General features: G+C 68.4%; 38 protein-coding genes, 2 tRNA genes and 1 pseudogene (1 of these 41 running past the window's edge). 24 read left to right on the forward strand and 17 right to left on the reverse strand.

Annotated elements, in window-relative coordinates; all coding sequences use genetic code 11:
* The first annotated feature begins 175 nt into the window (after window positions 1-175).
* Both BLU09_RS21980 and mepA read left to right on the forward strand, forming a co-directional pair.
* Complete coding sequence (locus BLU09_RS21980; RefSeq protein WP_090491472.1) at window positions 176-1,120, forward strand: aromatic alcohol reductase; 945 nt, start codon at window positions 176-178, stop codon at window positions 1,118-1,120.
* A 603-nt stretch (window positions 1,121-1,723) separates the two neighbouring features.
* Window positions 1,724-7,066 (forward strand): myxosortase-dependent M36 family metallopeptidase MepA, encoded by a 5,343-nt coding sequence (gene mepA / locus BLU09_RS21985; protein ID WP_090491473.1) that lies wholly within the window; start codon window positions 1,724-1,726, stop codon window positions 7,064-7,066.
* A 169-nt stretch (window positions 7,067-7,235) separates the two neighbouring features.
* On the opposite strand, the gene BLU09_RS21990 is transcribed toward mepA, so the two are convergent.
* Complete coding sequence (locus BLU09_RS21990) at window positions 7,236-8,294, reverse strand: patatin-like phospholipase family protein (protein WP_090491474.1); 1,059 nt, start codon at window positions 8,292-8,294, stop codon at window positions 7,236-7,238.
* A 78-nt stretch (window positions 8,295-8,372) separates the two neighbouring features.
* Here BLU09_RS21990 and BLU09_RS21995 point away from each other — a divergent pair, with 78 nt between their 5' ends.
* Complete coding sequence (locus BLU09_RS21995) at window positions 8,373-10,052, forward strand: amidase (protein ID WP_186817651.1); 1,680 nt, start codon at window positions 8,373-8,375, stop codon at window positions 10,050-10,052.
* 1 nt (window position 10,053) lies between these two features.
* On the opposite strand, the gene BLU09_RS22000 is transcribed toward BLU09_RS21995, so the two are convergent.
* Together BLU09_RS22000 and BLU09_RS22005 are read right to left on the reverse strand one after the other, a co-directional pair.
* Window positions 10,054-10,431: a DUF1330 domain-containing protein gene (locus tag BLU09_RS22000; RefSeq protein WP_090491476.1), complete on the reverse strand. Its 378-nt coding sequence runs from the start codon at window positions 10,429-10,431 to the stop codon at window positions 10,054-10,056.
* 26 nt (window positions 10,432-10,457) lie between these two features.
* Window positions 10,458-11,183 carry a 2OG-Fe(II) oxygenase gene (locus tag BLU09_RS22005; RefSeq protein ID WP_090491477.1) on the reverse strand — a complete coding sequence of 242 codons (726 nt, stop codon included), beginning with the start codon at window positions 11,181-11,183 and terminating at the stop codon, window positions 10,458-10,460.
* Between the two features lie 166 nt (window positions 11,184-11,349).
* Between BLU09_RS22005 and BLU09_RS22010 the strand changes: the two genes are divergently transcribed.
* From BLU09_RS22010 to BLU09_RS22025, 4 genes are all read left to right on the forward strand, one after another.
* A complete protein-coding gene (locus tag BLU09_RS22010; RefSeq protein WP_090491539.1) occupies window positions 11,350-12,330 on the forward strand; it encodes a methyltransferase in 981 nt (326 codons plus the stop codon).
* 428 nt (window positions 12,331-12,758) lie between these two features.
* Complete coding sequence (locus BLU09_RS22015) at window positions 12,759-13,634, forward strand: hypothetical protein (protein ID WP_090491478.1); 876 nt, start codon at window positions 12,759-12,761, stop codon at window positions 13,632-13,634.
* Between the two features lie 114 nt (window positions 13,635-13,748).
* A complete protein-coding gene (locus BLU09_RS22020; protein ID WP_186817650.1) occupies window positions 13,749-15,911 on the forward strand; it encodes an SPFH domain-containing protein in 2,163 nt (720 codons plus the stop codon).
* A gap of 142 nt (window positions 15,912-16,053) precedes the next feature.
* The gene (locus tag BLU09_RS22025; protein ID WP_090491480.1) at window positions 16,054-21,618 is read left to right on the forward strand and encodes a DNA repair ATPase; all 5,565 of its coding nucleotides are present in this window, start codon (window positions 16,054-16,056) and stop codon (window positions 21,616-21,618) included.
* Window positions 21,619-21,633: 15 nt separating this feature from the next.
* Here BLU09_RS22025 and BLU09_RS22030 read toward each other — a convergent pair whose 3' ends face one another.
* Both BLU09_RS22030 and BLU09_RS22035 read right to left on the reverse strand, forming a co-directional pair.
* Entirely contained in the window at window positions 21,634-22,329 is a 696-nt protein-coding gene (locus BLU09_RS22030) for an expansin EXLX1 family cellulose-binding protein (protein ID WP_090491481.1), read from the reverse strand.
* A gap of 92 nt (window positions 22,330-22,421) precedes the next feature.
* Window positions 22,422-24,200 (reverse strand): vWA domain-containing protein, encoded by a 1,779-nt coding sequence (locus BLU09_RS22035; RefSeq protein ID WP_090491482.1) that lies wholly within the window; start codon window positions 24,198-24,200, stop codon window positions 22,422-22,424.
* 143 nt (window positions 24,201-24,343) lie between these two features.
* Here BLU09_RS22035 and BLU09_RS22040 point away from each other — a divergent pair, with 143 nt between their 5' ends.
* Window positions 24,344-24,832, forward strand: a complete 489-nt coding sequence (locus BLU09_RS22040; RefSeq protein WP_186817649.1) for a VOC family protein — start codon at window positions 24,344-24,346, stop codon at window positions 24,830-24,832.
* Window position 24,833: 1 nt separating this feature from the next.
* Here the strand turns inward: BLU09_RS22040 and BLU09_RS22045 are convergent, their stop codons facing one another.
* The 5 genes from BLU09_RS22045 to BLU09_RS22065 all read right to left on the reverse strand — a co-directional run bounded on the left by BLU09_RS22045 (window position 24,834) and on the right by BLU09_RS22065 (window position 30,352).
* Window positions 24,834-25,955: a heparan-alpha-glucosaminide N-acetyltransferase domain-containing protein gene (locus BLU09_RS22045; protein ID WP_090491484.1), complete on the reverse strand. Its 1,122-nt coding sequence runs from the start codon at window positions 25,953-25,955 to the stop codon at window positions 24,834-24,836.
* 20 nt (window positions 25,956-25,975) lie between these two features.
* On the reverse strand, window positions 25,976-27,433 hold the full coding sequence (locus BLU09_RS22050) for a metallophosphoesterase (protein ID WP_090491485.1): 1,458 nt from the start codon (window positions 27,431-27,433) through the stop codon (window positions 25,976-25,978).
* Between the two features lie 111 nt (window positions 27,434-27,544).
* Complete coding sequence (locus BLU09_RS22055) at window positions 27,545-28,468, reverse strand: SDR family oxidoreductase (protein WP_090491486.1); 924 nt, start codon at window positions 28,466-28,468, stop codon at window positions 27,545-27,547.
* 214 nt (window positions 28,469-28,682) lie between these two features.
* Window positions 28,683-29,240 (reverse strand): DUF3105 domain-containing protein, encoded by a 558-nt coding sequence (locus BLU09_RS22060; protein WP_090491487.1) that lies wholly within the window; start codon window positions 29,238-29,240, stop codon window positions 28,683-28,685.
* Window positions 29,240-30,352: a serine/threonine-protein kinase gene (locus tag BLU09_RS22065; protein WP_090491488.1), complete on the reverse strand. Its 1,113-nt coding sequence runs from the start codon at window positions 30,350-30,352 to the stop codon at window positions 29,240-29,242. The genes BLU09_RS22060 and BLU09_RS22065 overlap by 1 nt, the downstream gene beginning before the upstream one ends.
* A gap of 106 nt (window positions 30,353-30,458) precedes the next feature.
* Between BLU09_RS22065 and BLU09_RS22070 the strand changes: the two genes are divergently transcribed.
* The 3 genes from BLU09_RS22070 to BLU09_RS22080 all read left to right on the forward strand — a co-directional run bounded on the left by BLU09_RS22070 (window position 30,459) and on the right by BLU09_RS22080 (window position 34,896).
* Window positions 30,459-32,333 carry a M2 family metallopeptidase gene (locus BLU09_RS22070; protein WP_090491489.1) on the forward strand — a complete coding sequence of 625 codons (1,875 nt, stop codon included), beginning with the start codon at window positions 30,459-30,461 and terminating at the stop codon, window positions 32,331-32,333.
* Between the two features lie 115 nt (window positions 32,334-32,448).
* Window positions 32,449-32,652, forward strand: coding sequence for a cold-shock protein (locus BLU09_RS22075; RefSeq protein WP_011553608.1), 204 nt, complete (start codon window positions 32,449-32,451; stop codon window positions 32,650-32,652).
* A gap of 33 nt (window positions 32,653-32,685) precedes the next feature.
* Entirely contained in the window at window positions 32,686-34,896 is a 2,211-nt protein-coding gene (locus BLU09_RS22080) for a hypothetical protein (RefSeq protein WP_090491490.1), read from the forward strand.
* A 1-nt stretch (window position 34,897) separates the two neighbouring features.
* On the opposite strand, the gene BLU09_RS22085 is transcribed toward BLU09_RS22080, so the two are convergent.
* The gene (locus tag BLU09_RS22085) at window positions 34,898-35,638 is read right to left on the reverse strand and encodes an FKBP-type peptidyl-prolyl cis-trans isomerase (RefSeq protein ID WP_244171937.1); all 741 of its coding nucleotides are present in this window, start codon (window positions 35,636-35,638) and stop codon (window positions 34,898-34,900) included.
* 220 nt (window positions 35,639-35,858) lie between these two features.
* On the opposite strand from BLU09_RS22085, the gene BLU09_RS22090 reads away from it, so the two are divergent.
* The 13 genes from BLU09_RS22090 to BLU09_RS22150 all read left to right on the forward strand — a co-directional run bounded on the left by BLU09_RS22090 (window position 35,859) and on the right by BLU09_RS22150 (window position 46,902).
* The gene (locus BLU09_RS22090) at window positions 35,859-36,194 is read left to right on the forward strand and encodes a PilZ domain-containing protein (protein WP_171410519.1); all 336 of its coding nucleotides are present in this window, start codon (window positions 35,859-35,861) and stop codon (window positions 36,192-36,194) included.
* 120 nt (window positions 36,195-36,314) lie between these two features.
* A complete protein-coding gene (locus tag BLU09_RS22095) occupies window positions 36,315-37,130 on the forward strand; it encodes a hypothetical protein (RefSeq protein WP_244171938.1) in 816 nt (271 codons plus the stop codon).
* 21 nt (window positions 37,131-37,151) lie between these two features.
* Window positions 37,152-37,514 carry a PEGA domain-containing protein gene (locus BLU09_RS22100; protein WP_011553613.1) on the forward strand — a complete coding sequence of 121 codons (363 nt, stop codon included), beginning with the start codon at window positions 37,152-37,154 and terminating at the stop codon, window positions 37,512-37,514.
* A 209-nt stretch (window positions 37,515-37,723) separates the two neighbouring features.
* On the forward strand, window positions 37,724-38,899 hold the full coding sequence (locus tag BLU09_RS22105; RefSeq protein WP_090491540.1) for an AI-2E family transporter: 1,176 nt from the start codon (window positions 37,724-37,726) through the stop codon (window positions 38,897-38,899).
* Window positions 38,896-39,603, forward strand: coding sequence for a uracil-DNA glycosylase (locus BLU09_RS22110; RefSeq protein ID WP_090491493.1), 708 nt, complete (start codon window positions 38,896-38,898; stop codon window positions 39,601-39,603). The genes BLU09_RS22105 and BLU09_RS22110 overlap by 4 nt, the downstream gene beginning before the upstream one ends.
* 73 nt (window positions 39,604-39,676) lie before the next feature.
* Window positions 39,677-39,748: transfer RNA gene (locus tag BLU09_RS22115), tRNA-Val, on the forward strand.
* Window positions 39,749-39,821: 73 nt separating this feature from the next.
* Complete coding sequence (gene thrS, locus BLU09_RS22120; RefSeq protein ID WP_090491494.1) at window positions 39,822-41,750, forward strand: threonine--tRNA ligase; 1,929 nt, start codon at window positions 39,822-39,824, stop codon at window positions 41,748-41,750.
* Window positions 41,751-41,917: 167 nt separating this feature from the next.
* A complete protein-coding gene (gene rpmI, locus BLU09_RS22125; RefSeq protein ID WP_011553617.1) occupies window positions 41,918-42,124 on the forward strand; it encodes a 50S ribosomal protein L35 in 207 nt (68 codons plus the stop codon).
* A gap of 99 nt (window positions 42,125-42,223) precedes the next feature.
* On the forward strand, window positions 42,224-42,571 hold the full coding sequence (rplT, locus tag BLU09_RS22130) for a 50S ribosomal protein L20 (protein WP_011553618.1): 348 nt from the start codon (window positions 42,224-42,226) through the stop codon (window positions 42,569-42,571).
* Between the two features lie 160 nt (window positions 42,572-42,731).
* Window positions 42,732-43,781, forward strand: coding sequence for a phenylalanine--tRNA ligase subunit alpha (gene pheS / locus BLU09_RS22135; protein WP_011553619.1), 1,050 nt, complete (start codon window positions 42,732-42,734; stop codon window positions 43,779-43,781).
* 61 nt (window positions 43,782-43,842) lie between these two features.
* Window positions 43,843-46,257 carry a phenylalanine--tRNA ligase subunit beta gene (gene pheT, locus BLU09_RS22140; protein WP_186817664.1) on the forward strand — a complete coding sequence of 805 codons (2,415 nt, stop codon included), beginning with the start codon at window positions 43,843-43,845 and terminating at the stop codon, window positions 46,255-46,257.
* 90 nt (window positions 46,258-46,347) lie between these two features.
* Window positions 46,348-46,737 carry an integration host factor subunit alpha gene (locus tag BLU09_RS22145; protein WP_002639669.1) on the forward strand — a complete coding sequence of 130 codons (390 nt, stop codon included), beginning with the start codon at window positions 46,348-46,350 and terminating at the stop codon, window positions 46,735-46,737.
* 88 nt (window positions 46,738-46,825) lie between these two features.
* A tRNA-Pro gene (locus BLU09_RS22150) sits at window positions 46,826-46,902 on the forward strand.
* 198 nt (window positions 46,903-47,100) lie between these two features.
* On the opposite strand, the pseudogene BLU09_RS40110 reads toward BLU09_RS22150, so the two are convergent.
* The 6 genes and pseudogenes from BLU09_RS40110 to BLU09_RS22190 form a co-directional block, all read right to left on the reverse strand.
* Window positions 47,101-47,871 (reverse strand): annotated as a pseudogene (locus tag BLU09_RS40110) (tyrosine-type recombinase/integrase); the annotation flags it as partial.
* Window positions 47,872-48,067: 196 nt separating this feature from the next.
* The gene (locus BLU09_RS40115) at window positions 48,068-49,372 is read right to left on the reverse strand and encodes a TIGR02679 domain-containing protein (RefSeq protein WP_090491497.1); all 1,305 of its coding nucleotides are present in this window, start codon (window positions 49,370-49,372) and stop codon (window positions 48,068-48,070) included.
* Window positions 49,369-53,547: an SbcC/MukB-like Walker B domain-containing protein gene (locus tag BLU09_RS22175; RefSeq protein WP_090491498.1), complete on the reverse strand. Its 4,179-nt coding sequence runs from the start codon at window positions 53,545-53,547 to the stop codon at window positions 49,369-49,371. The genes BLU09_RS40115 and BLU09_RS22175 overlap by 4 nt, the downstream gene beginning before the upstream one ends.
* A complete protein-coding gene (locus tag BLU09_RS22180; protein ID WP_244171939.1) occupies window positions 53,540-54,898 on the reverse strand; it encodes a TIGR02678 family protein in 1,359 nt (452 codons plus the stop codon). Before BLU09_RS22180 ends, BLU09_RS22175 begins: the two co-directional genes overlap by 8 nt.
* Before the next feature lie 23 nt (window positions 54,899-54,921).
* Complete coding sequence (locus BLU09_RS22185) at window positions 54,922-56,472, reverse strand: DUF2397 domain-containing protein (RefSeq protein WP_090491499.1); 1,551 nt, start codon at window positions 56,470-56,472, stop codon at window positions 54,922-54,924.
* A 62-nt stretch (window positions 56,473-56,534) separates the two neighbouring features.
* On the reverse strand, window positions 56,535-57,671 hold the 3' portion of the coding sequence (locus BLU09_RS22190) for a UvrD-helicase domain-containing protein (protein WP_090491500.1). The gene runs 954 nt beyond the window's last position; only the last 1,137 of its 2,091 coding nucleotides appear in the window; its start codon lies beyond the right edge, outside the window; its stop codon occupies window positions 56,535-56,537.

Consider the following 57,671-nt stretch of genomic DNA (forward strand, 5'->3'; position numbering starts at 1 on the left):
CTTTTGCACGTCTCGACACTGCGACCCTCCTCCGGCATGGCTGCCCTGCGTCCAGCCGAGCGCGTTGTGTTCGCTGGTGAAGGCGTACCCGGCACCACGGTCCATCTTCCTCGTAGGGGATTGCCCCCACCGGTGATGTGCGGCTCACGCCGCCGACAACGACGAGGAGGAGTCCATGGACGCCGACATCACGCATGTCCTGCTGGTCGGAGGTACGGGGCGTTTTGGCGGCAGGTTGGCGTCGGCACTGCTGGCGCGCCCCGGCATCCACCTCCACGTGTTGGTACGTCCGGGCGCGCGCAGCGACGCGATGGTGAGCCTGGCGGAGCATGGGGTGACGTTGGTGAGCGGGACGCTGGATGACATGCGCTCGCTCGATACGGCCTTGGAGGGCGTGGACGCGGTGGTCTCCGCCGTGAGCGGGCCACCCGAAGTTCAAGTGGAAGGGCAGCTCCGGTTGCTGGACTCCGCGCGGCGGCATGGCGTCATCCGCTTCATCCCTTCGGACTACTCACTGGACTACACCGACGCGGATGCGGGTGACGCCTTCATGGATGCGCACCGCCGTGTCGCGGACGCCGTGGTGAAGAGTGGCGTGCCGTACAGCTTCGTCCTGTGCGGCGCGTTCATGGAGACGGCGCTGTCGCCGCAGGCGCAGGTGTTCGACTTCGAGCGCGGCGTTGTCTCGTACTGGGGCACGGGAGACGAGCCCTTCGACGTCACCGCGATGACGGATGCGGCGCGATGGGTGGCGGAGGTGGTGGTGGATCCTCACGCCGCGGGCCGGCGGTTGGAGTTCGTGGGGGACGTGGCGACGGTGAATGACGTGGCCGCCCTGTACGAAGCGCTGACCGGTCAGCGCCTTCGCCGCCTGTGCAGGGGAAGTGTGGAGGACCTTCGCCGGCAACTCGTGCGTGCGCGGCCCGAAGGCGTGTCCGTCCAGGTGTCTTCCGCGCAGCTGAGTCTGCTCTCGCAGCTTGCGGGGAAGGGGAGACTGCACGAGCCGGCAAATGCCGAGTACCCGCGGCTCCGGCCCATGACGCTGCGCGACTTCCTTGAAGCACGGTGGAGGGTGTCGGCCTCCACGCGGGCGACGTTGCCACTCGCTTCACAGCCGTAGCCCGCGCGCGCATCGCGGACGCTCGATGGCGTCAGCGCGTCTCGGTGGTGGTGCGCTGCGGGCTCGGGTCGCACGTCAGCAGGGCGCACTGCGTCGCGGGCGCGCACTGATCATCACAGCAGCGCAGATGTCCCCAGGGGCAGCCACGGGATGTGGCCGTGCTGTTTTTCTCCTCGGAGGCGGATTGCGTCGCGCTTCCTGAGTCCTTCGCGCCTCCGTTGCCGCGCGACATGGACTCAGGTGTCGCGTTACCCGGGGCCATGGTGGTTTCGGCGCGCGGGAACGGGCGTTCCGCGGTGCCCAGACACCCAGTAGCGCCAGGCACAAGTGCCTGAAACACCACTCCCCAGACGCCTGCGCGTCCATAACCAGCGCTCATGGCTCCCCCATGTTCGACGCAACCTGCCGTAATTGCGGAATTCTGCGCTCCGTTGGAAAAAATGCGCGTGTCGCCTTTTAACTTACATCCGATCGGGCACTAATCTCTCCGCCAGGTGACAATCTGTCACTTGGTCGCCTTCTGACCGTGACTGGGAGTTTCGGCGATGGGGCCGGAACCTTGGACCCAGGCTGTAAGGAAGGCGGCCACCCCCGCCGTCGTAAATGGAGTTTCCCCACGTGAGAAGGTTGGTTGCCACGCTGTCCGGGCTTGCCCTGGTACTGTCCGGTACCAGTTCCGTCGCCCGGACGCTGCCGAACTATGATGCACTCCAGGACGCGAAGCCCGCGGGTCGTGCCACCGCGGGATTCAAGCCGGTCAACAGCAGCCTGAAGGGGGCGCGGGTCGCCCACAAGGACTCGCTGACCGGTTCCCCGACGTTCATTTGGACGCACCCGACCGCGGAGCAGACGAAGAGCCGCGGCGAGTACGCGAAGATGTCTCCCGCCAAGGCAGCGCTGGCGCAGATTTCTGCCCACGCTCCTCTCTACGGTCTCTCTTCGTTTGAGGCCGCGGGCGCGACGGTCACCAACGTCAGCACCAACACGCAGGGCGTGAAGGTCGTGACGCTGGCCCAAGAGTCCTCGGGAATCGAGGTCTTCCGCCAGTCGCTGAAGGTGCTGCTGAACAAGCACAACCAGGTGGTTGCCATCTCCGGCAGCCTCTCCAAGCACGGTTCCGCGGAGATGCCCAAGGGCAAGGCGCGCTTCACCGTGCCCGCGACCGAGGCGATCGCCGTGGCCTACAAGGACCTCACGGGCGCCACGCTGGACCGCAACCTGCTCACCCGCGTGAGCGATGCAAAGAAGGGCGACAAGTACTCGCACTACACGCTGGCCAACTACGCGCGTCCGCTCGAGGAGGGGTTTGTCATCCCCGCCCGCGCGAAGCAGGTCTACTTCCCGCTGCCTGGCAAGCTGGTCCCCGCGTACTACGTGGAGATCAACACGGGCCGCGCGAACAGCGTGGACTCGGACTACTTCGCGTACGTCATCTCCGCCACCGACGGTCAGTTGCTGATGCGCAACAACCTGACGGCGCACGCGGAGTTCAGCTACCGCGTGTTCTCGGACACGACGCCGCCGTACACCCCGCACGACGGTCCGATCGGCAGCGGTGGTACGCCGCACCCGACCGGCAACCCGGACGGCTACCAGTCGCCGTACGTTCCGGCGAACCTGATCACCCTCGAGAGCCTCCCGTTCAGCCGGAACGACCCCTGGCTGCCGGACGGCGCGACGGAGACCACGGGTAACAACGTCGACGCGTACGCGGACATCACCGAGCCGGACTACTTCAACCCCGGCGACCTCCGTGCGTCCGTCACGGCTCCGGGCGTGTTCGACCGGACCATCGACTTCGGCATCCAGCCGAACGCCAACAACGAGCAGATCGCCGCGGCGACGACGAGCCTGTTCTTCCTGAACAACTGGCTCCACGACTGGTACTACGACGCCGGCTTCGATGAGGCCTCCGGCAACGCCCAGCATGACAACTTCGGGCGTGGCGGCGTGGGCGGTGATCGTCTGCATGCGCAGGCGCAGGACCACAGCGGCACCGACAACGCCAACATGCGCACGCCGGCGGACGGTGCGTCGCCGCGCATGCAGATGTACCTGTTCGCCGGCCCGCGTAACTCGCGCCTGACGGCGAACGCTCCGGCGCAGGTCGCGGGTGACTACCAGGGTGGCGTCTCCTCCACCTTCGGTCCGCAGACCTTCGAGGTCACCGGCGACGTGGTGGCGGCGGTCGACGCGGCCAACACCGCGGGTCCGACCGACCGCGACGGCTGCTCCGCGCTGACCAACGCGGCCGAGGTCAATGGCAAGATTGCCATCATCGACCGAGGCAGCTGCGACTTCACCATCAAGGTGACCAACGCGCAGAACGCGGGCGCCATCGGCGTCATCATCCACGACAACGTCGCGGGTCCCACGATCGACCTGGGCGGCGACTCCACCACCATCACCATCCCCACGCTTCGCGTGAACCTGGATGATGGCAACGTGCTGCGCAGCGGCCTGCCGGCGCTCAACGTCACCCTGTGGCGTGGCCCGACCGCGTGGATCGACGGCACCATCGACAACGCCATCGTGGCGCACGAGTGGGGCCACTACATCAGCAACCGTCTCATCGGGAACGCGTCCGGTCTGGTGAACAACCAGGGCCGCTCGATGGGCGAGGGCTGGGGTGACTTCACCGCCCTGCTGATGATGGTTCGTGCCGAGGACATCAACGTCCCGTCCAACGCGAACTGGAACGGCGCCTACGCCGCCGCGGGCTACGCCACGCGCGCGGACGCGGACTCCGAGTTCTTCGGTATCCGCCGTGGCACGTACTCGTCGGACCAGACCAAGAACGCGCTGTCGTTCCGTCACATCATGGACGGCGTGGCGCTGCCCACGGGCGTGCCGTTCAACGGCAACACGGGTCTGCCGAACTCGCAGGTCCACAACTCCGGCGAGATCTGGGCGACGATGCTGTGGGAGTGCTACACGTCGCTGCTCCGCGCGCATCCGTTCCAGGAGGCGCAGGACCGGATGAAGAGCTACCTGGTCAACGGGTACAAGCTCACGCCGTCCGCCCCCACGTACCTGGAGGCGCGTGACGCCGTCATCGCGGCGGCCTACGCCAACGATCCGGCGGACGCCGAGCGGTTCTGGACGGCCTTCGCCAAGCGCGGCGCGGGCGTCGGTGCCGTGGCTCCGGACCGCTACTCCACGAACCACGCGGGTGTCGTGGAGAGCTTCGAGGTCGGCTCTGCCATCCAGATCGTGTCGGCCGAGTTCATCGACGACGTCGAGGCTGGCTCGTGCGACCTCGACGGCATCCTGGACAACGGTGAGACGGGCCGCATCGAGGTCACCGTGCGCAACGCGGGCGCGCTGCCTGCGTCCGCCTCCAGCGTCAACCTGTCCTCCGCCTTCTCGGGTCTCGAGTTCGGCAACGGTGGTCAGGCGAGCTTCCCGGTCATCCCCGTGTTCGGTACGGCCACGGTCTCCATCCCGGTCTCGCTCACGGGCGCGACGGGCCAGCAGGACGTGACCATCGACATCGCGGCGCGTGATGCGGGCCAGGCGATCCCCGGCGACATCACGGACAGCATCATCCTCACGACGCACTTCGACGAGCGTGCGAACTCCTCCAACATTGAGGACGTTCAGATCACCCCGTCCAAGCTGCCTTGGGAGACCGAGTACGACGAGGCCCTGACCCCGGCCGTGTTCAGCGTGGTCACGTTCGCGGACGGCAACCGCACGTTCTACGCGGAGAACACCGCTTCCTACGCCGACGTTCGCCTCATCTCGCCTGAGCTGCACGTCAGCGCGACCGAGCCCTTCGTGATCAACTTCCTGCACGCTTGGGACTTCGAGGATGACTACGACGGCGCCACGGTCGAAATCTCCGAGGACGGTGGCCAGACCTGGGTGGACATTGGCGATCCGATCCACAACTCGGTTCTTGAGACCTACCCGGGCAACCTGAACCCGCTGGCTGGCAAGCCCGCGCTGTCCAGCTACAACCCGGAGTTCCCGGGCATGCTCCCCGCGACCATCAACCTGGGCACGGCCTACGCCGGCAAGACGGTGCAGGTCCGCTTCCGCGTCGGTACGGACGAGAGCGGCGGCTACACGGGCTGGCTGCTGGACGACCTCGAGTTCAACGGCATCACGAACACCCCGTTCACCACCATCGCGGCTGAGGATGGCGTCTGTGTGAACCCCTGGCCCATCGCCAACGCCGGTCCGGACCGGTCCATCGCGCCGGGTGAACTGGTGAGCCTCTACGGTTCGGCTGCCGATCCGGAAGGCCAGCCGGTGACCTTCACCTGGGCACAGACGTCTGGCCCCGCGGTCACCCTGGCGGGTGCCGACACCCTGACGCCGTCGTTCACGGCGCCGCAGGTCACCGAGGCCACCACACTGGTGTTCACGCTGACCGTCTCCGACGGCGTCAAGACGGCCACGGACTCCGTGACCGTGACGGTGGCGCTCCCCAACAATCCGCCCACCGTGAACGCGGGCCTCGACGGCACGGTCGAGGAGCGCGCTGAGTACACGCTGAGCGGCTCCGCCAGCGACGCGGACGGCGATGCCATCACGTACCTGTGGACCCAGGTCTCCGGTACGCCGGTGGCGGTGAAGGACTACACCACGCCGACGGCGACGTTCATCGCGCCCGAGGTCACGGTGGATGACACGCTGGTCTTCCGTCTGACGGTCAGCGACGGCATCGCCACGGCGAACGACACGGTCACCGTGACGGTCACCAACGCGAACCGCGCGCCCATCGTCTCCGACACGTCCGTGGCCTTCGCCGCGGGTACTGTCACCGTGACGGCCTCCGCGGTCGACCCGGATGGTGATGCGCTCAGCTACAGCTGGGAGCAGACGGGTGGTTCGACGGTTGCCATCAATGGCGCCGACACGTCCGCCATCTCCTTCGCCACCCCGGTCCCGGGCTCGTACGAGTTCACCGTGACGGCGACGGACGGCTCGGCCTCTGCCTCCAAGGCGGTGCCGGTGACCATCATCGATGGTTCTCTGCCGGTGAACTCGGCGCCGACCGTGAACGCGGGTATCGATGCCACGGCGAACGCCGGCGACACCGTGGCGCTCAGCGGCTCCGCGACCGACGCCGAGGGTGACACGCTGACGTACCACTGGGAGCAGATCGGTGGCACGCAGGTGACCCTGACGGGTGCCGACACCCTGACGCCGTCGTTCACCGCGCCGAGCACGGCCAACGGTGACACGCTCGGCTTCATCCTGACGGTCAGCGACGGCACCTCGACCACCAGCGACGTCGTGCGCGTCGTCGTGGCGGCGGACCCGGGTGCCAACCCGAGCAACACTGCTCCGGAAGCGGACGCGGGCGAGTCGGCCATCGTGGCGGAGGGCGCCACCGTGACGCTCAACGGCACGGCGACCGACGCTGACGGTGACACGCTCGTCATCGTCTGGACGCAGATCGGCGGCACGCCCGTGACGCTGTCTGACGCGTCCTCGCTGACGCCGACGTTCACCGCCCCGGCCTCCTCCGAGCCGCTGACCTTCCTCCTGTTGGTCAACGACGGTACGGCGACTGTCGTCGACGTGACGTCCATCAGCGTGACCGAGGAGAACGTCGCGCCGGTGGCGACCGCTCGCGCGGTGCTCTCTGGCAACCAGACGTCGGCCACGCTCGACGGCTCGGCTTCCAGCGACGCGAACGGCGATGTGCTGACGTACCACTGGACGCAGGTCTCCGGCCCGAACGCGACCATCTCCGGCGCGGACCAGGCGGTTGCGGTCGTCAACCTGCCTGACCTCGACGACAAGACGGCGTCGTTCTCGTTCCGCCTGACGGTGAAGGACTCCGCGGGCGCCGAGAGCAGCACCACCGTGCAGTTCTCCGCCCGCAACGGCGGTGACAGCGGTGGCTGCTCCGCGACGGGCGCGGGCGCTCCGGTCGGCATGATCGGCCTGGCGCTGCTCGGCCTGCTGCGCCGCCGTCGTCTGAACTGAGACGCGCGGGTCCTCCTCCTGCCTCCGGGTGGGAGGAGGCCTCCGCGGGGCCCGGATGAAGTGAGTGTCCGGGCGTCGCGGAACGCCGACTGAAGATGAACTTCCTGGCGGCCGGCTCCTGGATTCAAGGAGCCGGCCGTCGACTTTTCCGGGCCGACGGCCGCAGACCTCAGAGGGGCCGCACGTGCTCCGCGAGGCGTCCGGTGACCATCAGCTCGTGCAACTCGTCGCCCATGCGCTCGCTCTCGGAGACCACCTGGTTCCAGGCGCGCATGCGCTCGGCGTCCTTCATCCGTTCGAAGTCGACCCGGTCCGGGATCCGGCCGCCAGGAAGGCGGGCCACCAGCTCCGGAGACGGAGCGATGAGCAGCGCCCTGCGGAAGTTCCGGGGCCGTGCCCGCCGCCACCGCAGCGACTTGTCGAACCAGCCCGGCACCACGTACGGGTAGAAGTGCGGGTACAGCACCAGGCCCGTGCCCGGGCCGAAGTCCAGGTCCAGGTGGTAATCGACCACGCCGCCGTCGCGAAACACGCCCGCGGGCGCGCCGGGAATACGCACGCCGCTGAAGAGCAGGGGGATGGAGCCTGACGCCAGCAGCGCCAGCCGCAGATTCTCCCGTGTCAGTGGCAGGTGGGTGGAGGGCAGGTCCTTGAGCCCGGCGAAGGGGCTGGTGTCCCCGGCCGTGTGGAAGATGACGCGCTCCATGTGGAGCCCCAGCGTCCGTCGGCTGACCAGGTTGCCCAGGGCGCAGAGCACGAGTCCGAAGAGCTGCGCCTGTGGGCCTTCCATTCCCACCGCCCCCCGGCACAGCGCGGTGACGACATGCAGCCGTGCCCAGGGGTGGCCCAGAATCTCCGCTTCACCGTCCTCGCCCAGCAGCGCATCCAGGATGCGCTCGCAGGTCTCGCTCACCTGGGTGGGCGTGGGCTTGGGCGGATAGCGTTGGTCGATGTACGCCGCCTCGAAGCGGCGCAAGGCCAGCACCGGGTCCTTCTGGGCCACGCAGGCGAGCCGCCAGCTTCCAATGGAACTGCCGATGAGGTGGAGGGGGCGCGAGCGGTTCTGGAAGAGGCCGGCGAACAGCGCCCGGTCCAGTCCCGCCAGCACCAGCCACTTCGGACCGCCGGAGGCACCGGGGACGACGTCCACGTCGTCGCCGCGCAAGCCTCGTTCGCGAATGAGCCGGAGCGCGTCCGGCCCGGCCAGGAGCGTGAGGTGGGAGGCCATATCGGCTCGCCAACCTAACGAAGCCCCACCGGGGTTGCGACTCTTCGCGTGCCGCCGGGGTGCTGTAGCCTCCCCACCATGAAGAAAACCGCAGCCTCTCCCGGCTCCCCGGTGGACCTCAGCCGCCGCACGCTCCTGCGTGGAACGGCCGCTGCAACGGCGCTCGCTTCATTGGATGTCCCCGCCCATGTGGCCCCGACGCCGGAGCGGCCCTTCGAGCTGGCCGAGGCCACCGTGGTGGAACTCCAGGCCGCGATGACGACAGGCGAGCTCACCGCGCAAGGCCTCGCCGAGCGCTACCTCGCGCGCATTGCTGACTGGGACTCGCGCGGGCGCCTGCCGCTGCGCTCCGTCATCGAGCTGAACCCGGACGCGCTCGCCACGGCCGCCGCGCTCGACCAGGAGCGCCGCGAGAAGGGCCCCCGGGGCCCGCTGCACGGCATCCCGGTGCTCCTCAAGGACAACATCGCCACCGCGGACCAGATGCAGACGACGGCGGGCTCCCTGGCGTTGGTGGGCGCGCGGCCGCCTCGGGACGCGTTCATCGTGGAGCGCCTGCGAGCCGCGGGCGCGGTCATCCTGGGCAAGACGAACCTGAGCGAGTGGGCCAACTTTCGCTCCACGCGCTCGGCCAGTGGCTGGAGCGCGCGGGGTGGCCAGACGCGCAACCCGTATGCGCTGGACAGGACGCCTTCGGGTTCCAGTTCGGGGGCGGGCGCGGCCACGGCGGCCAACTTCTGCGCCGTGGCCGTGGGCACGGAGACGGATGGCTCCATCGTGTCGCCCGCGGCGGCCAGCGCGTTGGTGGGGCTCAAGCCGACGGTGGGACTGGTGAGCCGCTCCGGCATCATTCCCATCTCCCACAGCCAGGACACGGCCGGCCCCATGGCGCGCACCGTAGCGGATGCCGCGGCGCTGTTGAGCGTGCTCGCGGGCGTGGACCCTTCGGACGCGGCGACGGCGGCGAGCCGGGGCAAGGCCCAGGCGGACTACACCCGGTTCCTCGACGTGGGCGGGCTGAAGGGCGCTCGCATCGGCGTGCCCCGGGAGCGCTTCTTCGGCTACCACCCGGCCACCGACGCGCTCGTGGAGGAGGCCTTGGCCTTGATGAAGTCCCGCGGCGCCATCCTCGTGGACCCGGCGCCGATTCCCGCGGTGGCGCAGGTGGACGCCCCCGAGCTGGAGGTCCTCCTCTACGAGTTCAAGGCGGGGCTGGAGGCCTACCTTGCGACGTTGGCGCAGGGGACGGCCCCGCGCACGCTCGCGGAGCTCATCCGCTACAACGAAGCGCACGCCCCGTCGGAGCTGCCGTACTTCGGCCAGGAGCTCTTCCTCATGGCTCAGGCCAAGGGGCCCCTGACGGACAAGGCCTATCTCAAGGCCCTCCAGGCCTGCCGCCGCCTGTCGCGCGCGCAGGGGCTGGACGCGGTGATGAAGAAGCACAAGCTGGATGCGCTGGTCGCGCCGACGCAGGCGCCCGCGGGGCTCATCGACCCCATCAACGGTGACCACTGGCTGGGCAGCAGCTCCACGCCCGCGGCTGTATCAGGCTACGCCTCCATCACCGTGCCCGCGGGGTTCGTGTACGGCTTGCCCGTGGGGCTGTCCTTCATCGGCGGGGCCTGGAGCGAGCCCGTCCTCTTGAAGCTGGCGCATGCCTATGAACAGGCGTCGAAGCACCGCCGCCCACCCACCTTCGCGGAGACGGCGGACCTGCGGGTGCACGCTGGCGCGGGAGGCCCACTCGCGAAGCCCTGACTCAGGGCTCCGGCGACGTGGCCCAGGGCGTGGTGGCCTGGAGCACGGCTTCTTGGAGTGCCTCCGTGCGCAGGTGTGCGATGTGCTGGTACTCCGGGTCCGCCACCATCTGGAGGAAGGCGGCGCGGCTGGGATAGCGGACCAGGAGCACCGCGTCCCACGTTTGTCCGGGATCGGCCACCAGCGCCGTGGAGCCGTCTCCGGCGTAGAGGGGCTGGGCGCCCACCTTCTGGATGAAGGGCATCACCGCGCTCGCATAGGCTTCATAGGACGTGCGGCCGCCTTCCTTGAAGCGCACCAGGTTCAGGATGACCACGGGGCCTCCCGGATCCTCCCGCATGAAGCGTTCAACGTCGGTGTGCTGAGGATCGACGGCCATGGTGCCTCCTCGGTTCGGGATGAAAGCTATTCCAACGTGCCCACGGAGCCGCCACCGGGCTGCTCGCGCTGGTGGTCGAGATACGCGGCGAAGCCTGCCTTGGATTGGATGCGGAAGGCGGGGATTCGGGCGAGCGCCTCGGGCGGGAAGGCGTATTGCTCACACACGAGGCTGGCGCGGGTCGCGCCTTCCTGGCTGCCAGTGAAGGGCCGCACCTCGTGTTGGAGGTCGCCGCGGAAGTGCACCAGCAGGCCCTCGCGTGGGCGGATTTCACCCACGGGGGTGTCATTCTGGAGAAGGCGCAGCTCGCCACCCCGGACGCGCTCGGGGACCTGGAGATACAGCACGCTCACGTGCCGGGGCGTCGCATCGGGGACGCCGCTGGGCTCCTGCAGTGTCGCGTCGATGTGTCGCCCCACGCCGCGCCCCGCATCGAGCAACAAGAGGTTGAGATAGAATGCATTGGGGGCGGGCCGCTCCCGCCGCGAACCCCAGAGCCGCTCATGCCAAGGCAACAACCCTGTCGCATGGATCGGGTCCAGCACGTGGGCCAGGTAGGGCACCAGAAAGGGGAAGCGGGCCTCCAACGTGGCGCGGCCCTCGTGCGTGAAGATGAAGGCAAACCCCCGGCTGGCCTGGAACGTCCCCATCAACGGACTGCGTGCCACGAAGCGCGAGCCGAGCAGGGCGGTCCGCAGTTCGTGAAGCGCGCTGCGGGGCATGGCCTCTCGGCGGGTGATGTAAGCGCGCACGGGGAGACTCGGACTTCCGGGTGAATAAGAGAACCGTAGCAGTTTTACAGCCTACCTTATAGGTTGCAGCCTAGCCGATGCTACTCAACTCCTTGGAGACGGACACATGAGCCAGCAACCTCGAGCCTCTCACGCGCCTCCGCCCGCCGCTCTGCAGATGACGCAAATGGTCTATGGCTTCTGGGTTTCCCGGAGCCTTCAAATCATGGCGGAACTCGAGCTCGCGGATACCATCGGTGATACGCCCAAGACGGTCGAGGAGCTCGCCGAGGCCAGTGGGACGCATGCGCCCACGCTGCGCCGGCTGTTGCGCCTGCTCAGCGGCCTGGGGGTGCTCGTGAAGGATGAGTCCACGCAGCGCTGGGCCCTGACGGAGCTGGGTGGAATGCTTCGCAAGGACAACCCCGGCTCCGTGTATGGCTCGCTCCGGGCGCATGGACACATCCTGTCGTGGCAGGCGTGGGGAGACCTGGCCACCGCCTTGAAGACGGGCAAGCCCACGGTCGAGAAGTTCATGGGCGACACGTTCTTCAACTACATGACGACGCATCCCGACGTCGCCGCCATCTTCAATGGCAGCATGGCCGCGTACCAGACGCTGAACGCGCCCGCCGTGGTGAACGGATATGACTTCTCCTCCGCGCGCAGCATCGTCGACGTGGGCGGCGGTACGGGCATGCTGCTGACGCACATCCTCAAGGCCAATCCCGGCGTCCGCGGCACCGTCTTCGAAATGCCACACGTGGCGGTGGAGGCCCGCGAGCGAATCGCCGAGCAGGAGCTGTCGCCGCGGTGTGACGTCGTCGCTGGTGACTTCTTCGAGCGCATCGTTCCCGAAGGCAAGGACGTCTACATCCTGTCGCAGATCCTCCATGACTGGGACGACGAGCAGAGCCTGCGCATCCTCAAGTGCATCCGCGCGGCGATGCGTCCCGACTCGCGGTTGCTCATCGTGGAGACGGTGCTGCCCGGCGACAACGTGCCCCACTTCGGAAACCTCTACGACCTGGCCATGCTCGTGCTCGTGGGCGGCCGGGAGCGCACGGGGCCGGAGTACACGGCGCTCCTGGAGAAGGCGGGGCTGAGACTGTCCAACGTCTTCCCGACGACGATGCCGCCCAGCGTCGTCGAAGCCGTGGTGGCCTGAGCCACCCGCGGTCGCCGTAAGGCGGGGGCTCAGGAGGCCGCCCGCCTCCGGCGCTGCCGGGGCCCTGGTGCTCGGCGGCCTCCTTCACGGCGGCCACCATGGTCTTCTTGAGCACCGTCTTCTTCACCGGGCCACCGGTGACTCCGGAGCGCTGGGGCCGGACTCTCGCGCTGGAGCCGCTCGAGCTGCGTCTCGTGCCGGGCTGCTGGACGGGGCCTGGACTGCCGGGCTGGTTCTGCGTGAGGGGCCACGTGCCTTGAGCCAGGGGAATCCCGCCCACGCCATGTGAGCCGTCCTCCTGGAGTGCTCAGGAGTGGGCCGCGCGGCAACGCAGGTGCCGCCCGGCCGCCCGCCCAGGGGTGGGGCAGAAAAGCGCAAGGCGCGTTTTCGATGGGAATGACATTCGTTTAGAGTGGTGCGCAAGCCGCATGAGCGCCTTCCTCGACACCATTCTGGCCTTCCCGACCGCCATCTTCACCATCGTCCTCGGCGTGGTGATGACGTACTGGCTGTTCGTCATCGTGGGCGCGGTCGGCATCGACCTGTTCGATGGGGACATCACGCTGGAGTCGGGCGGCAAGGCGCTGAGCGGGGCCATCGAGGGTGGCGGCAAGGCGCTGAGCGGGGCCATCGAGGGCGGTGGCAAGGCATTGGGCGGGGCCATCGAGGGCGGTGGCAAGGCATTGAGCGGCGCCATCGAGGGGGGGGGCAAGGCATTGGGCGGCGCGAAGGCGCTGGGCGCCCATGACTCGGATTTCGACGTCGACGGTGGCGGAGTCCTGGCGGCCATGGGCTTCGCGGGCATCCCCATCACCGTGTCCGTGAGCTTCGTGGTGTTCATCGCCTGGTTCCTGTCGGTGGTGAGCGCGCAGCCGCTGCACGAGGCGCTGGGCGGGATGATGCCGTCGTGGCTGCTGAGCAGCGGGCTGGGGCTGGCGTGCTTCGCGGCGGGGACGGTGACGGCGGGCTTCGCGGTCCGGCCCCTGCGGCCGGTGTTCGTGACCAGGCGCGCCCCGGGGCGCGACGCGCTGATGGGCCGCGTGTGCACCATCTCCAGCGGCAGCGTGACGGCCAAGACGGGCCACGCGACCTTCGAGGACGGCGGCGCGGGCGTCATCCTCAACGTCGTCTGCGCGAAGCCCAATGAACTCAAGCGAGGCCAGCCGGCGCTGATCCTCGCGTACGACGCGGAACGGCGCGTCTATGAAGTGGAGCCGGTCGACTGGTTGCTGCCGGAGGAGATGGAGCAGCTCCAGGATCCGGCCCGCGCAGCGGCATTGGCTCGCGTGAAGGCACGAGGCTGAGTTTTACCGGTCGCGCAGAGGGGGCGACCGTCACATTCGACGCCGGAGGGCTTTTGCGGGGGACCTCCGGCGCCTGATACAAGGCCCGCTGTCATCATCAATCAGGAAATGGCCATGGACCCCATTACCGCGGTCGCTGCCGGCATCGGTGGCATCATCCTTCTCGGAGGCATCCTCCTCACCATCGTCCGGCTCTACCGGCAGGTGGACCAGGGCAAGGTGCTCATCGTCAACACGCTGAAGAACGAGCCGGTCGTCACCTTCACCGGCGCGGTGGTGTTCCCCATCATCAACCGGGCCGAGGTGATGGACATCTCCTTGAAGACGGTGGAAATCGACCGCCGTGGCAAGGAAGGCCTCATCTGCCGGGACAACATCCGGGGTGACATCAAGGTCACCTTCTTCGTCCGCGTGAACAAGACGCGCGAGGACGTGCTGAAGGTGGCGCAGACCATTGGCTGCGCGCGCGCCTCTGACCAGGAGACGCTGGAGAACCTCTTCGAGGCCAAGTTCTCCGAGGCCCTCAAGACGGTGGGCAAGAGCTTCGACTTCGAGGAGCTCTACACCAAGCGTGAGGAGATCAAGGACCAGGTCGTCAACGTCATCGGCCGTGACCTCAGCGGGTACATGCTGGAGGACTGCGCCATCGACTTCCTGGAGCAGACCCCGGTCGAGATGCTGGACAAGGACAACATCCTCGACGCGCAGGGCATCCGGAAGATCACCGAGCTGACGACGAAGCAGAACGTCTTCACCAACGAGCTGCGCCAGGACGAGCGCATGGCCGTCACCAAGCGCAACGTCGAGGCGGATGAGGCCATCTTCGCCCTCGAGCGTCAGCGTGAAGAGGCCGCCGCGAAGCAGAAGCGCGAGATCGACAGCATCCAGGCTCGCGAGACGGCCGAGGCCGAGCGCGTGAAGCAGGAGGAGTACGCCAAGGCCCAGCTGGCGCGCATCAAGGCCGAGGAAGAAATCAACATCAACGAGCAGAACAAGGCCCGGCAGATCGAGGTCGCGCAGAAGAACCGCGAGCGCGTGGTGGGCGTGGAGACCGAGCGCGTGGAGAAGGACCGCGCCCTGGAAGCCATCAACCGTGAGCGTGAGACGGAGCTGCAGCGCATCGCCAAGGAGAAGGCGCTCGAAGGCGAGAAGAAGGCCATCGCCGACGTGGTGCGCGCCCGCATCGCCGTGGAGAAGACGGTGGCGGAGGAGGAGGAGCGCATCAAGGACCTGCGCGTGAAGGCCGAGGCCACCCGCCGCAAGGACGCGCTGCTCATCACCGCCGAGGCGCAGGCGCAGGAGAAGCTGGTCAAGGACATCAAGGCGGCCGAGGCCTCCAACGAGGTGGCCAAGTTCACCGCCAAGGAGAAGCTGACGCTGGCCGAGGCCGAGCTGGAGGCCGCTGACAAGACGGCGAAGGCGAAGGTCCGTCTGGCCGAGGGCGTCCAGGCCGAGGCCGCCGCCGAGGGCCTGGCCGAGGTCCGCGTGAAGGAGGCCGACGCGCAGGCGCAGGAGAAGCTCGGCATGGTCAACGTCCGCGTGAAGGAAGCCGAGGCGGGCGCCATCGAGAAGCAGGGCCACGCGGAGGCGAACATCGTCCGCGAGAAGCTGCTGGCGGAGGCCGCGGGTGCGCAGGAGAAGGGCCTGGCCCAGGCGCGCGTGCTGGAGGCGGAAGCCAGCGCCATCCAGAAGCGCGGCGAGGCGGAGGCCATTGCCACGCGCGAGAAGCAGCTGGCCGAGGCTGCTGCCATCCAGGAGAAGCTGCTGGCCGAGGCCCGCGGTCTGGCGGAGAAGGCCGCGTCCATGAAGCTGATGGACGGCGTCGGCCGCGAGCACGAGGAGTTCCGCCTCAAGCTCAACAAGGAGCGCGACGTGGAGCTGGAGGCCATCCGCGCGAAGAAGGACATCGCGCACGCGCAGGCCGAGGTGCTGGCCAAGGCGTTCGCCAACGCGAAGTTCAACATCGTCGGTGGCGACGGCCAGTTCTTCGAGCGCTTCGTCAAGGCGGTGTCGTTCGGCACGGCGGTGGACGGCGCGCTGGACCACGGCGAGGCGCTGAAGACGGCGCTGGGCGGCTACCTCAACGGCGAGAAGGACCTGCCGGCCGACCTGAAGGAGATTCTCTCCAAGCCGGGCCTGAGCAACGACGCGCAGAACCTGGCCGTGGCCGCGCTGCTGCACAAGATGGCGGCCAGCCCCGTGGCCGCGACCTCCGCCGGCCTCAAGGCGCTGGTGGAAGACGTGGCGCGTCCGGGCACGGTCGACAAGCAGGGCTGACAGTCCCAATGGGCCACCGCCGTGAGCAGGCGGCGGTGGCACGGCCGTAAGACGATCCTCACTCCGGCCTCCCCTCCGGGGTGGCGCCCCTCCGCTCGGGAGGGTGCGGGGGTGGGGGTCTTCGCATTTCCGGTGAACACTCATGGCAACTGACGGTGGCAAGGGCGCGGCGCCCGCGGGCGAGGCGGCGCTGGAAGGCGGCAGCTACGAGGTCATCCGTTCGCGGCTCCTGTCGCAGGCGGATGTGCTGGGCGCGAAGGCGACGGACCTCAACGGGCGGCGCAAGGCGCTCTTCGGTGGGACCGAGCTGACCGTCATCGGCAACGAGCGGGTGCGCACCGAGCACAACTGCGTCCCGTGCGACATCGCCAGCGTCGGCAAGTACCTGCTCTTCGGCTACAACGTCTTCATCGGCCTGAAGCGGGAGACGTCGGTGTCCGACGTGTTCTCCCTGCACAAGTTCGAGAAGACGGCCGACGGGTACGACTTCTCCGCCGTGTCCAACTCCGAGGCCGGCGGGTTCCTGGCGGACCCGCGCTTCGTGAAGGACTTCGGCGAGCTCTACAAGTACTACAAGGACGCGAAGCTCCTTCAGATTCGCAAGCTGGACTCGCGCCTGCTGGCCGTCTTCCAGACGGGCCAGTCGCTGCGCGACATCAAGGTCTTCCGCTTCAGCCTGGACCTGGAGGGCCGCGCCACCTACCTGGACAACCAGGGCGAGCGCGACCACGTCTTCCCGCCGTCGCACGACTTCGAGTGGACGGTGGCCACGCGGGACAACTACGTCACCGGCCAGCACCCGCACGTCAACGTGCTGGACCAGGTGTTCGTGGAGACGGTGAAGGGCGACCTCACCATCAAGGTGGAGGACAACACCTCCACCGGCATGGGTATCTACAGCGAGCCCGTGGACGACCCGGACCAGTCGCTGGACGACGCCGAGTTCGCCTGGGCCCAGGTGGGCACGCTCATCCTGCTGCGGGTGCTGCCGTTCCGGGAGAAGACGCACCGCTACCTCGTCTTCAACTCGCGCACGCAGCACGTCGTGCGCATCGACGCGATGGGTCAGGCGTGCGTGCGGCTGCCGGAGGACCAGGGCATCGTCTTCCCGGGCGGCTATTACCTCCAGACAGGGGACTTCAAGGTCTTCGACGGCGCCGCGGCGTCGGAAGGCATGGAGTTCAAGCGCGCCATCCGCTCGCCCAACGGCGAGGACGTGCTCTACATCTTCCACCGGAGGACGGACGGCTGCTACGTCCTCTTCCCGTACAACCTGGTGCGCAAGGAGGTGCAGAACCCCCTGGTCGCGCACGGCATGAGCCTGTTCTCAGACGGGCAGCTCGTCATCTTCCGCTCCGCGTCGGATGAGCCCACGCGCGTCCACCCGATGCAGGTGTGGCAGACCCCGTTCGTATCCGCGGAGCACGCGGCGGGGACGCCGCCGGCCCCGGGCTACCTGGGCAAGGTGGGCAACGCGGAGCTGGTGCGCGGCATCTCGGACGCGCTGACGATTCAGCGGATCGCGAAGTCGGAGAAGCCCACCCGGCGCACGTATGAGGACCTGGTGTCCTCGGCCACCCGCGCGCTGGACGCGTACTACTGGCTGGGCCATGAGGAGACGGGCCTCCAGGAACCGGTGGAGACCCTGCGGCGCACCGCCGAGCTCATCATCGATGAGTTCGAGAAGGTGGTCGCGATGCAGAAGCGCGCCACCGAGTCGTTGGCGGGCGCGGAGGTGGAGCAGGAGACGCTGCTGCTGCGCGTCCAGCCGGAGAACCTCACGCACGCGGAAGCCTTCATGCAGGCGCTGGCGGACCTGCGCAAGCAGCGCGGGCACCTGATTACGTTGAAGGACATCCGCTACATGGACCTGGGACGCGTGGACGTCCTGGAGACCGCGGTGGTGGAGGCGTCCGACCGGGTCAGCACGGCCTGCGTGGAGTTCCTCCAGACGGGCGAGGCGCTGGCGCCGCTGGCCTCGCGCCTGGACGAGCTGCTGGCGCAGCTGGAGCCGGTGCAGACGTCCGTGGAGCTGGCGCCCCTGGGCGAGGACGTGGAGCGGACGGCCCACGGCCTGGAGGTCCTGGGCGAGGTCGTTGGCGGTCTCCAAGTAGGTGACCCGCTGGCCCGTGCGCGCATCCTGGAGGGCATCTCCGAGCTGTTCAGCCGCCTCAACCGCGTGCGCGCCAGCCTCGCGGCCAAGCGCAAGGAGCTGTCCGGCCGGGAGAAGCGCGCGGAGTTCGGCGCGCAGTTCAAGCTGCTGGGGCAGAGCATCGAAAGCTCGCTGTCGCAGGCGGACAGCCCGGAGCGCTGCGACGAGGCGATGTCCCGCCTCACCGTGCAGTTGGAGGAGCTGGAGGGCCGCTTCGGCGAGTTCGACGAGTTCCTGGAGCAGATCACCCAGAAGCGCGAGGAGCTGCTGGAGGCCTTTGGCGCGCGCAAGCAGTCCCTGTTGGACGAGCGGCAGCGCCGCGCGCAGAGCCTCTTCGGGGCCGCGGAGCGCATCCTCCAGGGCGTGCAGCGCCGGGCCAAGTCCTTCAAGACGGACGACGAGCTCAACGGCTACTACGCCTCCGACGCGATGATCCTCAAGCTGCGCCAGCTGGCCGACCAGCTGATGGAGCTTCAGGACAGCGTCCGCGCGGACGAGGTGATGTCGCGCGTGAAGTCCGCCAAGCAGGACGCGCTGCGCGCCCTCCGGGACCGGCAGGACCTGTTCGCGGATGGTGACAACGTCATCAAGCTGGGGACGTACCGCTTCAACGTCAACACGCAGCCGCTGGACCTGACGCTGCTTCCGCGCGACGGGGAGCTGTATCTCCAGCTCACCGGCACGGACTACGCGCAGAAGGTGGATGACGCGGAGCTGCTGAAGTACCGCGACCTCTGGGACCAGCACCTGGTCTCCGAGTCGCCGGCCGTCTACCGCTCCGAGTACCTCGCGGGCTGCCTCCTGGCGGACGCGGAGGATGGCAAGCGTGGCCAGTCGCTGGATGCGCTGCACGAGGCGCTCATCGGCGGCACGCTGCTGGAGAAGGTGCGCGCGTACGCGGCCGACCGCTTCGACGAGGGCTACGAGCGCGGCGTCCATGATGCGGACGCGGTCTCCATCCTGGAGAAGTTGCTGGGCCTGCACCAGGGCGCCGGCCTGTTGCGCTTCGCGCCGGTGCCGCGCGCCTGGGCGGCGCTGTACTGGGCCTTCGACGCGGACGAGGCGGCCCGCACCGTGTTCCAGCGGCGCGCGCGCAGCCTGGCGCGGCTGCGCACCACCTTCGCGTCCGGTGGCAGCATGGCGGAGGTGGGCGAGGCACTGGGCGAGCGCATCGCCACGTTCCTCACCGCGAACGGCCTGGCGCACTCGCCGGCTGAGCCGCGGCAGGCGGGCCGTTACCTCGTCGAGGAGCTGGGCGCGGAGCACCCGCGCTTCACCACCAGCGGCGAGGCGGTGGCACTGCGGGACGCGTTCCTGAATGAGCTCGACCGGCACGGGACGCGGTCCGCGTTCGAGGACGACCTGCGCGGCCTGGAGAAGGACCTGGGCGCCCGGCTGGAGCTCGCCCGGGTGTGGCTGGACGGCTACCTCGCGCAGCGCGAGGGCGGTCCGGGGGATTCCGTCCATGTGGCGCTGGAGACGGCGGTGCTGCTGCTCACCGGCTCCAAGCTGGACCGTGAGACGGCGGGCGCGCTGACGGCCACCGAGGTCTCCGCGCTGCTGGGCAATCATTCGCGCATCCAGGACCGGAAGCTGCCGCTGCGCCTGGACGAGTTCCTGGCGCGCCTGGGCGAGTTCCGGCAGGTGCGGGTGCCCCAGTACCAGGCGTACCGTGCGCTGCTGAGGGACTTGCTGGAGCGCGAGCGCCGCAAGCTGCGCCTGGAGGAGCTGACGCCGAAGGTGCTGTCGTCCTTCGTGCGCAACCGGCTCATCGACGAGGTGTACCTGCCGCTCATCGGCGCCAACCTGGCGAAGCAGCTGGGCGCGGCGGGTGAGGGCAAGCGCACGGACCGCATGGGCATGCTGCTGCTCATGTCGCCTCCGGGCTACGGCAAGACGACGCTGATGGAGTACGTCGCCAGCCGCCTGGGGCTCACCTTCGTGAAGGTGAACGGCCCGGCGCTGGGTCACTCCGTGAAGTCGCTGGACCCGGCCGAGGCGCCCAACGCCACGTCCCGGCAGGAGGTGGAGCGCATCAACCTGTCCTTCGAGATGGGCAACAACGTGATGCTCTACCTCGACGACATCCAGCACACGGACCCGGAGCTGCTCCAGAAGTTCATCTCCCTGTGCGACGGCCAGCGCCGCGTGGAAGGCGTGTGGAACGGCCGGACGCGCACCTATGACCTGCGCGGCAAGAAGTTCTGCGTGGTCATGGCCGGCAACCCGTACACGGAGACGGGTGAGCGCTTCCGCATCCCGGACATGCTCGCCAACCGCGCGGACACCTACAACCTGGGTGACATCCTCGACGGCAAGGAGCACCTGTTCGCGCTCAGCTACATCGAGAACGCGCTCACCTCGAACACGGTGACGGCGCCGCTGGCCACGCGCGACCCGGCGGACACGCACCGCCTCATCCGCATGGCGCAGGGCGAGGAGGTCCAGACGGGCGAGCTGAAGCACGGCTACGCGGCGGCGGAGCTCCAGGAAATCATCGCGGTGTTCCAGCGCATGTTCCGGGCCCAGTCGGTGCTGCTGAAGGTGAACCTGCAGTACATCGCCTCGGCGGCGCAGGACGAGCGCTTCCGCTCCGAGCCCGCGTTCAAGTTGCAGGGCAGCTACCGCAACATGAACAAGCTGACGGAGAAGATTGTCTCCGCGATGACCGACGACGAGCTCGAGCGGCTCATCGACGACCACTACCAGGGCGAGTCCCAGACGCTGACGACGGCGGCGGAGCAGAACCTGCTCAAGCTGGCGGAGATGCGCGGGCGCCTGACGCCGGAGAAGGCGAAGCGCTGGGAGGACATCAAGCAGGGCTTCGCGCGCGTGAAGCGCATGGGCGGCAAGGACGACGACCCCGTGGCCCGCGTCACCGGTCAGCTCAGCGGCATCGAGGAGCAGTTGGGGGCGGTGCGCGACGCGGTGGTGCAGGCGGCCAACCACGTCTCTGCCAGCCAGGCGCGTGACGAGCAGCCGGGGCCGGTGGTGGAGGTGCTGCCTCGCCTGGAGTCCCTGCGCGAGGCCGTGCTGGAGGTGGCGAAGGTGGGCCGCGAGTCCGTGAAGGCCGCGAAGGCCACCCCGGCGCCCGTCGTCGCCGCGCCCGTGGCCGCGGGGCCGGACCTGACGCCATACCTCAAGCACATGGCGCACCTGCTCAAGGCGCTCACGGAGCGGGTGGCGGCGCAGGCCGAGCGCCCCGCGGAGCCGCCGGAGTCCGCGCCCACCGTGCGCATGGCTGCACCGATGGCTTCACCCGACTTCGGCGCGTACATGGAGCAGCTCTCCCGCGCCATCACCGCGCTGGCGGAGCGTCCTGTGAATGTGTCCGCCAACGTGCCCGCGGAGGCCCTGCAGCGCACCGCGCTCACGGGGCCGTCACCCGCCGAGCTGAGCCGTCAAATCGAGCTGGTGGAGGGCGTGCTGCTCCCGCTGGAGCGCGCCTCGCGCCGCGCCATCCAGGGCGAGGGCGAGGGCGTCATGAAGTCGCTCCAGGTCTGGCAGAATGTCACCGAGGCCCTGGAGCTGTTGCGCTCCATGCTGCGGCGCTGAACCGCGCGCCGCGCGCTAGCGGAACTGGCCAGAGCCCTCGGCACTGCGGTTGTCGAGGACTCTGTCCAGCGTGTCTTCCAGTTGCTGGCCGTCCACGGCGGTGACGCGTACGGAGAAGGGACCGTCGCCCATGCCGCTCAAGTTGACGAAGTAGTTGTAGCTCTCGCGCGGGACGTCCTGCCATCCGCCGGTGCCGCGCCGCCACTCCAGCTTCTGGATGGGCAGGCGGTGGTTGCGGACCTGGATGGCGGTCCACCAGGGATTGCTGCCTTCCTTGAAGTGGTACTCGATGTTCCCCGCCACGTCGCAGGACACCGGCGTCCAGGTGATGTTGACCCGGCCCTGCTCCATCTCCGCGATGCGGGCGAAGGCCTGCCGGCTCAGGTCCAGGTGGCCGGATTCACACTCCGGGCAGCGGTCCACGATGCGCACGCGGACCGAGCCCTTGGGCCCGGTGATGTCCACGCACTGCCCACAGGCCGCGCTGTTGGCGTACTGAGGCGTGTTCATGGCGGCCACCATCAAGTCACCCGTCGGCTCGTAGCTGCAATTGCCGGAGCCGGTGGCGTTGTAGAAGGTGGCGATGCCCTGTTGCTCCTCGCCCAGCGGCGCGCCGCCGCCAGACGGGTCGTCACTGCAACCGCCACAGGCGATGAACACCGCGGCGACAGGGAGGAGGAAGCGCCGGGACTTCGAGCGAAGAGGGTGCATGGCCGCTCAGCATACCCCGCAAAAACGGCGTCGGGGTGGAGGGGCCCCGGGCACCCTCCACCCCGACGTGTATGCGGGCTTGCGCCCCGGTGTCAGCGGCCCCGGACGGAGGCGCCCTTGAGGGCGCGGGCCTGCGTCACCAGCCGCACGAACTCCTTGCGGTCGGCGTCACCCTCGGTGGCGCCCTCGGCCAGCTTCTCGGCCGTGGCCAGGCTCCAACCCTCCGCGGAGGGGCTGTCGCGGAGGACGTCGGCGGTGGCGGCCACGGCGACGGCGAAGCGGAAGTCCGGCGACGCCTGCGCCAGCGTGTCACGCAGCTTCGTGCGCTCGAAGGGGAATTCGCGCTCGGAGGCCTCGGTGCCGTTGGGCGCCTTGGCGCGGACGCGGACGGTGGCCAGCGGCTCGGTGGCTTCACCCGTCAGCTCCACCTCGTACACGGCGGTGACGTTGTGGCCGGCGCCAATCTCGCCCGCGTCCACCTTGTCGTTGCGGAAGTCGTGGTCGGCGACGTCGCGGTTCTCATAGCCCACCAGCCGGTAGCGGCGGACGGCGGCGGGGTTGAACTCCACCTGGAACTTCACGTCCTTGGCGATGACCTCCAGCGTGCCGGTGAGCTGCGTCTCGAACACCTTCTTCGCCTCGCGCAGGCTGTCCACGTAGAAGCAGTTGCCGTTGCCCTTGTCCGCGAGCTTCTCCATCAGGTCGTCGCGGTAGTTGCCCATGCCGAAGCCCACGGTGGTGAGGGTGACGCCCTCGGCCGTGTACTTGTGGATGCTGTCCAGCATGGCGTTGGCGCTCACGTTCCGGCCGATGTTGGCGTCACCGTCGGTGAGGACGACGACGCGGGACACCACGCTGCCGGAGGCCTTCTTCACGGCGTGGCGGTAGGCCAGCTCCATGCCGGAGCCCATCGCCGTGCCGCCACCGGCCGTGAGCGAGTCGAGCGCGGCGTGGATGCTCTTCACGTCGGTGGCGGGCGTCGGCGGCAGCACGTCCCGGGTGTTGCCCGCGTAGGTGACGATGGCGACGGTGTCGTTCTCGTTGAGGTTCTTGACGGCGACCTTGATGGCCTCCCTCGCGAGCGGCAGCTTGTCCTCCGAGTGCATGGAGCCACTGGTGTCCACGAGGAACACGAGGTGCGCGGGCTTGCGCTGCGAGCGCGAGACCACCTTGCCCTGCACGCCCACGCGCAGGAAGTGGCGCTTGGCGTCGAAGGGTGAGGGCGCGCCCTCCAGGTGCACCGCGAAGGCGCCCGTCTCCGGGGGCGCGTAGCGGAACTTGAAGTAGTTGACGAACTCCTCCACGCGGACGGCGGAGGCGGGCGGGAGCTGGCCGTTGACGAGGTAGCGGCGCGACACCGTGTACGACGCGGTGTCCACGTCCGCGGCGAACGTGGAGAGCGGGTCCTTGGCCGTCTCGACGAAGGCGTTGGCCTTCCAGGCCTCGAAGGTGTTTCCGCCCGCGGGAGCGGCGTCTTGTGGTTTGGACTCGAGGGACGCGCCCGCCAAGGCGTCAGCGGACAGCTTCATGGGCCCCGGTTCGCGGCGATGCAGTTCGGCTTTGCCCAGGGAGACCTTCTTGGCGGCTTCCTGCGCGGGTGCGCGCGCAACGGGCCCGGCGAGCGCGGAAGCCGGGGGGGGCGCAGGGGCCGGGGCTGCCACGGAATGCTCGGCGCTGACCCGGTCCGCGACGTACTCCTCTCCCTCAGGAACGGGCGCGGCGTCGTCATCCCTGGCGACGGACTGTGCGGCCCCCTGGCTCGGGCGCTCGTCGGCGGTGGGGCTCCGGTTGTGGCACCCGGGCAGGGTGCTGGCGACGAGAAGGGCGCTTCCCCAGACAGTCAGTTGGCGCTTCAGCGAGAAGGGGGACATCGGGGCTCCAAGGTCGGTGAGTAGGTCGCCCCCCGAAAACGCATGGCCCGCGAGAAAGGGTCTAAAGCCGGATGAATTTTCCGGCGAACACCCGGGCCGGGCGTCCTTGTCTGGAGCACCTCCGTCTGACAGGGTGCCGCGCCATGCAGACCGCCAGGCCATTTCGAATTCTGGGTGTCCAGCAGATCGCCATTGGAGGCGCGGACAAGGCGCCGCTCCGCAAGCTCTGGGTCGACCTGCTGGGCTTGACGCCCCACGGCACCTACCGCAGCGAGCGCGAGAACGTGGACGAGGACATCGTCACCGCGGGCGCGGGCCCCTTCAAGGTGGAGGTGGACTTGATGCAGCCCGTGGATCCGGAGAAGAAGCCCCGCGTCCACGAGACGCCGCTCAACCACGTGGGCCTCTGGGTGGACGACCTGCCCGTGGCCGTGCAGTGGCTGGAGTCTCAGGGCCTTCGCTTCGCCCCCGGCGGCATCCGCAAGGGCGCCGCGGGCTTCGACATCTGCTTCATCCACCCCAAGGGCAGCGAGCAGTTCCCCTTCGGCGGAGAGGGCGTGCTCATCGAGCTGGTGCAGGCGCCGAAGGAGGTCATCGCCGCCTTCGAGTCGCTATCCTCCGCGGGTCACTGAGTCAGCGCCCGGCGGGGGCATGCTGGCCCTGCCGGAACAGCCGTCCCGAGAGGTTCCGGAGCGCGGGCCGCAGCACGCGCTCCAGCCGGTCCAGGGCGACGCACAGCACGAAGGTGAGGCCGATGATGACGGCCGTCAGCACCCAGTACTGGAGCCAGCCGCTGCGGTCTCCCCAGAAGCGCTGGAAGGAGAAGACGCCGCCCAGCCGGTAGAAGAGCAGCATCTCGTGGAAGAAGTACGCGGACAGCGACGACGTGCCGAACACCTCCACGAAGCGCCGCAGCCGGGACGGCGCTGCATTCACCGGGACCCGGGCCTCCAGCCACGTCAACACGAGCAGCACCGAGCTCACCCAGCCGAAGCGCGCCGCCGCGTTGGAGGGATTGGCGACGAAGAAGCGGTGGGGCGGGTAGAGGCCGTAGAGGAAGTCACCGAGCACCGCGCCCGTGAAGCCCAGCCCCATCAGCACCAGCAGCGCTTTGATGAGCCCGGTGCGGCCCCAGGCGCCCGCCACCGTTCCCGCGAAGACGCCCAGCCACGCGTAGCCCAGCCAGGGCAGCAGCGGGAAGGGCGCGAAGGAGGACTTCTCCGTCAGCGTGGCCCAGGGGCCATCCACCTGTTCCCCCAGGGGCGACACGGCGAACGTGGCCATGGCCAGCACGAAGGCGCCGACGCTCAGCACCTTGGGGCGCGCGGAGAGCAGCGCGGCCACCGGCAGGACGATGAGCAGGCACAGGCCCACGCACTGGAGGATGTCCATGCGGAAGATCCACTCGGGCTCGCGCAGCAGGGGGAACCACGCCCAGTTGACCAGGGTGGCCACCGCGAGCACCTCGCCAGCGCGGCGGAGGTTGCGGTGGACGCGCTCGCGGAGCACGCCGCTGGCGGCGCTGCGGACCATCATCAGGGCGGTGGCGAAGCCGGCGGAGAAGATGAACGCGGGGGCCACCAGCCCGTCGACGCGCAGCAGCCGCGCCACCCATTCGCTCTGCCGCAGCTCGGGCGTGAGCAAGGCCAGGGTGTGCGTCTGGACCATGAAGAGCACCGCGATGCCCCGGAGCCAGTCGATGGCTCGGATGCGATCACGGGAGACGAGGGCAGGGGAGGCGGGCGTGGACGTCACAGCCCGCCTACCCTAGAGCATCAGCGGACCCAGCTCACGTTACTGATGGTGAATTTAGAGCCGTCCTGCTTCTCCGCGTTCGTCATCGGCGAGTACACCCGCGTGGAGAAGGTGTTGGCCGCCGTGTCCACCTCCACCAACCGCGTCAGGTTCGATGTGTTCTCGTGGTACGCCGTCAGGATTTGGTGGATGGTGTTGCCGTGGACCCCCGTGTTGGTCCGGTACGCGGCATTGCCCGTGTGCCCGGAGAAGACGAACCGCACGTTGGCGTACTGCTTGATGAGCTGGTCGAACACGTACTGCGGGCTGTTGTTGCCATAGCCGCCGTTGCTCTGCTCGATGGCGCCGCTGCCATTCAGGTGGGAGTGGGTGTTGATGATGACGTTGTGACGCGGATGTTGCGCCAGCACCGTCTTCGCCCAGTCCACGGCGCCCGTGCGGGCCCACAGCTCCAGGTTGAGCACCAGCCAGTCCAGGCCACCGGCGGAGAACGTGTGGTAGGAGTTGTCGATCTTCCCCGGCTCGTAGACGCCACCCAGCGCGGTGAAGCGCGTGAGCGGGAAGTGCGCGTTGAAGGTGCTGGTGTCGCGCAGGTTGGCGTTGACGTTGCCCGGGCAGGCGCTGCCGCCGGGGCACACGGCCGCGGTGTCATGGTTGCCAATGGCGTAGACGTAGGGCAGGCCGGCGGCGTCCAGAATCTCGGTGGCCTCGCTGGCGCGCACGTACTGGATGTGGTCCGGCGTGTCCCAGTTCACGACGTCGCCCGTGTGCAGCACGAAGCGCAGGTCGAGCGAGCTCCGGTTGTCCACCAGCCACTGGAGCCGGTGCGTGAGTCGCGTGGGGGGCGTGGTGAGGACCTCGTTCTGTGTGTCGGGGATGACGGCGAAGGTGAACTTCGTGTCGACCGGAGGCGCGGACTCCGGGGCGGCGTAGAACTTGATGCCCTGGTTGACCCAGCCGGTGGAGGCGAGCGCGTCGCGCTGGGCCTCGGTGATGGCGAAGCGGTGCTTGCGCAGCGTGGTGTTGGAGAAGCGGTACACCGGAACGAGGCATGACGCGGCCGTCTTCGACGCGTAGAAGCCGACGTTCTCGTCCGTCGTGTAGCCCCCGTTCTGCATGAGGTCGTTCCGCTCGGCCTCATCAATGGTCCAGAAGTGCTCCTGCCGGCTGGGGCTGTAGATGCGGTAGACGGGGGACAGCCCCGTCCCCGTGGAGGCCGCGGCGAGGAAGGCCACGCCCCGGTCTTCCGTGTAGCCCCAGGTGATGGCGGCGTTGGCGGCCTCGTTCGCGTTGAGCGTGTAGAGGCTGTCTCCGTTGGCCGGCTTGATGCGGTGATGGACGGCCCGGCTCATCGAGTCGCAGTTCAGCGCGGACTCGGTGGTGGCGACCTCGACTTCGGGCTGCGATTCCACCGGGCCGCCGCACGCCGCCAGCAGGCCCAGCAGTGCCATGGGGACCGAGGTTCTCAGGTGTCTCAAAGGTGTCTCCTCGCAAGGGGTGTCGCGGACAGGGATGGCCGCAAAACGAGTATTGCGAGAAAATCAATAGCACCTGGGTCGTGGTCCTGGAAGACCCACCCTGGGCAATGTCTACCGGTAACCCGTGGCGTCGGCGGGCTTGCCTGCGTCCTGGACCTCGACGACGTAGCGCCAGGCATCGGGCTGGCTGCCATCCAGGTCCGTGAAGCCGTAGACGCGTGCGAGCTGGCCGCTGGACAGGGACTGTCCGTTCCACCGGGCCTTGTCCGCGTCCGATGCCAGCGCGGCCACGGCTCGGCCGACATAGGCCGGCGTCTCCGAGATGACGAAGTGAGGCTCCTTCACCGTCGCGTCGCGCCAGTTCGCCTCGGTGACGCCGAAGTGCTCCAGCATGCCTTCGGAGCGCATCCAGCCCGGCGTCAGCGCGACGGCGGTGGCGCCATGGGGCCTGAGCTCTCGAGCCTGGCTCCAGGCCAGCCGGAGCACGGAGGCCTTCGCGAGGTCGTAGAACGTGGAGATGCGGTAGTTCGTCGCGTTGTAGTCGGCGGTGCCGTCGGTGACCTCGACCACGAGTCCTCCCGGGCGGCGGATGAGCAGCAGCAGGGCGAAGTGGCTGGTGATGAGGTGCGTGTCCACGCCCAGCCGGAGCAGCCGCAGCCCCTTTTCGAGCGAGTGCTCCCACACGCTCTTGTTCCACTCAAAGATGGACTCGCCGCCCCAGATGTCGTTGACGAGCACGTCGAGCCGGCCCTGTTCCCCATCAATGCGCTTCACCAGGGCCTGGACCTGTTCGGGCACCAGGTGGTCCGTCTGCACGGCGATGCCGAGCCCACCCGCCGCCGTCACCTGCTCGGCGGTCTCTTCAATGGTCTCCGGCCGGTTCTGCTCCGAGCGCTGGGCCCGTGTCGTCCGGCCCGTGACGTAGACGGTGGCGCCCGCCGCGCCGAGCTGCACCGCGATGCCCCGGCCTGCTCCTCGCGTGCCGCCCGCGACCAGTGCCACGCGTCCCTTCAGTGAATCCTTCATGTCCTGCATGCCTGCCTCCTGGGGGATGTCCGTACCGAGGGGCGAGACTACGGAGGATTGTTGACACCTCCTGTCAGGATTGGGCGAGTCGGCGGGGTTCACGGAGGAAGGCGCCGCGGCCTTTCACCTCCTCACCTGTTCGACATCTCGCGAGGAGGTTGCGTGATTCGACGACGCATAGGGGGCACCGCCGGCTTCCTGCCCACGTACCGGCGCGTGCGGCTCAGGGCGCGGGGCAGGTGAGTCTCGGCTCCGGCGCATCGACGTCCTGGAGCCGCAGCAGGCAGCGAAGGGCCTCGGGGTCCGCGGAGTCCGTCAGGTACGTCCGGCGCCACAGCATCGCTGCAACGCGCCGGGGAAGCGTGGGATCCGGCGCGACGAGGGCCCGGCGGACGGCATTGCCTCCCCGTGGCGCTGTCGCCGCCGCGGCTTCGAGCTTGGCGACTTCATCCGGACAGCCATCCGGGCAGTTGTAAAGGAACACCGCGTGGCCGTGCTCCAGGTTGTGGACATAGAGGCAGGGGGCGACGGGCTCGGAGGCGCTCCCGCACGGGGCCACGCTGCCGCAGTGGAGGCCGGAGTTGGGCGGATTCTCTCCGTTGCCACACGCTTCGCTCGAGCAGGTGTCGAGGTGGTGGGAGGGGCTCGGCGCCGACAGCGGAAAGCTGAACCGCTCGCAGGGGTCGGCGTCGTCAGGATCAGTGTCGCCGCAGCCGGCGAGCGCGAGGACCGTCAGGAGGGGGAGGAGCGGGCGTGGCATCACGGCCGCGTCATACCGCATCAGCCGGGAAACGTACCCCGCCGCTCCACGTCGATGTCGCGCAGGCCCTTGAAGCCCAGTCCGGCGGCGAAGCGGAGGAAGTCCTCCCGGGAGAGGCTGCCTCCGGTGGCGTTGAGCGGGAGCCCTCCGAGCTCCATCGGAGTCCGGCTGCGAACGGCGAAGTCCACGCGGCCCGGCAGATAGCCCGCGTTGGCGGCGATGATGATGTGCTCGGGGAGCCGCTGGGCCCAGCGCACCGCGACCTGCGGATGGACCTGGGCCTCCGAGCTGAACAGCAGCAGCGCCACGGGACTGGCGATGCGCGGTGGCGTCTTCGAGCACCTCAGCACCTCGCGCTGCACCTCCAGCCGACAGTCGTGCAATGTATCGACGCCGGGGACGTTGCCCCGGGTGATGTCGGTGGCGCTGCCCGCTCGAAGGAGGACCCCCAACGCCAGCGGTGCCGCGTACCGGGAGGACTTCCGGGCCGCGTTCAGCAAGGCCACGGATTCCGTCACGGCGGTGCGACCCGCCCGGCGGAGGGCGTCCTTGAGGAAGGGAATGGGCGCATCCACGCCCTGGTCCGCCACGGTTCCCAGGACGGCCAGCCATTCCAACGGGCCCGGCACTACGCAGGGCGACACGAGCGCGTAGGTGAGCAGGCTGCAACTGACCGCGGGCTCCAATCCCCGTGCGGCGAGCACGGTCGTGCCCGCCTTGCCAGCCGGAGCCAGGGCCGCTTGGGGCGCCACGATGAGCGTGGGGAGGTCCGGTGGAGCGACGGAGTCGTCCATCGCATCCGACGACATCTCGAGCACCACCCATGCGTCGGGCTGTGCCGCGCGGAGGCGCTGCTGAAAGGTTGGTGAGAGGGCATGCTCGCCCCTGGCCGGTACCTGCGCCTTGACCCGCGCTCCCACGGCCTGGAGCGCGCGGAGCACCAGCGCCCCTGCGGCGAGCCCGTCCACGCTGGGGTGGGGCGCCACGACCACGTGGCGATCCTTCAGCGCCATCAGGAAGTCACGAGCGTCCGCCAGCGCCTCTTCGGACGCGGGCCAGCGGGGGTCCTTCATGTGTCCGAGCAACATGGGGTGAAGGTTTAACGCGGTGGGGCGACACGGGAGGCCGGGCATGGAGCGCCCGCACGGTACCCGGCCGGGCAGATCCAGCGCCGAACCGGGAGGGGACCACCCAGTTTCGGAGTGTCATCAGTCGCAGGTTCTTCTACGGTCCGCGGCCATGAACCGGAAACGTCCCCTGAATTCCCTCCTGCGTGCGGCCGCGGTCATGGCGCTGCCCGCCTTCCTGGGGTGTGCCCAGGATTCGCAAGTGACGCGCGAGGCGCCCACGCCCTCCGAGTCTCCCGCCGCCGCGTCGCAGCCCACGCCGGCAGAGGCGAAGGCCTTCGCGGAGAAGGTGAACGCGGACCTCAAGCGCCTGTGGACGAAGCAGGCCACCGCGGAGTGGATCAAGTCCACGTACATCACCGATGACACCGAGCAGAACGCCGCCTTCGTCAACGAAGAGGTGCTGGCCTACGTCAACGGCGCCATCAAGGAGGCACGGCGCTTCGAGGGCCTGACGTTGGACGCGGACACCGCGCGCATGCTGCACCTGCTCAAGGTGTCCCAGGCGCTGCCGGCGCCGTCGGACGCGGAGCGGCGGTCCGAGCTGGCCGCCACGGCGGCGAAGCTGGAGGGCCTCTACGGCAAGGGCAAGTACTGCGGACCGGACGGGAAGGGGAAGTGCCGCGACCTGGAGGTGCTGTCCGACGTCATCGCGGAGAGCCGCAACTACGACGAGCTGCTGGACGCGTGGCAGGGCTGGCACTCCGTGGCCCGTCCCATGCGGCCGCTGTACGAGCGCCTGGTGTCCATCTCCAACGAGGGCGCGAAGGACATCGGCTTCAACGACCTGGGCACGCTGTGGCGCTCCGCGTATGACATGTCGCCGGCCGAGTTCGAGGTCGAGGCCCAGCGCCTGTGGGGCCAGGTGAAGCCGCTCTATGACGACCTGCACTGCTACGTGCGCGGCCGTCTGGCGAAGCAGTACGGCGCCGACAAGGTACCCGACGGCAAGCCGATTCCCGCGCACCTGCTGGGCAACATGTGGGCGCAGGAGTGGAACAACATCTACCCGCTGGTGGAGCCCTTCCCCGGACAGGCCAGCCTGGACGTGGACGCGGCGCTGAAGCAGCAGAAGTATGACGCGATGCGCATGGTGAAGCTGGGTGAGAAGTTCTTCACCTCGCTGGGCCTCAAGGAGCTGCCGCCGAGCTTCTTCGAGCGCTCGCAGTTCACCAAGCCGGAAGGCCGCGACGTCGTCTGCCACGCCAGCGCCTGGGACGTGAACTTCAGCAACGACCTGCGCATCAAGATGTGCATCAAGCCCACGGAGGAGGACCTCGTCACCATCCACCACGAGCTGGGCCACAACTACTACTACACGTACTACTACCAGCTCCCGGTGCTCTATCAGGCCGGCGCGAACGACGGCTTCCACGAGGCCATTGGTGACGCGCTCACGCTGTCCATCACCCCGGGCTACCTGCAGCAGGCGGGGTTGCTGAAGGCCGTTCCGAAGAACGAGAAGAACCTCATCAACCTTCAGATGAAGGACGCGCTGGAGAAGATTGCCTTCCTGCCGTTCGGTCTGCTCGTGGACCAGTGGCGCTGGGAGGTGTTCTCCGGCCGCGTGCAGCCGGCGGACTACAACAAGTCCTGGTGGACGCTGCGGGAGAAGTACCAGGGCGTCGCCGCGCCGGTGGCCCGTTCGGAGCAGGACTTCGACCCGGGGGCCAAGTACCACGTGCCTGCAAACGTTCCGTATACGCGGTATTTCCTGGCGCGCATCCTCCAGTTCCAGTTCCACAAGGCGCTCTGCGAGGCGTCCGGCTACCAGGGCGCTCTCCACGAGTGCTCCATCTATGGGAACAAGGAGGCCGGCAAGCGGCTCCAGGCCATGTTGGAGCTGGGCGCGAGCAAGCCGTGGCCCGACGCGCTCCAGGCCATGACGGGAACCCGGCAGATGGATGCCACGCCGCTGCTCGACTACTTCAGCCCGCTGCGCACCTGGCTCCAGGCGCAGAACAAGGGCCAGAAGTGCGGTTGGTGACGGTCTGGAGTAGACGCGCCGGGCGGCCACGCTTAAATTGCAGCCGTCTAGGCGGGTTCGCTCGTAGGACCGGACGGCGGATATTCGCGTCCGTGACGAAAGAAGAAGAGAGCAAATGGCTACTGGTACCGTGAAGTGGTTCAACGATGCGAAGGGTTTCGGCTTCCTCACCCAGGACGGTGGTGGTGAGGACGTGTTCTGCCACCACACCGCCATCAACATGGATGGCTTCCGCACCCTCCAGGAGGGCCAGAAGGTGGAGTTCGAAGTGACCCGCGGCCCCAAGGGCCTGCAGGCCCAGAACGTCCGCGCGGCCTGAGCCGAGCGTCGTTCGAACTGCTTCTGATGCATCATGAGGGTCCGGCCCCACGGGGTCGGGCCCTTCGTGCTTTCTGGAGAGCGCTCCGTGCCTTTGTCGACGAAGTTCCGCCGCTCACGCGTCTGTCTGTTGCCCGTTCTCGCCGCGCTGGGTTGCTCCACCACGCCAGCCGTGCCGTCGAGCACGGGCACGGCCGCCCTCCCGGCCGCGTCGTCCAAGACACCACCCCCTGCCAACGTCCCGGAGAAGGAGCCCACCGCCATGACGTCCACGTTCGACGCGGCGGCCCTGAAGGCGGAGCTCGTGACGCGGCACGGCGAGGCGCAGCGGGCCCGCATCGAGCGGGGCGTGGATCAGGTGGCGGCGATGTGGCGGCCGGAGGACGGAGACCTCGCGGCGTTCGCACGTGAACAGTTCCTGTCCGACCCGAGCGCGCTCGACGCGACCTTCCAGCGGCTGGAGCGGCTGTTCGAGCAGCTCGACGGGCACCTGTACGAAATCGGGCGTGAGCTCCAGTGGTACACCGACCTGGACCTGGGGCCATTGCTGCCGGTGGAGCCCCTGGTGGCGGCGTATGATCCGGCCGCGCACGTCACCACGGACCTGTTCCGCGCACGCGTGGGGTTCGTGGTGTTGCTCAACTTCCCGCTCACCACGTTGGCGGAGCGCGTGGAGCAGGGGCCGTCATGGACACGGCGGCAGTGGGCCGAGACGCGGCTGGCCGGGCGCTTCAACCAGCGCGTCCCCGCGGAGATTGAGCAGGCGTCCTCGCGCGCCATCGCCGCGGCCAACCTGTACATCGCCGAATACAACATCTGGATGCATCACCTGGTGGATGCGCAGGGGCGGCGCCCCTTCCCAAAGGGGCTGCGGCTCATCAGCCACTGGAACCTGCGTGACGAGCTGAAGGGTGATTATTCCGACGCGGCGACGGGCGCGCTGAAGCAGCGGATGATCGTCCAGGTGATGGAGCGCATCATCACGCAGACGATTCCCGCGGCCGTCATCGACAACCCGCGGTTGGATTGGGACCCCTTCACCAACACCGTCACGGTGGCGCCGCCGCAGACGGTGGAGGCGGATGCTCCCGCGCGCACGACGAAGCCGGATGCCTCGCCGGAGCCGGACACCCGCTACGCGCACCTGCTGGCCACCTTCCAGGCGGCGCGTCAGGCGGACCCCTACGTGCCGGTGGCGCCCACGCGAATCGCCCGGAGCTTCGAGCTGGGCCGCGAGCTGCCTGAGGCGCGCGTCCGGGCCCTGCTGACACAGGTGCTGGAGTCACCGCTGGTGCCGCGCGTGGCGAAGGAGATTGAAGCGCGCCTGGGCCGGAAGCTGGAGCCGCAGGACCTCTGGTACTCGGGCTTCAATCCGGGCGGCAAGCGGAAGGAGTCCGAACTGGATGCGCTGACGCGCAAGCGCTACCCCACGGCGGAGGCGTTCGCGAAGGACCTGCCGCGCATCCTCCAGGGCATGGGCTTCACGAAGGCGAAGGCCGTGTGGCTGGCGGAGCGAATTCGCGTGGACGCGTCGCGCGGAGCGGGGCACGCACAGCCGGCGCTCCGGCGAGGCGACTTCCCCCGGCTGCGCACGCGCGTGGAGAAGGGGGGCATGGACTACAAGGGCTACAACATCGCGGTGCACGAGCTGGGGCACAACGTGGAGCAGGTGTTCAGCCTCTACGGCGTGGACCACACGCTGCTCGCGGGGGTGCCCAACAACGCCTTCACGGAGGCGCTGGCCTTCGTGTTCCAGTCGCGGGACCTGGAGTTGCTCGGACTGGGCAAGCCGGACCCGGCGAGCGAGCGGGAGCGGGTGCTCGGCGAGCTGTGGCAGACGTGGGAGCGCGCGGGCATCGCGCTGGTGGACATGTCGGTGTGGCACTGGATGTACGCGCACCCGGATGCCACGCCAGCCCAGCTTCGCGAGGCGGTGGTGGGCATCGCGCGCGACGTGTGGAACCAGTACTTCGCGCCGGTGCTGGGCGGGGAGGGGAGCACGCTGCTGGCCGTCTACAGCCACATGATCAGCTATCCGCTCTACCTGCCCGACTATCCGCTGGGCCACCTCATCGCGTTCCAGATTGAAGAGCACCTGAAGCGCAAGGGATCGCTGGGCGCCGAGTTCGAACGCATGGCCACCTACGGTTCGGTGACGCCGGACCAGTGGATGATTCATGCGACCGGGGCCCCGGTGAGCGCGGAGCCGTTGCTCCGCGCCGCCGAGGCCGCCCTGAGTCGCTGACCTACGGCTGCCGGGACGTGTCGCCGGGGACGTCGATGAGCTCGACGTCGAAGGTGAGGACGGCGTTGGGCGGGATGCGCGAGCCGGACGGCGGCCGCTCGCCGTAGGCGGTGTTGCCGGGGCAGGTGAGCTTCGCCTTGCCGCCCACCTTCATCTTCGCCACGCCCTGCGTCCAGCAAGGGATGACGCCGTTGAGCGGGAACTCGACGGGGATTCCGCGGCGGGCGGAGGTGTCGAAGATGGTGCCGTCCACCAGCCGGCCCTCGTAGTGGACCTTGACGGTGTCGACGGCGCGCGGGCTGCGGCCGGTTCCCGCCTGGACCTGCTTGTAGACGACGCCGGAGGGAAGCACCTCCGCGCCGGGCTCCTTGGCGGCGCGCTCCAGCGCGGCCTTGCCCGCGAGGGCCTGCCGGCTCTTGGCGAAGGCCTGAACCCGCTGCGCCTGCTCCTTCGGGTCGATGTCGGACGTCTTTCCACCGAGTCCGTCGGACAGGCCCTGTTGCAGCACCTTCAGCTCCTCGGGCGACAGCGCGAAGAGGGACAAATCACGGCCAATGGAGAGGCCGAGCGTGTAGAGGGTCTGCTGGTCCTCCTCGGACAGCGCAGCGGGCGCCGCCGGCGCGGCGGCCGGAGTCGCCGGTGCGGCCTTGGCCGCGGGCTTCTTCGCCGACTTCGAGTCCTGCGCCTGGGCGCCCGTCGCGCCGAGCGCGAACACCAGGGCCGCCGTCCACATCGATCGCATGCATCCACCTTTCATGAGAACCGGCGCACTATAGAGCGTGGCCGCGCGCTCGGAAGACACAAGCCCGCGCGAAGAATTCACCGAGGAAGCACAGCGAGCGCGCGACTCCTCCGCGCGCCGTCCGTTTTCTTGCGCGTTCGGCGCGCGCCTCTACCCTGCATCCAGGTTGCTTCACCCCCGGAGCAACCTGTTGCACCACCTGACCGGAGGCGAAGAAGCCATGAGCGACAAGCGGAAGAACAAGCGGGCGCCCCTCGACATCTACCTGAACAAGTACATGGGTGGCGTGCCGTACATGTCGCGGGCCGCGGACATCAGCCAGGAAGGGCTGAGCCTCGCCCGGCTGCTCGAGCCTCAGCACGAGGCCAAGCGCATCGGCCTCCAGTTCCAGCTCCCGGGCTCGGAGGAGATCATCTACGCCGAGGGGGAAGTGGTCCGTGAGTGGGCCGAGCTGGGGGCCAAGCGTGAGCGCTCGGGTGTGCGCTTCACGTTGCTCACCGATCGTCACCGCAAGATGATCGACGCCTACGTCGACCGTCACGGCAACGAGAACTGACGCATACCCGCCGTGCCGCAGGGGCCTGCCTTGACTTCCCCGGAAGCGGGCCCGTTGAATGGGAAGCCATTCTGCCCTGACACGACCCGCGACGTCGGACGAGGGGCTGGAGGATTTCCCGTGAGGCACTCGCTGTGGGGGATATTGCTGGCCGTGCCACTGACCGCGTTTGGCCAGGGCAAGGAAGCGAAGGCCCCGAAGTCCACCGTCGCCGCCGTGAAAACGGCACCGGGGGCACCGGGCGTCAATTGGGAAGGGCAGGTTCTGCGGGCCACGGGAGTGGGTGCTCCCGACCTGAAGGCCTCCAACCCCGGGCAGGCCCGACTGGGCGCCGAGCGGACCGCCAGGCAATCCGCCGTCCAGAACCTCATGGACCAGGCCGGGCGCCTCCACATCAGCGCGGGCCGCACCGTGGCGGACGAGCTGTCCCGCGAGGACGTCCGCAAACGGGTGGAGGCCGCGATGGGCGGTTACAAGGTCGTCGCCCGGCGGTTCTTCTCCGACAGTGGCGTGGAGATTGACGTGGAGGTGCCGCTGTCGGCCCTCACCGCGTCGCTGTTCGCGTCGCCCGCCGCGGACACCGTCATCGCCATCAACGGCGCGGGCGCGAAGAAGTACACAGGTCTGGTGGTGGATGCGCGAGGGCTCGGTGTGCAGCCCGTGCTGGCGCCCCGCCTGCTGGATGACAGCGGCAAGGCGCTGTACGGCGCGGCGGCGCTGGCCAACGAGCGCCGTGCCGCGACCGCCGTGGCCGCGTGGTTCCAGAGCCTGGAAGCGGCGAAGAAGGCCTCGCTGGTGGGGGACAAGCCCCTGGTGGTGAAGGCCAAGGGTTCCAAGGGGTCCGACCTGGTGCTCGCCTCGGAGGATGCGAAGGCGCTCGTCGAGGCCAACACGCGCTTCCTGGCCGAGGGCCGGGTCGTGATCGTCACGCAGTGACTTCGAGGTCCCGGCGAGCTGATGCGGAAGGTTCTGCTGTTGGTGATGGTGTCCACGTTCGCTGGGTGTGCGAAGCGTCAGGAGCCCGAGTCCCTGCTCAAGGCCCGCGAGCTGATGGCGGAAGCCCAGAATCCCAGCGGCAATCTGGCCCTGCTCTGCGAGCCCGTGGACGCGGAGGTATATCTGGATGGTGTCTGGCAGGGGCTCTGCAGCGACTTCTCGGGTTCCCCCAAGGCGCTGCGAGTGGGCAGCGGCCTGCACGAGATTGAAGTGAAGAAGCAGGGGTACTGGCCCTATACGACATACTTCGAGCCCAGCCGGGCCCGCGCGCGGCTGACCATCCAACTCCGCGCCTCTGGGCCGAAGGCCGGTGGTTCGGAGTGACGCCGGGCTGGGTGTAAAGCGAGCGGGCCTCCACGAAAGCCCGTTTCCTGTGCTTTCGTGAAGTGCAATCAGGACATGACGTCGCCGTAGCTGGGACTGAAGAGGAGAGCGCCATCGGACGCCGCAGGAAAGGTCGCTCCACCGCCGCCGTGAAATCCACCGCCGCTGCCGTACCGCCGCCGGCTCGGTCCGCCCCCGTGCTTCACGAGGTGCCGCCGCCGCGTGGCCAGGACAAGGCCGCGGCCGAGCCGGCCCGTGCGCGGGTCGCCGAGCCCGTGGCGGTGGCCGAGAACGCCCTGTCCGAGACGGACGCCCGGCGCATCGACCTGTGGTGGTCGGTGGTGATGGTGGGCTCGCTGGGGCTGGTGTTCGCGCTGCTCTCCGTCTTTGGCGGAGTGGCGGTGCCAGTGCTGCTCGCGCTGTCGGGCGCGTACATCTTCAATCCCATCGTCACCGAGCTGGAGAAGCGGCGGCTGGACCGCACGTGGGGGACGACGCTCGTCTTCGCGGTGGGGACGCTGATGCTGGTCGGCGCCGTGCTGTACCTCATCCCGGTGTTCCGGGAGGAGGCGTCGAAGCTGCCGGACTTCTTCCACCGTGCGAGCACCCAGGTGGTGCCGAAGGTGGAAGGGTTGGTGGGGCATTCGTTGCCAGACCTGGTGCGCCAGCGCACCGCCGAGCTGGGAAAGCAGGCGTCAGAGTTGGTCCAGAGCGCGGGGCCAGCGGCGGCGCGCATCCTGGCGAGCTTCGCGGGCAACACGGCGCGGCTGGTGGTGACGTTGCTGGGCCTGTCGGTGGTGCCGGTGCTGGCCTTCTTCTTCCTACAGGACTACCCCCGGCTGATGGGCATGGTGAAGGACCTGCTGCCCCGGCGCGCAGTGGGGCTGGTGAGCCGGCGCTTCGCGGAGGTGGATGAGGTGCTCTCCGCCTTCGTGCGCGGCCAACTCATCGTCGGCGGCGTGCTGTCGGTCATCTATGCGGCGGGCCTGTCCGCGGCGCGCATCGACATGGCCATCGTCATTGGGGTGATTGCCGGCTTCGGCAACATGGTGCCGTACCTGGGCACGGGCGTGGGCATCGTGCTGTCGCTGGTGGGGCTCATGCTGTCGTGGCAGGGGCCGTGGCAACTGGCGGCGGTGGCGGCCACCTTCGTCATCGGGCAGATGCTGGAGGGCTTCGTCATCACCCCGCGAATCGTGGGGGAGAAGGTCGGGCTGGCGCCGGTGGCGATCATCCTGGCCATCCTCGCCTTCGGTGAGCTGTTCGGCTTCGTGGGCATCCTGCTGGCGGTGCCGGTGGCGGCCATCCTCAAGGTGGTCCTGAGCGTGGTGGTGGAGCGCTACCGCCGGACGCGGCTCTACACGGGGGAGCCCAAGTCGCCGTGACGAAGCTGGAGTCGCTACACAAGGAGATCACCGGCTGCCGGGCCTGCCCCCGGCTGGTGGAGTGGCGGGAGGAGGTGGCGCGAGTGAAGCGCCGCGCCTACCGCGACTGGAATTACTGGGGCCTGCCCGTTCCCGGCTTCGGAGACCCCAAGGCCCGGCTCATCATCGTCGGGCTGGCGCCGGCGGCCCATGGGGCGAACCGGACGGGGCGGATGTTCACCGGGGACCGCTCGGGCGACTTCCTCTATGCCGGGCTGCACCGCGCGGGCTTCGCGAATCAGGCCCTCAGCGAGCACCGGGATGACGGGCTCCGGCTGAAGGACGCCTTCATCGTGTCGGCGGCGCGCTGTGCTCCGCCCGACAACAAGCCCCTCCCAGAGGAGCTGGCCCGCTGCGCGCCGTTCCTGGATCGCGAGCTGGCGCTGCTGCCGGGCCGGGTGATGCTCGCGCTGGGGGCCATCGGCTGGAACGCCGCGCTCGTGGCCCTGGCGCGGCAGGGGATGGAGGTTCCGTCGCCTCGGCCCGCGTTCGGGCATGGGGCGGAGCTGGGCCTGCCGGGCGGCCGGACGCTGCTGGGCTGCTACCACGTCAGCCAGCAGAACACGCAGACGGGGCGGCTGACCCCGGCGATGTTCGACGCCGTCATGTCCCGGGTCCACACGCTGCTGGAAACGGCGGATCCGAAGGCGCGCGGGAAGAGTTGAAGAAGCCTTCTGTGTTTGCTTGACAGTTGGGGGAGCCCGCTGTTATTCCCCGCGCCACCGAAGCGGCTGCAACGGGTCGTTAGCTCAGCGGTAGAGCACTACCTTGACACGGTAGGGGTCAGTGGTTCGATCCCACTACGACCCATCATCAAAGAGTGACTTCAGCGGGCGGCACGGCTTTAAAAGAGCCTGCCGCCCGTTTTTTTTCCGAGGTTCGCATGTCCGACATCATCACGGTGACGCTCCCCGACGGCTCGCAGAAGCAGACGGCCCGGGGGACCACGATCGCGGACTTCGTGCGGGAGAGCATCGGCCCCGGCCTGGCGAAGGCCGCCCTCTTCGCGCGCGTGAATGGCCAGGACATGGACCTGGCCCGCAAGCTGGATGAGGACGTGAAGCTGCAGATCTTCACGCCCAAGAGCCCCGAGTCCCTGGAGTTGATCCGCCACGACGCCGCCCACGTGGTGGCCAGCGCGGTGCAGAAGCTCTTCCCGGGCACGCAGGTGACCATCGGTCCCGCGACGGAGGAGGGCTTCTATTACGACTTCTTCCGCGAGAAGCCCTTCACGCCCGAGGACCTGGAGAAGATCGAGGCCGAGGCGAACGCCGAGCTGAAGCGGGACATGGCCTTCATCCGCACCGAAATCTCCATGGACGAGGCCGTGCGCCTGTTCGAGGAGAAGGGCGAGACGTTCAAGGTGGAGATCGTCAAGGACATCGCGGCCAAGGGCGCCAAGACGCTGACGCTCTACACGCACGGTGACTGGGTGGACTTCTGCCTGGGGCCCCACGCGCCCAGCACGGGGAAGATCGGCATCATCAAGATCCTCTCCTCCAGTGGAGCGTACTGGCGGGGTGACCACCGCAACCCGATGCTCCAGCGCGTCTACGGCACGGCCTTCTTCGACAAGAAGCAGCTGGCGGAGTACCTGACGCGCATCGAGGAGTCGAAGAAGCGCGACCACCGCAAGCTGGGCAAGGAGTTGGATCTCTTCCACTTCCACCCGTACTCGCCGGGCTCCGCCTTCTGGACCCCGAAGGGCACCACGCTCTACACCACGCTGTCGAACTGGATGCGTCAGCTGACGCAGAACGACGGCTACGTGGAGATCAAGACGCCCCTGATGTTCAACAAGGGGCTGTGGGAGACCAGCGGCCATTGGGGCAAGTACAAGGAGAACATGTTCCTCGTGCTCGACAGCGAGTCGGGGGAGCACGACTTCTCGCTCAAGCCGATGAACTGCCCGTCGCACCACCTGTTCTACGGTTTCAAGAAGCACAGCTACCGCGACCTGCCGCTGCGCTACCACACGCAGGACGTGCTGCACCGCAACGAGGCGGCGGGCTCCCTGGGCGGCCTCACGCGCGTGCGCCAGTTCGCGCAGGACGACGCGCACATCTACTGCACGGAGGCGCAGATCACCGACGAGGTGCGGCGCTTCGTGAAGCTCCTGGACCACGTCTACAAGGCGGTGGGCCTCACCTACGCGGTGAAGCTGTCCACGCGGCCCGAGCAGCGCCTGGGTGATGACTCCCTGTGGGATCGCGCCGAGGGCGGCCTCAAGGCCGCGCTGGAGTCGCTGGGCCTCGAGTACGAGCTGGCCCCGGGGGACGGCGCGTTCTACGGCCCGAAGATCGACTTCGCGGTGTCGGACAGCATCGGCCGCCGGTGGCAGCTGGGCACCATGCAGCTGGACTACCTGGCGCCCGAGCGCTTCGACCTGACCTACGTGGGCGAGGACAACGCCGAGCACCGCCCCGTGGTGCTCCACCGCGCCATCTTCGGCTCGTTCGAGCGCTTCACGGCCATCCTCATCGAGCACTTCGCCGGCGCCTTCCCGGCCTGGCTGGCCCCCATCCAGGCGGTGCTGGTGACGGTGGCGGACCGGCAGAACGACTACGCCCGGAAGGTTCGGGACTCCTTGAGGGCGAAGGGCTACCGGGTGGAGTTCGACGAGCGCGGCCTGTCGATGAACGCGAAGATCCGCGAGGCCCAGCTCCAGAAGGTGCCGTTCACCCTGGTGGTGGGCGACAACGAGGTGTCGGGCGAGGGCGTGTCGCCGCGGCGGTACGGCGGCGAGGACCTCAAGACGATGAAGGTGACGGACTTCGAGGCCCTGCTGGCGAAGGAAGCGGCCCTGCCGTGATCGGAAGGTCAGGACGCCTGTCGGCTTGCTGACGGGCCTTGACTCCCTGTTGCACCTAAGTATCTTGACGCACTTTCGAGGGGAGCCTGCCCAAGTTCCCCGATTTTCGAGAGTTCTCGCACCTGCCGCTCAAGTCCAACGGCATGGGGCATGGAAGGATCAGGACGATGCCGAAGTTGAAGACCCGCAGCAGCGCGAAGAAGCGCTTTGACGTGAAGAAGAGCGGCAAGGTCAAGCACGGCAAGGCCTTCGCGAAGCACCTCTTCACGTTCTCGAAGACGCCGAAGTCCAAGCGCAGCAACCGCGGGACCGGCCACCTTCGCGACATGGACGCGAAGAAGGTCATCAAGGAGATGTTCCCCTACGGGGGCTGATTTCGCGGTTCTGAAGTCAGGGACAACGTGGCCTCGTCGGAGCGGCGGTAAGCCTGCGCCGGGGGGCTTCCAAACTACGCAGTCCGAAGTGAGGCAGTCATGCGCGTGAAGAAGGGTGTCAAGGCCCGTCGTCGTCGTAATAGGATTTTGAAGCTGGCCAAGGGTTACCGCGGCCGTCGGAAGAACTGCTACAAGCGCGCCAACGAGGCGGTTGAGCGGGCGCTGGACTACGCCAGCCGCGACCGCATGCAGCGCAAGCGGGACTTCCGTCGCCTGTGGATCGTCCGCATCAACGCGGCCGCCCGCACGGTGGGCCTCTCCTATTCGAAGCTGATCGCGGGCCTCGCGAAGGCGAAGATCGGCCTGGACCGCAAGGTTCTGTCCGACATGGCCATCGCGGATCCGTCGGGTTTTGCGGCCGTCGCCAACATCGCGAAGGCGGCCTGAGACACATCCAGCTCGCAAGGCTGGAGACAGAACGGGTGGGGTGGAGGGCTGACGCTGGCCACCCTGTCCGGATGTTTGAACGGGCTGCCTCTCTGGGGCGGCCCTTTTTTTTGCCTCGGCGCCAAGGGCGCGCGGGGAACTGGAACGGAGGCGGAAGTCCATGCGGGATCGGTTGCTGGCGCTCGCGGAGTCCGCGAGGCGGGAGATTGGCGGCGCGTCGGAGCTGTCCGCGGTGGAAGCACTGCGGGTCCGCTACCTGGGGAAGAAGGGTGAGCTGTCCGGCGTGCTGGGCGGCATGGGCAAGCTGCCCCCGGACGAGCGGCGCTCGCTGGGCGAGGTGGCCAACAGCGTGAAGGCGGAGCTGGAGAAGCTGCTCGCCGAGGCCGTGGAGCGCGCCGAGGCGGCCGCGCTGGAGGCCCAGCTTCAGGGCCCGGGCCTGGACGTGACGCTGCCCGGACGCGGCGTGGCGCTGGGCAGCCGGCACCCCGTGTCGCGGACGATGGAGGAGATTGTCCGGACCTTCTCGCGGCTCGGCTTCGACGTGGCCAGCGGCCCGGAGATTGAGCTGGACTACTTCAACTTCGAGGCGCTGAACCTGCCGAAGGACCACCCCGCGCGGGACATGCAGGACACCTTCTACGTGGACGAGGCCACGCTGGGCCACGCGAAGAAGGCGGACAGCTCCGCGCTGCTGCGCACGCACACGTCCCCGGTGCAGGTGCGGTACATGCTCAACCGCAAGCCGCCCATCCGCGCGGTGATGCCGGGCCGGGTGTACCGGCGCGACTCGGACATCACGCACACGCCGATGTTCCACCAGGTGGAAGGCCTGCTGGTGGACAAGGGCGTGACGTTCGCCGAGCTGAAGGGCTCGTTGGCGGCGTTCGTGACGGCGTTCTTCGGTTCGGACACGCGCACGCGCTTCCGCCCGTCCTTCTTCCCCTTCACGGAGCCCTCCGCGGAGGTGGACATCACCTGCACGAACTGCGCGGGCAAGGGCTGCCGCATCTGCAAGCAGACGGGGTGGTTGGAGGTGCTGGGCAGCGGCATGGTGCACCCCAACGTCTTCACCTCCGCCGGGTATGACCCGAACGAGGTGACGGGCTACGCGTTCGGCATGGGCGTGGAGCGCATCGCCATGCTGCGCTACCGCATCGACGACCTGCGGATGATGTTCGAGAACGACGCGCGGTTCCTCGAGCAGTTCTGAGATTCCAGGGGGCCGCTGGTGGGCCCCCGTGTTCCAGCCGATTGAAGAAGAGGGTGGACCTGTGAAGATTTCGGTGAAGTGGCTGGGCGATTACGTGGCGCTGCCGCCGTCCGAGGACGAGCTGGCGCGCAAGCTGACCGCCGCGGGCCTGGAGATTGAGGGAATGGAGCGCCCCGCGGAGGCCCTTCGCGGCGTGGTGGTGGCGCAAATCAAGGAGTCCGTGCAGCACCCCAACGCGGACAAGCTGTCCGTCACGCAGGTGGACATCGGCGGGACGGCGCTGCTCCAGGTGGTGTGCGGCGCGAAGAACTTCAAGGTGGGTGACAAGGTGCCGCTGGCCACCGTGGGCGCGAAGCTGCCCAACGGCATGGACATCAAGCAGGCGGCGCTGCGCGGCGTGGACAGCTTCGGCATGCTCTGCTCGTCCAAGGAACTGGGCCTGAGCGAGGAGTCCAGCGGCCTGCTCATCCTGCCGGCGGACACGCGCGTGGGCACGCCCATCGCGGAGGCCGTGGGGCTGGATGACGTGGTGCTGGAGGTGAACGTCACGCCGAACCGCCCGGACGCGCTCAGCCACCTGGGCGTGGCGCGCGAGGTGAGCGTGGTGACGGGCTCCGCGCTGAAGGTGCCCCAGCCGAAGCCCGCGGAGTCGGGCACGGCCGCCGCCGAGCAGGTGAAGGTGCGCGTGGAGGCCCCGGACCGCTGCCCGCGCTACGTGGCGCGCGTGGTGGAGAACGTGAAGATTGGCCCGTCTCCGCAGTGGATGCAGGACCGGCTGAAGGCGGCCGGGGTGCGCGCCATCAACAACGTGGTGGATGTCACCAACTACGTGAACCTGGAGTACGGGCAGCCGCTGCACGCCTTCGACCTGGAGAAGCTGGCCGGTCAGGAGCTTGTCGTCCGTACGGCGACGCGCGGCGAGAAGCTCAAGACGCTGGACGGCAAGGACCGCGTCCTGGACGTGGATGACCTGGTCATCGCGGACAAGGACCGGGCGCAGGCCATCGCCGGCGTCATGGGCGGCGGCGACAGCGAGGTGACCGAAGGCACCCGGCGGCTGGTGCTGGAGTCGGCGAACTTCCAGGGTTCCACGGTGCGGCGTTCGTCGAAGCGGCACGGGCTGCACACGGAGGCATCGCACCGCTTCGAGCGTGGGGCGGACATGGACGCCGTGGTGCCGGCCATTGACCGGGCGGCGCAGCTCATTGCGGAGCTGGCGGGGGGCACGGTGGCTCCTGGCCGAGTGGACGTGTACCCGGCGCCGAAGCCGCCTCGGAAGGTGACGCTGCGCTTCGCCCGGGTGGAGCAGGTGCTGGGCGTGGCCGTGGCGGAGAAGGAGGTCCGCCGCATCCTGGAGGCCCTGGGCTTCAAGGCGGTCGAGGAGGCGACGGGGCAGGCGACGTACGAGGTGCCCCGGGCCCGTGTCGACGTGGAGCGCGAGGAGGACCTCTTGGAGGAGGTCGCGCGCATCTACGGCTACGACAACATTCCGGCGACGCTGCCGCGGGGACTGGCCACGCTGGCTCCGGAGCCCGCGCATGCCGAGGCCGAGCGCCGCATGTGTCAGGCGCTGGCCGGGGCGGGCTTCGACGAGGTGGTGAACTACTCGTTCGTCGCGCCGCGCAGCCTGGAGGTGCTGGGTGGAGCGGAGAAGCCGGTGGCGCTGCTCAATCCGTTGAGCACGGAGCAGTCGGTGATGCGCACCAGCCTGCTGCCGGGCCTGCTGGAGAACCTGTCCCGCAGCGTGCGGCACCAGGTGGAGGCGGTGGCCATCTACGAGACGGGCCGGGCCTATTTCCAGGACGCGGAAGGCGGGCAGGGGCAGCGTCCCGCGGCGCGCGAGGTGCCTCGCGTGGCGGGTCTGGTGTGGGGCCTGCGCGGTGGTGGCCGGAGCTGGACGCACAAGGATGCCCGCGCGGACTTCTACGACGCGAAGGCGGCGGTGGAGGGGCTGCTGGGCGCACTCCGCGTCGAGGGCGTGACGTACGTGCCCACGGGGCCGGCGGCGTACCACCCGAAGGCCGTGGCGCAGGTGAAGGCGGCGGACGGCACGGTGCTGGGCCACGTGGGCGAGGTGCACCCCCGGGTGGCGAAGGCGCTGGGCCTGCCGGACGGGGTGTTCGTCTTCGAGTTGGACACGGAGCCGCTGTACGCGGCCTCGAAGCTGGTGCCGGCTTACCGGTCGCTGCCGCGTTTCCCGGCGGTGCTGCGGGACCTGGCGGTGGTGGTGCCGCTGGAGTTGCCCAACGACGAGGTGCGCCGGGTGATCCTGGAGGTGGGCAAGCCGCTGGTGGAGGACGCTCAGGTGTTCGACGTGTACACCGGTGAGCAGATTCCCCAGGGTCGGAAGAACCTGGCGTACGCGCTGCGCTACCGCTCGGCCGAGCGGACGCTGACCGATGTGGAGGTCAACGAGGCGCATCAGCGCATCGTGGATGAGGTGAAGCAGCGGCTGGGGGCTGCCTTGCGCGCCTGAATTCCTGAATGAAGTCAGAGGGTTGACACGTCTTTGGGAAGGCTGCAACAGTGCCCGGCGTTCAGCCCCGAGGGCTTCCCGAGGATTCGCATGACGAAGGCGGACATCATCGAGGGTGTCTACGAGAAGGTCGGCTTCTCGAAGAAGGAGTCGGCCGAAATCGTGGAGCTCGTGTTCGACACGCTCAAGGAGACCCTGGAGCGCGGGGACAAGATCAAGATCTCCGGGTTCGGCAACTTCCAGGTGCGCCAGAAGAAGGCGCGCGTGGGCCGCAACCCGCAGACGGGCAAGGAGATCGAGATCTCGGCGCGCCGGGTGCTGACCTTTCGGCCGAGCCAGGTGCTGAAGAGCGCCCTGAACGGTGAGGCGCCGCCCGAGGATCACGCGGAGATCGACGCCCGGGAGGAGGCCGCCGCCGACGCGGCCGAGGCCCGTGGCGAGGACTTCGACGAAGAGGGAATGGAGGACATGGAAGGGTGAGTTTTTTGGACGGTGCCCTGCTTCTCTTGCTTGACCTGAACGTCATGTAGGGGCATAAGGGCGCACCCTTTCACGGCAGCAGCAGTGCCGGGGCGTAGCGCAGCCTGGTAGCGCACTTGCTTGGGGTGCAAGTGGTCGCAGGTTCAAATCCTGTCGCCCCGACCATCGAAGGCCCTGGAGTTCTTGGCGAAAGCTGAGGATTCCAGGGCCTTCACCTTTTGGGCTCCTGGACTCCAGCAGCAAACTAGCAGCAAGCGGAGCGGGGGCGGCGCCAGCAGCAAGCAGCGCCTCTGCGGGGCTCGGAACTGCGGTCCCGAACACGAGCAGGTTGAGTCCCTTGCGCATGTCCTCCACGTCGAGGTGGCCGTAGATCTCCGAGGTGATGGCCGGGTCCGAGTGGCGGAGGATGCGCTGCACGGTGGCCAGCGGGACGCCCGCCTTGAGCAGCAGGGTGGCGGTCGTGTGCCGCAGGTCGTGGAAGCGCAGCGGGCGAGGGAGCGCCCGGGGCCAGAGCTTCATGCCGCAGCGAGGGCAGGGCTCAGGCACGGCGTGACTCTTCTTCACCGCGTAGCCGCAGCTCTTGCGCCGGCAGACGTGGTTGTAGCCCTCCACCAGCCCCGCGCGCCCCAGGGCCCGGCGCAGCACCTTGTGCAGCGCGGTGTCCGCGGGACGCTGTGAGCCGTCCTCGGCGGGGAACAGCAGCTCCAAGGTGGATGTGGCCAGGGCCTCGCGCCGGAAGGGCACCAGTCCCTCGGCGACGGGAAGCAGGTCCGCGTGGCCGCCCTTCGTCGTGTCGCTCGCGTGCGACCGGGCCACCACGACGGTGCCCGCCGTGAGGTCCACGTCCGACTTGCGGAGCGCGAGCAGCTCGCCCTTGCGCATCCCGGTGTAGACCGCCGTGGCGAACAGCGGACGCCAGCGCCGCTCCAGGGCCGCCAGCATCAGCGGGACCTCCTCGGCCTTGAGGTACCGCGGCAGCTTCTTCGGCTTCTTGACGCGCGGGACGGACTTGGCGGGATTGAGGCCGGTGAAGAGCCCGCGCCGCAGCGCGAGTTCGAAGATGCGGTGGAGGAGGGCGCGCAGGTGGTTGAGGGACTCGGGAGATAGCTCTCCGGTCTTCGCGTTGAGCAGCACCTCCAAGCGCGACGGCGTGACGTCCTTGAGAGGCAGCGGCCCCAGCTCATCGCGCAAGTGCTTCTCGCCGAAGCCGATGATGGTGGTAACCTTGTTGAGGGGAGGGCTGATGCAGTAGGGATCAAGAAGGGCCGCTGACGGGGCACATGGACTGTACGCCAGGTCCGTGAATAGGCGTGATTACGTATCCGTCCGGCTACCTACGATCCGGCGTTCCACGGCGAAGGTCTTCGAGCAGGCGTGGGAGCAGCGACTCTTCGAAAGCAGCTGTGCTTTTTCTCCTTATTGCGTCGGCTAGCCGTGAGTCCCAGGCGCAATCAGGCACCCTTTCCACGTTGCGGTTCCCGGTTCGCCCCTGGAAGGTCTCTAGGCTTTCAAGATAGTCATCAGCCCCCATCCTCCACGGCACTGCCTCCGGGACACCCTGGAGCAAAGCGGTGACGTGGCTCAGGCCCGCCTCGTCGAAATCGGCACGCACGGCCACCCGCCAGCCCGAAACTGCGAGCCGCGCCACAGAGGCAATTTCTCGGTCAGATGGCGTCCCGGAGGTACAGAGCAGGCGCACGCGGGGGTACTCGGCTGAGAGGTCCGCTGCCGCGGACGCGACAGATGGGTTCTCGGTAACGAAGACCCAGGAGCCGCCGGCGTCAGGAGCGGGCCACTGACAGGTATTCAGGACGCGCGGAGGTAGGGTCAACGCTGTACCCGGGGGCACCGTCCAGCCGACGGGAAGAATGCCAACAGCGATGAAGCCTCCGGTGACATCATCGCAATACACACCAGCCTCTGCCCAGGCCGCGCGAGGACGTTGCCGGGTCTGGACATTGCCTGCCGCGACGAGCAGGGCAAGGACCAAGCCACCTAGGGTCGTGCCGTCATCAAGTGCATGCGGGTCCCCAGTTGTATCAGAGGCAAGGCGTCGCCGGTCCGCACGTATGCCCGGGGAGGGAAGTGCCTCCAGGACCGACAATGCGGTGTGCAACAAGTACTCAGGGTCCTGGGAGGAGAGGAGCCGCGCAATCCATCCCGTGCGCCGCAGTGCGCGCCATATCGTATCGGGCTCCGGACGGGCGAGGGTTCGCTCCGGCAACGTCCTAAGTCTGTTCGCCAGGATCACCTGAAGCCGCTGCTCCCTAGCCTCACGCTCGGCACTGCTCCGGGCCCGCTCCGCCAGTGGCCGGCGCAGGGCATGGGCGGCAACGGCGCCGGGCGTGAGTCGCGGCCCGCGCACGCGCAGCTTCTGCGTGAGTTGGTCCAAGTCGATGCGGCGGGACTGGTGCGCCTTCAGCACATGCTCGCCGAGCAGGCCCCCCGCCGCCGCGCGCTCCTCCGCCGGTTCGGGAGCTCGAATCGTGAGTGACCCCCGCGCAAGTTCCCCGTCGCCCCGGCGGTCCGCGGCATCGCCAAGCTGTTCCCATAGCCAGACGAGTCTCGGGTGGAGCAGAGGGCCGAGATCCGCGCCAGCGCATGCCCCGTCACACAACGGACACGCGATACTCATCGGACTTCTCCGGGAACTCCGCTTTCGCGCGAGCCCTCGTGCACGGGCGGCGGCGGAACCTCTGGGAGTGGGAGCAGGCCGCGGATGAGCATTGGGAAAGCCACCACGGTGCTGTCCGGAGCCGCTTCCAGGTCATAGGCATCGATTCCATCCCACGCTCCGGGACAGCCGTCCCATAGGTAGCTCGTGCAGACCAGGTCCAGGTCCAGTTCGGCAATGTAGCGAGCCAGACCCTCCCGCCCGTTCTCATCCACCTCCGCGGGCACCTCATCCAACGCGACCAGCCTCAGCGCCTTCTCACCAAAGCGATCATATGCGGCAGCCACGGCGGCCAGCATCGGGGCCAGCACGACCAGCCGTCGCTCCCCTCCTGAGAGGCCCGTTCTGGAACTCCACCGCTGGGTCTTGCCCCCAGGCCGCGTCACCTCGTAGTGGACCTCCACCCACTCGCGGACATCAATGGCGGCGGCCACGCGTGACTGCATGGTATCTCCTGGTGCTGCAGCCAGGAGCGCCTGTAGCGCCTCGCGGAGCTGCTTCTGCTGCTCCGAGGATCGCTGCGCGTCGGACACCTTGCAGGACAGCTCGTAAACGGTCCTGGACGCGGGCGGGAGGTCGTCCCGCAGAGGCATGCGTACCTGCACACCGACCCCCGACGATGCGGCCGCCGAACGCATCTTCCCGTTCACCTCCACGAGCCAGTCGTGCAGCCGTGTCCATGCGGTGCTGATGGCTCCAGGCAGTCGTCCGATGACGAACTCCCGCAGCGCCTTCTCCTCGGCGATAGCCAGCGCCTTTTCGGCTTGCTGCCTCAAGCTGGTTGCATGGGCGGCGGCCTGGGGTGGAGTGAAGAGGGAATCTCGATGCGAGAGCGAGTACGTGATGAGCTCACCGTGATCCTCGCCCGGGTCGATAGACCAGATACCGGCGAGTCTGGCGCGGGCCTCGTCCGCTCGCTCCCGCAGCGTCTTCCGGGTAATCGTCTTCTTGCTAGCGAGCCTTGCCTCAAGCTGGGCGAGCAGTTGGAAGACATCCGCAGGTGGATCACCCTCGAGGACCGCGTCCGCGACTCCGGGCACTTCCAGGAGGGTTCGCAGCGCTCGCAGTTGCTCCGCCTCCATGGGTTTCGCCGCCTCAAGCTCTCCCTGCGCCGTCTTAAGCCGCTCTCTCGCGGCGGCTTCGGCCCTCTCGGCGGTAATCTGCGCACTGCTGGCGGGCTCGACTGCGGCCTTCTTCTCCTTGGCGAGCTTCTCGGCGGCATCATACCGGGCGAGGACGTCGGCGATCTCTGCTCCAGAGGTTTCATGGATGACGCGCAGCTCGGTCTCGGTCTCCATGGCGATCTGGCGAGCAGCGCGTGCCTCAGCTTCGACTTGCTCCAGCGTCCGTGTAGTCTCCAGTCGGTCGTGTTCCACACGCACTCGTTCGAGCCGGATGGCAAGCCTCTCCGCAAGCGCCCTGGCTGCCCTCCGAAGTTGCTCGGCAGTGGTGCTCCCCTGGTCGCGCATCTTCATCAGTTGAGGGAGCTCGATGGGCAGCCCTCGGGCGCGTGTGCGGTCCACCCATTCCGCCTGGGCGCGTTGGGCTTCGGCCCGACGCTGATCGGCTTGGGTCCGTGCGGCCTCAGCGGCATCCTGGGCTTCCCGAGCAGCGCGCGCCGCCTCGGCCCGCGATGCCTCCGCGTTTTGAAGTGTTCCCCGAGACGGAAAGGAGCGGCCGCGTGCGGCGACGTCCTCGGCCTCCTTGCTCAAGCGTACTGCCTCGGCGTCGTGCTCCTTCGCCTCCTGTTCCAGCTTGCTGGCGCGCTCGGTGAGTTGCTCGGCACGCTGCAGCGCGGCGTTGAGCCGCTGCCGTGCTCCCACATGAGAGGCGGTCGGCAGCAGGGCAGGATCGATAGCCCCTGGGACACGGCCAGACAGGCCCCCCGTCCGGAACGTGCCATCCCTCCCGACGATCAAACCCGGTGTGTCCTCATCGGAGGGTACATCGAGCGCGCTGGGTGCAAGCCGGATGCGGGCCAGGACTGCAGTCGCAGTCGATGCCAGGGAGTGCTCGGCATCAACCGTGAGCGCTTCGGAAAGGTTGGAACTGACCACAGGGCCATGGGCATCCACACACCATAAGTGGGTGGACGCGCCGGTCTCACCCAGGCTCGCCCCCAGTAATCCCGACGCGGCGAGTGCCGCCTCCAGGAGGTCCCGGTCGCGAGCGCCGTCAAACGTCGATTGCCAATCGAGTGCGGCGCCGAGCGCGATACCATCGTCACCAGGGCCCGCCCACCCAGGCCGGGGGAGTGCCAGTCGCCCACCGGCCCGGAGCTCCGCCGCCTCGGCCTGGAGGTGCCCCGCCTCTTCGCGGAGCATCTGGGCCGTCTGCCGAGCCTGTTCCGAACGGTTTCTCAGGTTGGCGGCCTGGCTCGCAGCGCGTACCAGCGCCATGGCCGCCCAGGCGTCCGCGCGGGCCAGCACTTGGCCTGGCTCAGCCCCGGCCAAATCGGTGACGTCCCTCGATGTCCACGCGTCCTCGGCGCCTTCACCTCGCTGGGTGAGTTGGTGGTTGAGCTGGAACCATGATGAGAGTGCCGCAAGGAGTTTCCCCGCCTCGTCCGTTGCAGTGCCCTCGGCCCGCCGCGCGCGGGCAGACTCGCTGTCGGCCCTGACCGTCGCTTCCTTCTCCGCCTGCGCTGCCTTGACGGAACGCGCCTCGATGGCCTCCACTTGCTTGTGGTCGACAAGCGTGAGCGCAGCGGCCTCCGCACGGTGCGCGTGCTCATCTGCGCGCTGTCTCCAAGCCAGGGCCGTGTCGTGCATCCCCTTGGGCGTCCCGTGAAGGACCAGCTCAGGGCCAGGATCTGCGCTGACTTCTCCTGCGCGGAGGTGGGCGCGGGGCTGCGTGGTACACCAGAGTAACAACCCGGGGGGGCCGGCCGACGGGTCCACTTCCGTCACCTGGCGCATGCAATCGTCGAGGTCTTCGATGATGTTGTCGAGCTCGCGGCGCAGCGATTCTCCCCGCTCCTTCGCCGATCGAGCGGTCTCGCACATGACCGCCGCCTTGGCGGTCGCCGCATGCAGTTGGGCGTTGTAGGTCTTCTGCAGGTCACCAAGTCGCCCGGCCTCCTTGTAGGCCGGGAGATTCCGGAGACCCGCGAGCTCGGCGTCGAGCCTCGTTACCTCGGCGACGAGGTCTTCATGGTTCTTTCTGGCCTCCACGATAGTTGCCTGCGCGGCTTTCAACTCCGCGGCGCGGACGTCGACAGCCTTCTGGCGTTCGCGCACATTGAGGGCCGCGGCCTTCGCGCTCGCGTGCGAGTTGCTGACAACCCCTGCGGCATGGGCAGACCAGTCGTCTCGAAACTTCTCCAGGAGCTCAGCGGCCTCCTTGTCGCGCGTGAAGGCTTCGCGGGTGGCATCGGACTCGGCGAGCGCTTCCGCCGTGGCGATGATGACATCCTCGGAGACTCCTGGCAGCGACTCCCGCAGCGCATCGGCAGCCCCCTGAGGAGAGACCTCCCCGAGCAAGGAGGGATTTCGGATCTGCCGCAACCGTCCGCCCAGCGTCTCCAACTCGCTGGCGTTTGGCGTGGTGAAAAGGCGGGTCGCAAGATGAGCGACGTAGTCCTGCGGCCTTTCGAAGACCTGCCCCCCCAGCTGAGTGAGCGCTTCCTGGAACTGCTCCGTGGTCAGCGGCGTGCGTCCGGCCCCATGGAGCTTCAGCTCATGCAGGGGCCGTCCTGGCACTGCGAACGGGAGGACCTTGACCGGCGGCGACGCGCCTTCTGAGTACTGGAGCCGCACGCCGAAGGACCAGGTCCCCTCACCAGGACCACTCACGGTGAACCACGCATGGCCATGGCGCCGTTTGCCAGAGGCGCCCTCTCTCATCAGCGAAGACAAGCTGGTCGACCGGGCCTTGCCCGCTGCCAGTCGGGCAGCATTCAGGTCCAGCAGGTAAGGCCACAGTGCCTCCAGCGCGGTTGTCTTGCCCGTTCCATTCTGCCCCCGGAGCAAAAGCCGTCCGCTCGCCGCCGGCAGTTCCAAGTCGCCGAACCGCCATACGTTACTCAGGCCCGCACCGACCAGCCGCCAACGCTTCTCGAATCGCTCGGCCGAGCCGGCCTGGGGCGCGGGTGGGTCCATCAAGGCCAGCTCGATATTGGCGCGGGGGTTACTCACGCGGGGCTCCAGGTGGAGTGAGGGCGAAGTCGAAGGGGAGTGTCTCGGAGCTCGCGGGGGCTCGGCCCGGCCGTTGTGGCCTGGGACCCACGTCCGTGCTTGGGCCCGCCGGCATGGCCTGGGTTGGGGAGGCCCAGCGCCCGGTCGCGGGGGAGAACCACCAGGTCCGCGACCCATCGCCCCGGGTTCGGACGCGGAGCAGGTCGAGCTCGACGAGCAGCCCGCGCACTTCTTCGGCGAGCAGTGGTGGATTCTCGGCAAGCTCGCGCCGCCAGCCGGCTTTTCCATCAGGGTGTTCAGCGGCCAGTGCCGTGAGGTGACCGATGACATCCGTTTGCGCCAAACCGCGCCAGCCGATTCCCGGGCCATCCGCATCCGAGCCGAGTAGACCGGCAGTTGCCGCGTACTCACAGAGCAGGAGCGCGGCATGAGGCACCGTGCCCGCGGAGGGGAAGTGGCGCGGACCAAGCTCGCGAGGGTGGCGGAACGCGTCATCTGGTACCACCAGGGCGGCGCCCTCGGTGCGGCGCTCCAGGCTCAAGCCGAATGCCTGTGCCAGAGGCGCACCGTCATCGCCACGAACTCGGCGAGAAAGCCAATCCGCCTCTGCTTCATCAAGGTCGACCACATGTACGAGGGTGTCGTCGATGAGGCGGCGACGCATGCGGCGCGCCGGGTCGGGCTCGCGCTCCACCTGCTCCAACCACGCCGCCGGATTCTCGGAAGGGTCAAGCGTCCCGAAGTTGGAGATGACGTGGGCGAGCCGGGAGTGATGGATTGCCAGGAGCACCGGCGCGTTCTCGTCCTCAATAAAGCCATCGACTTCGCCGTCAACCTGCTCCACGACGCCACGCTCGTCGAGCATGCGCAACGCCTTGACCATGGCTCGGCGCTCCAGCATGTCGTTGGTGACAGGCAGGGTGGCTTCAGCGGCCGCAGCCCTGGCGCCGGCGACGAGCTGCGCCAGCCCAACCCGCGGTGTCATCGACTCCGCCGCGGCCACGAGCAAGAAGAACCACGAGGCCTCGAGCGGCTTCGATCCATTCGCCGCCCAGGCGTCGCGGCGCACGGGCGGTGACTTGCGCAACCTCACCAGGTCCCGCTCGACGACCAGGACCCAGCCAAGGCGAGACAGCGCATCACGCACGGCGGATAGATTGCGGCGCACCATGGCGATGACCTCGTCATCGCGGCCCGTCACTAGCCAAGGCTGCACCGCGAGGCGTCTGAGCACCATCGCTGCTTCCTCGCCTGCCTCGGGGGTCCAGCGCTTCCGGCCACTCCGTGTGCCTCCGGTGGCCTCGGTGTCCGGGGAATTGCCGGGGGGCATGTGCTCGTCCGGGTTGTCCACTTCATCGTCCGGCCGCTCGTCGTTCATTTCTCACCGCCTGCTTCAAGAGTCGCGGCCGAGTCGTCCGGCTCTGGAGCCATTCGGCCCTGAGGCACCTGGGGTAGGGTGCCGGGGAGGTGGAACACAGGGACGCGGCCAGGTGTCAGCACCCGCCAGGTGGGTGCACGGAGCGCTCCCGTTTCGGAGCCCAGGTAGAACAGTGTGCAGGCCAGCCCATCGCGGATAGCCGTGCGTCGCCCGTTGATGGCGCGGCCACGCGCTGCGGCAGTAAGCGACGCCAGGGCTACCCGCGCCGCCCGTTCCGACAGCTGGGCGCCAGGGGCGGCGTGCAGCACCTCCTGGACCGCCTCGGCATGTTCCGTTGCCCGGCGCCTGCGCTTCTCGGCGACGGCGTCGCGGGCGGAGGTGTCGTCACGATCGGCGGGAGGGCGGCCACGCGCGCCAGCGCGACCGGTGATGCGGAGTAGCTCCGGCACTTCGATTCGGGGGCCTTCACGCCAGGGGCGGGTGCGGGCGGGTTCGAAGTCTTCGGCCTCGCCGTGGAGCTTTCGCCAGGAGTGGTCACCAAGTGCAGCGAGCAGCACCGCCGGGCCAAGAGTTGGGTGCATACATGCCTTCGCCAGCGCAAGGGCGCGGCTCCGGCTAGTAGCGGTGCCTGAGGAGCTGTGCAGTCGGCGGAGGTTGACGTGCATCCCGGGCAGAGCCCGGACCAGGCGCAACGCGAACCGGGCCGAGCGGCCAGTTACTGGATCGAACCAGGCCAGCAGCCCATCCCAGTCCTCTTGCCGGCCCCCTCGGGATGCAACGAGGGCACCGCGCTCGATGAGGTCACGCGCATCCGACGCCCACACGGCGCTCGTGGCGAGCTCGGCGAATTGGGGCCGTAGTATCTCCAGCGCCTGGTACGCGCGAGCCGCGCCGCGCTCCAGCTCCGCCGCCACATGCGTGGCGTAACTGACAAGCAGCGTCTTAAGCTCGGCTGCGGACGCTTTGTTCAGGTCGAAGCGGTCCACGAGGCCCGCGAGGCTATCCTCGGCGCCCACCAGGGCTGCGTCGAGGTCGTCATGGCTGACGAACAGCCGCTGGATGAGCTCGGCGATGGGTATGGGCTCTGGTGTTCTCGTCCCGGCGAGCGTCTCTGCCGCGTCGACGACCCTGGCGAGGCTCTTCAGGGGAATTTCCCGTACGGTCCGGGTGCCCGCCAGTGCCGTGCGGTAGAACCGCTGGACGTGTCGACCCGTGGGGGTCGCCGTGTAGCGCCAGTTCTTCGCTAGCAGATCCGCGAAGCGGAATATGCGCGAGGTATCCACATGGGCGGATGCGGCCCCCCACTCCTGAAGTTGGGTCAGTCGCGCCTCGATGACGGACTCTTCCAACTGGATGCCGCTTGCAGCCAGGTGAACGCCGACCTCATGCGGCGTCAGGTCCGTGATGGAGGATTCCAATACCTCCATGATGGGGATGTACTGCTCTGCCTCTGGGGCGACGAGGTAGGACACGACGACGCGGGCCTCAGCTCCGGCGGGTGTCGCGTGGAGGCGGTCCTCTTCGGCGGAGTGTGTCTGGCTGCTCATGAGCGTAGTGCCCCCCTCACTCTACCAGCAGGCCCCTCTCGGGCGCCGGGTCCACCCCGAACTCAAGGGGAGGAGCGCCTGCCCCACCCACTCAGCCAGAGGGTCTCACGCGCCCGCGTGGCTCCGACGAACAGCAGGTTCCTCTCACGGGCTTCGTGCTCCTCGACCGCGAGTTCATCGTCCAGGAGCTCCGGCCTCACCGGCATGGGGAAGCGCTCGTCGCCGAGACCACAGAGCAGAACGTGGTGGAACTCAAGGCCCTTGGCTCGGTGCAAGGTACACACCCGGATACCCGGTCCCTCATCGAGCTCGGATTTTTCGTGCACCACAACCACGGAGAGCCCCGCGTCCTTGAGCTTCGTCTCATACTGGCGGGCAAGCTCCCGTGTCCGGACCAGGAGACCGATCGACTCCGCCGGAGCGTCCTTCAAGAGCGTGCGCAGGTGCTGCACCACAGCCTGTAGCTCTGAGGATGGGTCCGCGAACCAGGCCTCCTTCGGCTCCGGTCCTGAGAGCACCGAGCTGTAGCCCTTCAGGCTCTCCTCGCCACCATCCAGATCGTCCCGCCGCTCGTCTCCAAAGAGCCGCACCGCATAGCCGCGGATCTCGTGCGTGGTGCGGTAGTTGATCTTCAGCGTCCTTCCTCGCCCGCGTATATCAATGCCGGCCGAGGACAGGCGTACCGGTGGCGCATAAAGCCGCTGGTGTGCATCTCCTACCAGGAAGAGATCATTGGGACCCGAGGGCGCCAAGGCCCGCAGGAGCTTGAGCTCCTCCAGTCCGAGATCCTGGGTCTCATCCACCACAACCGCTTGGTACGGAAAGGCGCATTCCTCCACGAGCCGCTTCCTGGCCAGCCGGACGACATCCACGAACTCGTGGAGCTGCCTCGATTGGAGCGCTTCACGGTAGCTGGAGAAAACGGACCATAGGAACTGGCGATCCTCCTTCTTGAGCGGTGTGCCTCCGCGGCCGCGACGGCTAGCTCGGAGATACGCCGCCTCACTCTGGATGTCCTGTGCCTGGACGACCTGCTCCCACTCCTGCAGGATGAAGGCCAGGGTGAAGCGCGACAGCCCCGTGACACCTGTGGCCTCCGCCCATGCTTCTCGCACCTGCTCGTCCTGGGCGATCTGCAGCTTCACGCCCCGCTCGCGCAGCCAGCCGGCGGCCCAGGCGTGTAGGTGCGTCACCTCGAT

The organism is Myxococcus virescens (genome assembly GCF_900101905.1).
Lineage (GTDB): Bacteria > Myxococcota > Myxococcia > Myxococcales > Myxococcaceae > Myxococcus > Myxococcus virescens.

Bases quoted from the DNA above. Each gene is read 5' to 3' on its own strand.
- BLU09_RS21980 (WP_090491472.1), top strand. From the start codon at position 176: ATGGACGCCGACATCACGCATGTCCTGCTGGTCGGAGGTACGGGGCGT.
- mepA (WP_090491473.1), top strand. From the start codon at position 1,724: ATGGAGTTTCCCCACGTGAGAAGGTTGGTTGCCACGCTGTCCGGGCTT.
- BLU09_RS21990 (WP_090491474.1), bottom strand. From the start codon at position 8,294: ATGGCCTCCCACCTCACGCTCCTGGCCGGGCCGGACGCGCTCCGGCTC.
- BLU09_RS21995 (WP_186817651.1), top strand. From the start codon at position 8,373: ATGAAGAAAACCGCAGCCTCTCCCGGCTCCCCGGTGGACCTCAGCCGC.
- BLU09_RS22000 (WP_090491476.1), bottom strand. From the start codon at position 10,431: ATGGCCGTCGATCCTCAGCACACCGACGTTGAACGCTTCATGCGGGAG.
- BLU09_RS22010 (WP_090491539.1), top strand. From the start codon at position 11,350: ATGGTCTATGGCTTCTGGGTTTCCCGGAGCCTTCAAATCATGGCGGAA.
- BLU09_RS22015 (WP_090491478.1), top strand. From the start codon at position 12,759: ATGAGCGCCTTCCTCGACACCATTCTGGCCTTCCCGACCGCCATCTTC.
- BLU09_RS22020 (WP_186817650.1), top strand. From the start codon at position 13,749: ATGGACCCCATTACCGCGGTCGCTGCCGGCATCGGTGGCATCATCCTT.
- BLU09_RS22025 (WP_090491480.1), top strand. From the start codon at position 16,054: ATGGCAACTGACGGTGGCAAGGGCGCGGCGCCCGCGGGCGAGGCGGCG.
- BLU09_RS22030 (WP_090491481.1), bottom strand. From the start codon at position 22,329: ATGCACCCTCTTCGCTCGAAGTCCCGGCGCTTCCTCCTCCCTGTCGCC.
- BLU09_RS22035 (WP_090491482.1), bottom strand. From the start codon at position 24,200: ATGTCCCCCTTCTCGCTGAAGCGCCAACTGACTGTCTGGGGAAGCGCC.
- BLU09_RS22040 (WP_186817649.1), top strand. From the start codon at position 24,344: ATGCAGACCGCCAGGCCATTTCGAATTCTGGGTGTCCAGCAGATCGCC.
- BLU09_RS22055 (WP_090491486.1), bottom strand. From the start codon at position 28,468: ATGCAGGACATGAAGGATTCACTGAAGGGACGCGTGGCACTGGTCGCG.
- BLU09_RS22060 (WP_090491487.1), bottom strand. From the start codon at position 29,240: ATGCGGTATGACGCGGCCGTGATGCCACGCCCGCTCCTCCCCCTCCTG.
- BLU09_RS22065 (WP_090491488.1), bottom strand. From the start codon at position 30,352: ATGCCCGGCCTCCCGTGTCGCCCCACCGCGTTAAACCTTCACCCCATG.
- BLU09_RS22070 (WP_090491489.1), top strand. From the start codon at position 30,459: ATGAACCGGAAACGTCCCCTGAATTCCCTCCTGCGTGCGGCCGCGGTC.
- BLU09_RS22075 (WP_011553608.1), top strand. From the start codon at position 32,449: ATGGCTACTGGTACCGTGAAGTGGTTCAACGATGCGAAGGGTTTCGGC.
- BLU09_RS22080 (WP_090491490.1), top strand. From the start codon at position 32,686: ATGAGGGTCCGGCCCCACGGGGTCGGGCCCTTCGTGCTTTCTGGAGAG.
- BLU09_RS22085 (WP_244171937.1), bottom strand. From the start codon at position 35,638: ATGCGATCGATGTGGACGGCGGCCCTGGTGTTCGCGCTCGGCGCGACG.
- BLU09_RS22090 (WP_171410519.1), top strand. From the start codon at position 35,859: ATGAGCGACAAGCGGAAGAACAAGCGGGCGCCCCTCGACATCTACCTG.
- BLU09_RS22100 (WP_011553613.1), top strand. From the start codon at position 37,152: ATGCGGAAGGTTCTGCTGTTGGTGATGGTGTCCACGTTCGCTGGGTGT.
- thrS (WP_090491494.1), top strand. From the start codon at position 39,822: ATGTCCGACATCATCACGGTGACGCTCCCCGACGGCTCGCAGAAGCAG.
- rpmI (WP_011553617.1), top strand. From the start codon at position 41,918: ATGCCGAAGTTGAAGACCCGCAGCAGCGCGAAGAAGCGCTTTGACGTG.
- rplT (WP_011553618.1), top strand. From the start codon at position 42,224: ATGCGCGTGAAGAAGGGTGTCAAGGCCCGTCGTCGTCGTAATAGGATT.
- pheS (WP_011553619.1), top strand. From the start codon at position 42,732: ATGCGGGATCGGTTGCTGGCGCTCGCGGAGTCCGCGAGGCGGGAGATT.
- BLU09_RS22145 (WP_002639669.1), top strand. From the start codon at position 46,348: ATGACGAAGGCGGACATCATCGAGGGTGTCTACGAGAAGGTCGGCTTC.
- BLU09_RS40115 (WP_090491497.1), bottom strand. From the start codon at position 49,372: ATGAGTATCGCGTGTCCGTTGTGTGACGGGGCATGCGCTGGCGCGGAT.
- BLU09_RS22185 (WP_090491499.1), bottom strand. From the start codon at position 56,472: ATGAGCAGCCAGACACACTCCGCCGAAGAGGACCGCCTCCACGCGACA.